This is a genomic window from Nostoc sp., from assembly GCF_036917095.1.
Taxonomy (GTDB): domain Bacteria; phylum Cyanobacteriota; class Cyanobacteriia; order Cyanobacteriales; family Nostocaceae; genus Nostoc.
In genome coordinates, this window is the sequence record NZ_JBALFH010000014.1 from 230,686 (window position 1) to 288,301 (window position 57,616).

The window sequence follows — 57,616 nt, forward strand, 5'->3', positions numbered from 1 at the left end:
CTCAATACAGTTTGTGAGGAAGCGTCCTGTCCGAATATTGGTGAATGCTTCAACGCTGGGACTGCCACATTTTTAATTATGGGCCCGGCTTGTACACGCGCTTGTCCCTATTGCGATATTGATTTTGAGAAAAAACCCAAACCACTAGATCCCACAGAACCTACACGACTCGCGGAAGCTGTTCGCCGCATGAAACTTAATCATGTGGTAATCACTTCTGTAAACCGAGATGACTTGCCAGATGGTGGCGCGTCTCAGTTTATATCGTGTATTAATGCGGTTCGCTCTGTTTCACCCAACACCACAATTGAGGTACTAATTCCTGACTTGTGCGGTAATTGGGATGCTCTAGAGATAATTCTACAAGCTGCGCCAGAGGTATTAAACCACAATACCGAAACTGTCCCCCGCCTGTATCGCCGGGTGCGTCCTCAAGGAAACTACGATCGCACATTAGAATTATTACAGCGCTCTCGCCAAGTTTCTCCTGCCACATACACTAAATCCGGGATCATGGTTGGACTCGGTGAAACTGATGCCGAAATCCGCCAGGTCATGCAAGACTTGCGAACCGTCGATTGCGACATTTTGACAATTGGGCAATACCTCCAACCCAGTCAAAAACACTTGCAAGTAAATGAATTCATCAACCCAGAACAATTTGCTGCTTGGAAGGCATTCGGCGAAGAAATAGGATTTTTACAAGTTGTTTCTTCACCTTTGACAAGAAGCTCATATCATGCCGAACAAGTCAGGGAATTAATGGAACGTTATCCCCGCTCAAAAGTTAGGAGTTAGGAATTAGGAGTTATGAGTGAGCAGATGTACTCCAACTCAAAACTTTCCGTTGCAATTCTTGGTGCAGGTGCTTGGGGTGCATCTCTCGCAAATCTCGCCACAGCAAATGGTCATCAGGTGCGCGTCTGGTCGCGTCAAGGTTCCCAAACTCTAGAAGCAGTTTTAAAAGATGTCCAAATAGTTTTGTCCGCTATCTCAATGATTGGTGTGAGAGATGTTGCTTCCCAAGTCCAGTCTTTCCCCCTTTCTCCAGAGACAATTTTTGTCACAGCGACGAAAGGCTTAGACCCTCAAACCACCTGTACGCCGTCGCAAATTTGGCAAACAATATTCCCTAACCATGCAGTGGTTGTTTTGTCTGGGCCTAATTTATCTAAAGAAATTCAACTAGAGTTACCCGCAGCAACGGTGGTAGCCAGTAATATTCCCACGGCTGCGGAAGTAGTGCAGTTAGTATTTTCTTCTCATCGCTTCCGGGTATATACCAATCCCGATCCCTTGGGCGTGGAATTGGGGGGAACGCTGAAAAATGTGATTGCGATCGCAGCTGGTGTGTGCGATGGTTTACAACTGGGAACCAATGCCAAAGCCGCTTTAGTCACCCGTGGGCTTACAGAAATGGTTCGCATCGGCAACGACTGGGGTGCAAAGACGGAAACATTTTATGGTTTATCTGGTCTAGGAGATTTGTTAGCAACGTGCAATAGTCCCCTAAGTCGCAATTACCAAGTTGGCTACCAGCTAGCTGGTGGTAAGTCACTTACAGAAACTCTCGCAAATTTACAAGGAACTGCTGAGGGAGTAAACACTTGTCGGGTTTTGATGCAACGAGCCAAGCAAGAAAACATTCCTGTTCCAATTACTGAGCAAGTTTATCGTTTACTTCAGGGTGAAGTCACACCCCGCCAAGCACTTGATGAACTGATGCTGCGAGATATCAAGCCTGAGTACAACTACTAGTTAGAAGTCCGTCAAGTTGAAATTGACGGGTTAACACTTACACGGAGAAGGACGCATCTTTGCCTCTTCTACCTCCGTGTATATAGAATTTTTGCGGTTAATACTAATCACTTCCTCGATATTCATTAGTTCTACTTATACGTAAATAATCCTTAGAAAAAATTGGTAAATCGTCAGGATATTACTTTTGTAGCCATGTAAAGGTGACTATGCCAAATATAAAGATGACATTCACTGAAGGATGTTTATACTGTGTTAAAAAAGTTACTAGAAATAACCGTCAAGGTTGAAATGTTAACTAAGTAGTTGAAATATTGAAAACTTAGCTGCGGATTTGAATAGCTATTGGTTCAATCAAAAGTTTTGCAGCCGATTCAGTTCAGTAATGCTGTATCCAATGAAACCCTTACAATTAATTTCAAAAAAAAATTGTAATGGAACCTTCAACTATGTTAGTTCATCGTAAATCACGGGAACAATAGCAACAGTTGAATAGCTGACCGTAATCTAAGCTGACCGTAATCTATTGTTACCTGGAGCCATTGAGACGATCTTTATGCCAGCAACATCTTTTTATGCAGATGCCCCCTACAACACCAAAAAGTCCCGCCAGGCTTTGGACTCGGATCTCACGGTTGACGAAAGTGAGTTATCGGTAGATGACCTACAGGAGCTGGAAATGGCTTCTGCTGACCATGCTAACTTTGCTGCTAACACTAACCGTCGTAGTACAGACCTAGTACGTCTATATCTTCAGGAAATTGGTCGGGTTCGCTTGTTAGGGCGGGATGAAGAGGTTTCAGAAGCTCAAAAAGTCCAGCGCTACTTGCGGATGCGGATAGTACTTGCTAACGCCGCAAAGCAAGGGGATGAAGTGATTTCGCCCTATCAGAGGTTAATTGAAGTTCAAGAACGTCTAACCTCAGAACTAGGACATCGCCCGTCTTTGGAAAGATGGGCTGCCACTGCTGGCATAATGGTAGCGGATCTCAGACCAACTTTGGCAGATGGCAAACGTCGCTGGGCTGAAATTGCCAAGTTGACAGTAGAAGAATTGGAGCAAATTCAGTCCCAAGGACTCCAAGCAAAAGAACACATGATTAAGGCTAATCTTCGCCTAGTTGTGTCTGTTGCTAAGAAGTATCAAAATCGCGGTTTGGAATTGTTGGATTTAGTCCAAGAAGGCACACTCGGTTTGGAGCGGGCTGTAGAAAAATTTGACCCAACTAAGGGTTACCGCTTCAGTACTTATGCTTACTGGTGGATTCGTCAGGGAATTACCCGAGCGATCGCTACTTCTAGTCGCACGATCCGCCTCCCTGTCCATATTACCGAAAAGTTAAACAAAATCAAAAAGGCCCAACGCAAAATTGCTCAAGAAAAAGGTCGCACCCCTACTCTAGAAGATTTAGCAACTGAGTTAGAGATGACACCGACCCAAGTACGAGAAGTTTTGTTGCGGGTTCCTCGCTCCGTTTCTTTGGAAACCAAAGTAGGCAAAGATAAAGACACTGAGTTAGGCGAATTACTCGAAACCGACAGTGTAACCCCAGAAGAGATGTTAATGCGAGAATCTTTACAAAGAGATTTGCATCATCTTCTGTCAGATTTGACTAGCCGGGAACGCGATGTAATTTTGATGCGGTTTGGTTTGGCAGATGGTCATCCTTACTCTTTAGCAGAAATTGGCCGCGCTCTTGACTTATCACGGGAACGAGTCAGACAAATAGAATCCAAGGCTTTGCAAAAGCTACGTCAACCCAAGCGACGCAACCTCATCCGCGACTATTTGGAGTCTTTAAGTTAGTCATTTGTCATTAGTCATTTGTCATTAGAAAACTACACTTGACAAATGACTACGGACAAAGGGCTGATTCTATCCCATATTCAAAGCCTTTTAAAGGCTTGTAGCAAATAATTTGCATTTAATTATACAAGAGTTTCCCCAGACCTTTGCTCAAATATCTTGAAGGTAGGGATCGATTCAGCAATTCAAAATTTACTTATTCAAAATTCAAAGTCAAGGGATGCAATCGTTACAAGTATCCTAACTATTAGCTGTATGCAAATTAAATGCATTACAGCTAATTACTTGAATTTCGATCGAGATTTGATGAATTGTTCTTAAATATTTAACATTGATTCTCAATAGGCAATGATTGTTGCAAATTGCTCCCAAGATTTGTTATATTCTCAATTAACGAGCTTTGTTGAGAAATACTAGTATGACTGTCTACACAACTACTTCACTCAAGGCAGAACTGAACGAACGAGGCTGGCGATTAACTCCCCAGCGCGAAACAATTTTACACATTTTTCAAGAACTTCCGCAAGGCGAACATCTGAGTGCAGAGGATCTTTATCATCGGCTAGAAACTGATGGCAAAGGGATCAGCCTATCAACTATTTATCGGAGTTTAAAGTTGATGGCAAGGATGGGAATTTTACGGGAACTAGAACTGGGCGAAGGACATAAGCATTATGAAATCAACCAGCCCTATCCTCATCACCACCATCACTTAATTTGTGTTAGATGCAACTCAACTATTGAGTTTAAAAATGACTCAATTTTAAAAATTGGGTCGAAAACCGCCCAAAAAGAAGGTTTCCATCTACTGGACTGTCAAATGACCATCCATGCAGTGTGTCCCAAGTGCCAACGGGCGCTGATGCCGCTTTAGCACTTGTGGATAAATAAGACGAAACTACTCAAATTAACCAAATAAATGGAATCTGAGCAGTTCGTAATTTGCTATTACTGGAGGCAAGCAACCAGTTGGGAACTGATACTAACGACACCAAAGCGGATGCTAAAAGCGTCCGCTCTTAAGATCCTTAAGACTAATCCCGTAGAATTCTTGGGCTTGTTTAATCGCTTTTTTGGTGTCATCTGCCATCACACCGTTCAGCTTGCCTTTATAAAAACCCCGCTCCCGTAGTCGGGTTTGGATTTCCAGGGTATTAAATTCGCTTTTGCTAGTAGTATTAACTGAGCTATATAACTTAGCTCGCGTAGTTGGGCCAGCAACACCACTTGCTGCTAAGAAATTAGCTGCCTGAAATCTTTTTACAGCATCGGCAGTATAGGGGCCATAGTAGCCATTTGGCTCTCCCTCTAAATATCCTGCCTGGATTAATTGCTCTTGAACAATTCTAACTGGCTCACCGCGATCGCCTACACGAAGTTTATCTCGATTGACTACCTTTTTGGGAGCCTCTTCTCCATCACCAATGCCAGTTCCCGGCAATTTAGCTAATGTTGCTGGGCCAACAACACCGTCAACGCTTAACTTGTAAGAATCTTGGAACCGCTTGACAGCTTCTTCGGTAATTGGGCCAAATATTCCTGTGGCGTTTCCGTAATAAAAGCCTGCGACTCTTAAGCGTTCTTGTAAAGCCCTGACATCTTCACCTTCATCCCCCTTAGTAAGGTAGTTGGGATTGCTGCGGCGCTGGCTAGTTGCTGAACTAGTAGTGCTGGGCTTTTTAGCTTGTGTACTTACAACAGTGGCTTTTTTAGCTTGTGTAGTTGTAGTACTGGGCTTTTTGGCTTGCCAACTTTCTAATTTTTGCAGGGTGCTTGCTCCAACAATGCCATCCACTGGTAAACCAGCGGCCTTTTGGAAGCGCCGCACAGCTTCTTGTGTGGATACGTCATATACTTGGGTAACAGAAGCTTGGTAAAAACCTGCTGTTTTCAACTTTTGTTGTAGATTTCTGACAGAAGGGCCTCGATCGCCATTTTCCAGTGCCATGACGCTGCTGAGTGCGCCAAGAATAGATAAAGACAGAGCAAGGGGCAACATATACTTCCAAGCCCTACCAGAAAGCCTTTTCCAGTCTGGTGCAGCTGCTTTGTTAAACAAAGAACTGAGGGAGACCAATTCACTGGGTGTGCTGTCTTCGTAGGCGAAAGCTAGGTGCAAATACGCAAGATTCTCCATATTTCTTTCCTACACCATTGATTTTTCTTCGATAACTGCTTCAGCTTGATGTACTAGGTTCCTCAAAGCTTCTAATGTTCCTATATCTACATCCTCCCACAAATTGCGCTTGTGTGCTTCTAATAATCTTTCAGCAATATCACGCAGAGCATAAGGGTTCTTTTCCTGAATAAATTCTGACACAACTGGATCTAACAAGTAAACTTCTACTATGCCTTGATACATATAATTTTCGACACATTTAGCTGTTGCATCATAGGCGAATAAAAAATCTACTGTCGCTGCCATTTCAAAGGCACCTTTGTAACCGTGGCGCATGACTCCTGCAATCCACTTGGGATTAACTACGCGAGAACGATACACCCGTGCAATTTCTTCTTTCAGTTGGCGAACTCGTGGTTGGGCGGGTATGGAATTATCACCAAAATAAGTTTGGGGATTTTTTCCCTGTAGAGAACGCACCGCCGCTGTTAAGCCACCCTGAAATTGGTAATAATCATCAGAATCTAGTAGGTCGTGTTCGCGATTATCTTGATTGTGCAGGACAACTTGCATTTGCGCCAAGCGTTGCTTGAAGGCTTCAGCATTGGGGACTGGCGACTGGGTATTGGAAATTTTATCCTCCCCTGCTCCCCCTGCTCCCTCTGCTCCCCTGCTCCCCTGCTCCCCTGCCAAGTTTCCCGAAGAATAGGCGTAAGAACTCCAGTTAATGTAGGCGCGGGCTAAATCTTCGTCATCTGTCCAGTTTTGCGATTCGATTAAACCTTGGAGTCCAGCGCCGTAAGCACCTGGGCGAGAACCAAAGATGCGATAGCGCGATCGCACCACGGCTTCTTCTACACTTAATCCTTGGCTTGTCCACAAATCAGTTTCTTGGCGAACTGCATCCGCTAGGGGATTTTGTTCTGGCGGTTCATCCAAGTCTGCTACTGCTGATACTGCTTGAGCGAATAAATCAATCAAGTTGGGAAAAGCATCCCGGAAGAATCCCGAAATTCGCAAGGTGACATCTACGCGGGGACGCCCCAAAATCGCCAAGGGCAAAATTTCAAAATCCACTACTCGCCGTGCTGCACCATCCCAGACAGGTTGAACTCCAAGTAAAGCTAAGGCTTCGGCAATGTCATCACCGCCTGTTCTCATGGTGGCTGTTCCCCACAATGATAAGCCTAGTGTTTTGGGATATTCACCATGTTCTTGAGTGTAATATTCGACGAGGGTTTCGGCAGCTTTTCTACCGATATCCCAAGCTGTCTCTGTGGGAATGGCGCGAATATCGACGGAATAAAAGTTTCTCCCTGTTGGTAGAACTTCCGGGCGGCCGCGTGTGGGTGCGCCAGATGGAGCGCTGGGGACATATCCGCCATCGAGTCCGTGTAATAAATGGGTGATTTCTTCGTGGGTTTTTTGTAAAGCTGGGAGGAGGCGATCGCGTATCCAGGTAGACACGCGATTCATCGCGTCTGTGCTGGGGGGGGAGACGCGATGAATCGCGTCTGTACAAGATATTAGTTGTTCGACTAGGAGGGCGGCGTGTTCTTCTAGAACTTCGACAATATCGCCGAGGGTACGGCATTCTGTGCCGTTGACTATTGAGTATTCACCGCTAGGCATTGACAAATCTGCTGTGAGGGGATCGAAATCTAGTCCCCAATCTTGAGCGATCGCACGGGTGATACCTGAAGAATGGCGATTGGGGATGCGAGCGATCGCTACTATTAAATCTCGCAGCTGCCGTCCTTGGGGACATTGCCCAAAAATATGCAAGCCATCGCGGATTTGGGCTTCTTTCAATTCACACAGATAGCCACCGATAGAATTCAAAATTAAAGATTCAGAATTAAAAATTTCTGTTTCATTTTGGATTCCTAAATCTAGATGGAGATTTTCTTTGATTACCAGTTCGTGGATGCGATCGCGAATCACTGGTAAACGCGAAGGATCTAAACTGTCGGCTTCATAATACTCATCAATTAAATTTTCTAACTGTTGCAAAGAACCGTAGAGTTCCGCACGAGTCATCGGTGGCGTGAGGTGATCTATAATCACCGCTTGAGCGCGACGTTTGGCTTGGGAACCTTCACCAGGATCGTTGACAATAAACGGGTACAGGTGGGGAAGTGCGCCAAAAGCTACTTCTGGATAACAATTACTCGATAAAGCCACACTTTTGCCCGGTAGCCATTCTAGATTTCCGTGTTTCCCTACATGAACTACGGCATCAGCACCAAAAGTTTCTCTAACCCAATAGTAGAAAGCTAAATAAGCATGGGTTGGTTCTAAATCTGGCGCATGATAATTCAAACTGGGGTCATTATCATAACCCCTTGCTGGCTGAATTCCGACGAAGATGTTGCCGAGTTGGATTCCGGGAACGGGGAAAGAGGCAGAGGGGCAGGGGGGCAGGGGGGCAGGGGGGAATAATTCTTGATTGCTTCCCTGCTCTAAATTTCCCCACCGTTCGCTAATACCTTGCTGAACTGCTGGTGGCAAAGAAGCAAAATAATTTTGGTATTCTTCCCAAGAAACACTTTGGTGTACCGGAAGCGATTCTCTACCTTCTGGATCGTTGGTTACGCCATCTGTCAGCCGTTGAATTAACTCATCTCCTTGAGCAGGTGGATTTTCGACTTCATAACCAGCCAGATGTAAAGCTTGCAGGATTTCTACACAACTAGCCGGAGTGTCGAGTCCTACACCATTGGCGAGGCGGCCATTGCGGTTGGGGTAGTTTGCCAGAATTAGGGCAATTCGCCGTTCTTGGGGTGGTTTAGAACGTAGACGCGCCCAATTGGCTGCTAGTTTAGCGACGAACTCAATGCGATCGCTCACTGGTTCATAAATTACCACATCTGTCTCTAGATGGGGATTACGAGTTTGTACGGCTTTAAAAGACACAGCACGAGTAATAATCCGCCCATCTACTTCTGGTAGCGCCACATTCATCCCAATATCGCGGGGAGAAAGCCCTTGAAACTGTGACTCCCACTGCTCAATCGATCCGCCACTGAGGATTACCTGCAACACAGGCACATCTAATTTTTCCCAAAGTTCGGTTTGGGGTGTTTCACTTTCCAAGCGTGCTAGAGAAAAACTGGTGGTATTTAGCAGCACAGCGATTGAATCGGCTTCTTTGGGTTGGAAAAATTCACTCAACTCAACTTGAACATCAGGTTCACGCAATGAGGAAACAAATACTGGCACAGGTTGTAAATTTTTCTGCACCAAAGCTTCGCATAAAGCATCAATTACTTTGGTATTCCCCGCTAAATAATGAGCGCGGTAGAAAAGGATGCCGATTTTGGGCATTGGGGATTCGGAGATTTGAGGTTCTGAGGTGCATGAACGGAGTTCCGAGGTGGATGAATCCAGTTCTAACTCTCCTCTGCTCCCCTGCTCCCCTGCTCCCCCTGCCTCCCCTGCTCCCCCTGCCTCCCCTGCTCCCCCTGCCTCCCCTGCTCCCCCTGCCTCCCCTGCTCCCTCATCCCCCACTCCCCATTCATACAATCCCACACGCGGAACTGGCCGGGGTGGCGGTGGATTGTATGCAGTTAACAGGCAACTGTCAGAGATAAATTGCAGAGCATTAACGAAATTTTCTACGCCGCCTTCGCTAAAATACTGCCATAGCTGGTTAACAATAGCCAAAGGCACGGTAGACTGGGAAATTAAATCGGGATCGAAAGCGTCGTCCCCTGGCATTACAATGAGGGTTCTACCATTACGTTGCACAATTTCTTGCACTACTTCTAAGCCATAACTCCAGTAGGAACGTCCTCCTAACAGGCGCAAAATGATTACCTGGGCAAGTTCCAAAACTTGCTCTCCATAAGTGTCTATGCTTAATTGTTGCTGCAACTGCAACAGGTTGGCGACTCTCAATGCAGGAAAGCTTGTAGGTAATTTTGTCACCGCAGCTGCCAAAGTTTGAATGTCGGTATCAGCAGCCGTAATCAACACGAAAGGCGCTGGAGTTTGTTCTAAAAAAATTAAACCCTCTGACTGATTCCATCCACCCGATGTGCTACTTATCCGATGCATAATGCTGTCTTACCGTTTTAAACTGTTGGTTAGTACACAATCAAAACAAACTTTTTCCCTGCATTCAGCCCCCTCTTACCAAAATGATTGAAAATGCTTAGTTCTCATGATTTGAGCTTTTCTCGAACCTTGCCTATTGTTGTATTTAATCAGCTTGGCGAATTGTTGGAACAGATGGCTCAAACGGTGGGAAGTGCCGCTCTGATACTGACAGAAGCTGTGTTGATGCGGATTTGCATACCTGTAGAATGGCAAAGGCAAAGGTTTACATTGGTGGTTTCTGAGCAGTTTAGTGCGCTTCTGCTAGGAAACTTGGAGGAAGGGGAGCAAGGGATTTACTCAGCGCTGAATGCTAGTTTGACATTTAATTTAGAAGCGATCGCTTCTTTTGTCTACGAATTGAGAGACTTGTTTGAGTGCGATTCTTATACTCACCAAAGTCTCGAAGGCTATCGCCAAATTATTCGCCCCAATGATGCTACACTCCAAAGTCAATTCACGCTGTTGTTATTAGAATATCTCCTAACTCAGCCAAACCAAGAAATAATAGCACCTCCAAGCTCAACTGCGCCGGCTGTTTATATCTGTCAGCCAGTGGAAGATGCCTTAAAAAAACAGATTTCTCAAGAGCGGTTGTTAAATCAGGTAACAACGCAGATCCGCAAAAGCCTGGATTTGCCAGTAATTATGGCAACAGCCATTTCACAGGTGCGTGAGTTTCTGGAGTTAGACAGATTAGTAATCTATAAATTTGCAGGTTCCAAAGTCAAGATTCAACAATATGAATCTTCTACACAGGAGAATAGCGGTAATTGCTCAACTTCTATTTCAGTAAATAATCAATTCCTACAGGAAGACTACCAACACTATGGTGGCTATATTGTCTATGAAGGCCGTGCTACAGATGCTATTACATCGGTGTTGAATTACACGGAAAAAAATTGCTTTGTCCGAACCTCTCAGTGTTGGGAGAAGTATCGGCAAGGTTTTACTTTAGCTGTGAATGATGTCGAAAAAACTTATGCTCTGGAAGAGTGTTTGTTGAATTTTTTAAGGGAAAGTCAGGTTCGGGCTAAGTTGGCCGCACCGATTATATTTGAGGATAAACTGTGGGGATTGCTAATTGCTCATCAGTGCGATGAACCTCACCAGTGGAATGATAGCGAAAAAACCTTGCTGATTGCGATCGCAGAACAATTAGCGATCGCAATTCACCAAGCTGAGTTAATGCAAACCCTCACCCAAGAAAAAGAAACTCTCGAACAACGAGTTATTGAACGCACAATGGCTCTGCGCGATGCTCTCCTCGCCGCCGAAGCTGCTAGCCGCCTCAGAAGTGAATTTCTAGCTACTATCAGTCACGAATTGCTCACGCCTTTAACTTATGTCATTGGGATGTCTTCGACGTTGTTACGCTGGCCTTTGGGCGAATTGAGTCAACGACAACGGGGTTATCTGCAAACAATTCACGACAGTGGAGAACATTTATTAGAAATGATTAATGACATCCTCGATTTATCGCAAATCGAGGCTGGTAAGACAGCTTTAAATATTTCAGAATTTTCTTTAGTGAATGTTGCCGAAAGTGCTATTGAGTCATTGCGAAAAAAAGCAACAAGCGAACAAATTAATCTCATACTTGATTTGCAAATCGATCCCAGGCGCGATCGTTTTACCGCCGATTCCAAACGAGTAGAACAAATTATCTGGAATCTGTTAACTAATGCGATTAAATTTACCCCTGAAAGTGGTAGCGTTACTTTACGTCTTTGGGTGGAAGATGATAGTGCTATTTTTCAAGTTGAAGACACCGGAATCGGCATTCCCGAAGATAAACTACCATTACTGTTTGAGAAATTTCAGCAACTCGATACACCCTATCGCCGCCGTTACGAAGGCACCGGACTTGGACTGGCTTTAACTAAACAACTCGTGGAACTTCATCGCGGGCGAATTGAAGTAGAATCAACTGTAAGCATTGGCTCAATTTTTACCGTATGGATACCAACTCAAGCAATGAGAGTGGTAAGTTAGGAGTTAAGCAAGAGACGCGATGAATCGCCGTCTTTACAATAATCAGTCGTTTGTAGAGACGGCGATTTATCGCGTCTTTTTGATAATTTATTTTTTCAATTTGAGGCTAGGCTAACGAGCATTTTTTCAAAAATTTTCAACACATGCTCCTCTCCATTGTCTCTAATAAAAATGCCAAAATTTGGGTGAGAGTTGATTTCAATCAACCAATATTGATTATCTCGATCTAATACGATATCAAAACCACCATAATCAAGGTCTAACTCTTCAAAAACTGGTTGAGCAAAATTAGCAATCTCTGACAGTATTTGTGGATCGTTAATATATTTGGCTTTCGCACCATCCCAGTGTAGAGGACTGAGATTACCGACAAATTTGGCATCAGATATATCTTTTTCATAGAGCAAAACTAACTCTTTATTTAAGAAAACTGCTCTATACTCAGATTTGATCTGAATAAATTCTTGAGCAAGAGCGACGTAATCATACTTATTATTGATCTTAAAAATTTCTTTTAAAGCAGTTCCAATTTCATCTATATTCTCACATAAAAAGACATTATGTCCGCTGGCACCAGAGTTCCTTTTAATAATCACTGGTGTTTCAAAATTTTCTTTTATTTCTAATACGATATCTTGAATAGTTGAAAATTTTAAGTAAATTTTATATTTGGTGTCACAATAAGGGGAAAGAAAACCCACTGTCCGAGGAAGTTTAACTTTTTTATTTAAAACATGATAAGTATATTCTTTATCTTTGAGCAAGTGTGCTACTGCTTGATTAAGTAAGGGAGTGCTATAGTTACAAAAATAATGCTGTTTACTATTCAATTTTATTTTAATTAAGTTTTCCGAAGGATGAAGAATTTCATAGCTGATATTTAAATTTTCACAAGCTTTCAGCAATAGCGAAACATTGTCTAACATAAATACTTAAAGTTAAACTCCAAATTACGAATTACGAATTACGAATTACGAATTATTTTAACTTGCTATTTGCCGTTTAAAAATTACTATCTCAGTCCCAACAACTGGGTTACGCGCTATCAGCCTATTTTGGGAGTCGATAATTTCTAAATGAGTAAAATCAAGTTCTTGAGAGCGTTGTAATATCTCCGCAGCTAGTTTGTCTTGCTGAGATTCATTGAGAGCGTACCAATCATTACTAATTTTGACAGTCAAGTTACTTGTACGGAAGTTGGCTTGAATTGACTTTATCAGACCAGAGGCAACGCGATCGCTAATTTCAGCTACCTGATTTTCAATAGCCGCAATCAAGGCTTGTTCTGGTGTCAATACTATGGCTGGCGTTGGTGTTGGCGTTGGCGTTGGCGTTGGTGTTGGCGTTGGCGTGGGAATTGGTTCCGCTTCCGCTTCCGGTGTTGGCGGGGTAGTTTGTACTTCTGGCGGCGGCGTAATTTCTTCTGGTGGCTGTGGCGGCTGTGGTTCTGGTGCGACTGACTCCGGTGGAGTAGTTATCGTTGGTGTTGGTATGGGAACCTCTTCAACCGGGGGAAGAGTTGCTATTTCCGTAGGTTTCCCAGTAAAAATAGTTGTAGTTGTCCAAACGAGAATTACAGCAATTCCAGTAACAATTCCCGTCAAAGCTGTATCTGATAACTTTGTTGACAAATTTGATGGTAAAAACAAGCGGATTGTCCTTAACAGTCCACCCCATCTCAACTGAAGTTGCTGGAAAAAACCAGGTTTTTCCTCAGAACCAGGTGGAGGTGCTGTCTCCAGTTTCTCCACCGTTACTTCTAAAACCCCAATCGTCCCTTGGAGAAGTTGGATAATTTTAGCCTTCCAAAATGGCTGAACTCTCTGGTAAGGTTTTTGGGGAGGTTGAGTTACCTGCTCATCCGTCGGTTTTGACTGATTGTCTTGTGACATGGAACTTTCACCAAAAGCAGCGAATCAAAGACAAACAACGTACATTATTACTGGTGCTGCCTTCTTTTGCCTTAATGTATCACTACATTGCACATTGCTTCAGCTAATCTGACTATTTATTAAATTTGGTGAGTTATGAACCTCAAACGCCGTCAATTTTTATTTTTAAGTAGCTTCAGCGCCATTGGTACAGGATTTTTAGCCTGGATGTTAGCTCATCAAAATCATCAAAGTGCTGATATTAGCGATTCAACAACAGCTATAGCCGCCAACCCAGCCAAAAAAGGCTTGTTATTACGTTTTGTATCTGTGGCAGATACAGGGACTGGGGCTAAAGGACAGTATGCTGTGGCTGGGGCAATGAATGCGTATCATAAGCAAAATCCTTATGATTTAGTCGTTTTAGCTGGAGACAACATTTATAATAACGGCGAAATTGAGAAAATTAATGCAGTTTTTGAGCGTCCTTATCAAGGTTTACTCAAGCAAGGTGTGAAATTTCAGGCTTGTTTAGGTAATCACGATATTCGGACTGCCAATGGCGAGGCACAAGTCAAGTATGCTGGCTTTAATATGAAGGGGCGTTACTATACATTTCGCCGGGGAACTGTGCAATTTTTCGCTTTAGATTCTAACAGTAATGCTGATTGGAAAAACCAGCTACCTTGGTTAGAAAAAGAATTAAGTCTTAGTAATGCTCCCTGGAAAGTGGTGTTTGGTCATCATCCAATTTATTCATCGGGTCAGTATGGTAATAATCCAGATTTTATTAAAACTTTTACTCCCCTATTTAAAAAATACGACGTTCAACTTTACATCAATGGTCACGAGCATAATTATGAGCGCACTCGTGCTATTGATGGTACAACTTATTTAATTTGTGGTGCAGGTGCTGGTAATCGTCCTGTAGGGCGTTCTGAGTGGACAGGGTATTCTACCAGTGACTTAAGTTTTGCCTCTTATGAAGTGTATAAAGATAGAATAGAAATAAGTGCGATCGCTACTAATAATCGCATTTTTGATAAAGGGATTATTCAATTAAAATCAGCTTAGTTATATGACTCAGCAAGAACTTCCTTCTGGACTCAAAAATATTGTAGAATCATCTCAAACACCAGAGGCTATATTTTCTGCACTATTACCAGCTATAGGCGATTTTTTGCAGTCTGATAGATGTTTTCTATACCTGCACAATCCCCAAAATGACCTTGGTAGAGTTGCCTTTTGTTGGATTCGTACTCCAGATATACCAACTGTTTATAATGAAGAATGGGCAGCACAACCCCCAACTTTAGTAGAAGAAGATCCGATGTTTGCTGCTGCACTACGTGCTAAACCTTCAATCTTTGTAGAAGATGTAGAAACTGCTGATTCTCAGGTTTTAAATCGGGAATTTGAACAGAAGTATTTTGGACATCGCGCCCTTATTCATGCCCATATCCGCCAGGATGGACAACTCTGGGGAATTTTACAACCATGCATTTTTGGTCATCCCAGAATTTGGACTGAATATGAACGAGGGGTGATTAATAATCTTGTCGAAAAAATTACACCTATTGCAGTTGATTATGTCAAGTCTGCTTTTGATTAGTTGTTTTTCTCACCGATTTATTAGCTGTATTAAATTACGTTCAGCGTTGTTAAAACTATGAAAGTCAAGCGCCTGAAAATGCAATCCTTCCGTGGAATCGGCGATTTGACCCTGGAATTTGATCTAACGGAACCTATTGTGCTTATTGGTATCAACGGTGTAGGTAAGTCCAGTATTCTTGATGCTCTTTCGCTTTTACTTTCGCGTTTTATGGAATGGATCGGAGGTATTTCCACAAAAGACGAAGTAAGGGCATTTAGTGAACTAGATATTTCTAATAAAGACACATTAACAAGACTGAGTATTACGATTTTATTAGGTAGAGGAGAAGATGATTGGGAAATATCTCGAAGTCGTAATGGGGTATCTGAAGATTCAATGCATGAACTGATAAGGTCTACTGCTAATGCAATTTGGCGTCATTGGCAAAATGAGCCTGAATACAACCTACCTCTAGCAGTATACTATCCTGTCAATCGTGCAGTTATTGATATTAGACTAGAGATTCCAAAGAAAACTCAGTTTAAGCAAATAGATGCTTATGAAAAAGCTCTTACGGGCAGCAGAAGTGACTTTGCGATTTTTTTCCAATGGTTTAGAAACCGAGAAGATTTAGAGAGTGAGTTACTACGAGACAATCGTACTTACCAAGATTCACAGTTAGAAGCAGTTAGACAAGCTATATCTTCATTGATACCTAGTTTCTCAAAGTTACGGGTTCGTCGTTCTCCTTTAAGAATGACTGTAATCAAAAAAGGTGAAGAACTGATAGTAAATCAGCTATCGGATGGAGAGAAATGCTTGCTGGCTATGGTTGGAGATTTAGCAAGACGATTAGCGATCGCTAACCCTAGTTTACCAGATCCACTCCAAGGTAGTGGCGTTGTTTTAATTGATGAAATTGAACTACATCTACACCCTAAATGGCAACGGGAAATTATTCCAGCTTTGACAAGAACATTCCCCAATTGCCAATTTATTGTCACCACCCATTCGCCTCAAGTAATTAGCCAAGTCAAGCCAGAAGGAATTTATATTTTAGAAAAAACAGACGAAGGTGTTGTTGCTAAAAAACCAGAAAGTTCCTTTGGGAGAGATAGTAATCGTATCTTAGAAGACCTCATGGGTGTTCCTGCACGTCCCAAGGAAATTAAGGAAAGTCTTTTAGAACTTTTTCGACTAATTGATGCTGGAAATATTGAAGGTGCTAGGCAATTACGTCAACAATTGGCTAATGAAATTGGAGCAGATGAGCCAGAGTTTGTCAAAGCGGATGTACTCATTCGGCGAAAGGAAATTCTCAATAGATGAAGTATATAAAAAAGGTTGCAAAACCTATTAGCTTAACTAAATGGAATAATAACCTTGGCAGTAAGATACTTCCTTGGAAAAAATTCAAAAAATCAGTGAAAAATGATGTGTTCGAGGCATTGCTGTGTGAACAAGGTTATATCTGTTGTTACTGTGGTGCTTCGATCACGAGGAATGAATGCCATATTGAACACTTGAAACCCAAAAGTATTTATCCACAATTGACTTATGAATACACAAATCTCATGGTGTCATGTCAAGGTGAAGATCAAAAGCAACCTCGAGTACCAGTACATTGTGGTCATATAAAAGATAACTGGTACGACGAGCATCTGATGGTTTCGCCTCTGGAATTAACCTGCATTGATTTTTTCAAATACCCTGCTTCTGGCGAAATTCAACCAACAGATGAGCCAGCGAAAAAAGCTGCGGCTGAAACAACGATTGAAAACCTTGCACTCAATATCAGCAAGCTGCAAAATATGCGTAGGCTAGCAATTGATGCTGCATTACTTGCTACTGATGGTTTAACTGAAGCAGAAATACAGCTACTTGCTCAAGGTTATGAAAAACTGGATGCTAATGGTCAACATACTCCATTTTGTGCTGCTATTAGCTATTTTTTCAAGAATTATTTTTGATTCAATAAAGTGTCTGTGTAGGCGTAGCCCGTCGTAAAGATCACATCCAATTTATACTAAATAACATCAACTTAGTTATCACCGCAAAACTTTATGATTCTTGAGGCTGTGATGCTTCATGTCAAACTCGGTTTAGAATCCGATTTTGAAGCTGCTTTCAAAAAAGCTTCTAAAATTATTTCCTCAATGGACGGATATTTATCCCATGAATTGCATAAATGTATAGAAGTTCAAGGTAAATACTTATTACTTGTCAGATGGGAAACTTTAGAATCTCATACTGTGGGATTTAGAAGTTCTGCTGAGTATCAAGAGTGGAAAAAACTTCTACATCATTTTTATGAGCCGTTTCCCACTGTTGAACACTTTGAAGAAATTAAAATATGAAATACAAGAACCCCGACTCCTTGGAAAATCGGGGTTATATGGCTTGTGGCTTTTTTTCAAACTTTTTGCAACTGTGCTACTCTTGGGTCAACAATTTTTTGTCCCAAACTGGCAAATTTAATTGCTACAGACATCTTATTACCCGTTCCGAAGACGTGAGTGATTTCACCAAGACCAAAAGTCTTGTGTAATACTCTATCGCCTACTTGCCAATTCTGGGCTGAGTCTTGTTTCCCATTAGGAGTAGAGGCACTTTTGGTATAACTTTGACGACTCGTGCGTTTGGTAGATAATAATTCTTCTGGTAGTTCGTCGAGAAATTGCGATCGCATCGCAGGTTCACGAGAACCATACAAACGACGTTCCCGCGCGTGTGATAAAAATAACCGCTCTTGGGCGCGAGTAATCCCCACATAACACAGGCGGCGTTCCTCTTCCAAAGATGCAGGATCGCTTAGGGAACGGTAGCCGGGAAATAGCCCTTGTTCTAATCCCACCAAAAACACCACGGGAAATTCCAAACCTTTGGAAGCGTGCAAAGTCATTAAAGAAACGGCTGTCTGTCCTTCTTTTAAGTTATCCAAATCGGAACTGAGGGCAGCACTACTTAGAAAGTCTCGCAGAGAAACTTCTTCATTTTCTTCTTGAAATTGCAGCGCGGCGTTATAAAGTTCTTGAACGTTTTGTACCCGATCTGTGGCTTCATCGGTGCCTTGATTCATCAAATCTTGAACGTAACCAGAATCTTCCAATATTCCTTGCAAAACCTCTGTCACCGGAAGCGTAGCGACTTGTCCTTGCCAACGGCTGATCGTAGCGGCAAAGTTATTTACAGCTTTTGTCGCCCGTCCAGCTAATGTATTAACTGATGTTTCATCGCTGAGGATTTCCCACAAAGTTGTCCCTAATTGCTGAGATGCGTTCATCAAAGCGTCAATAGTGGTTTTGCCAATTCCCCGCCGGGGAGTATTAATAACTCGCAATAAACTGACTGTATCGGCTGGATTATTTATCGCTCTTAAATAAGCAACGACATCTTTAATTTCTTTGCGATCGTAAAACCTCATTCCCCCCACAACTGTGTAAGGAATTTGATATTTCACCAACAATTCTTCAAAGGGACGAGATTGAGCATTCGTCCGATAAAGTATGGCAAAACTACCCCAGTTTAACTCTGGATTTTGCTGTTCTAAAGTACTAATTTGATTAATTACAAATGCCGCTTCTGCAAGTTCTTCATCAGCTTTGTGACAAGTAATCTGTTCGCCCGTCCCCCGCGTCGCTTTCAGGACTTTATCAATCCGTTGGGTGTTATTTTCAATCAGTTCATTAGCTGCTTGCAGAATGTTTTCACAAGAACGATAGTTTTCTTCCAACTTAACCATCGTTCGGGTATCATCATCCACCAAACCATCGCCAAAGTCTTCCTGAAATCCTAGCAAGATGGTGAAATCTGCCATGCGAAAGCTATAAATTGATTGGTCTGCATCACCAACAACAAAAACTGAGCGATTTTCCCATTGCCATTCGCTCTTTTTGGTTTCGCCATTAGTCACTAATAAATTAATCAGTTGATACTGAGTGCGGTTAGTATCCTGATATTCATCTACAAGGATATGACGAAACTTGCGATGCCAGTAACCCAATACCTGCTCGTTTTGTTGAAATAATCTAGTAGGTACAAGAATAAGATCGTCAAAGTCAAGAGCGTTATTTTGTGCTAACTTATCTTGATATAAATTATAAACTTGGCCAATTACCCTTCCGCGATAATTTGGTTGGTCTTGCTCAAATTCTTGGGGCGATAAACCTTGGTTTTTAGCATTACTAATAGCGTAGCGAACAGAGCGAGCATCAAACTTCTTATCGTCTAAATTTAGCTCTTTATTAACGATTTCTTTGATTAGACTGATAACATCTGATTCATCAAAGATAGAGAAATTGCGATTCCACTTGCGTCCTTTTTCGTCTACATATTTTTCAATATCAAAACGGAGAATGCGAGAAAATAGACTGTGGAAAGTGCCACACCATAAATCTTTGATCGTGTTTTTGTAAACTTGCGATCGCAATTGTGTTTGTTGATATTCTGTCAACAAATCCAACCGCTTACCGTGTTGTTTCATCGCCAGTTGTTCGGCAAACAACCGTTGAATCCGCTCTTTCATCTCCCGTGCGGCTTTGTTGGTAAAAGTAACCGCCAGGATATTCTCTGGATCGACACGGTGTTTGAGAATTAGATTCGCAATGCGATAAGTCAGCGCTCGTGTTTTACCGGAACCTGCGCCAGCAACAACTAGCAACGGGCCGCAGTAATGTTCGACAGCTTGACGTTGGCTGGGATTAAGGTGACTGAGAAAGTCGATGGTTGTTGTCATGGATGTGAAAAAGCGATGTCTCCGACGGGCTACGCCTACGCCTGGCATCACATCAATAAAGAGTTGCTATTGCCCAGGTTACAACATCTTAACGAAACTTGGTCACACTTGCTTAAAGTCGGGAAAGCCGCGCAACGCAGTGGCTCCCCAACCTACATATTTTTATTTTTTAGGCTTAACCGAGCAGCATTGAAACGCCTGCCATGACAATACGTTAACTTTTTTACGTAGAAAAGTTAGCGACCAGTTATTCCTGCGCGTTCTGTCGTAAAATCAGCGACGGGGAATCAAATCATCATAAAAATGGTGGGCAAGCTCTGACTTGTTCTGTTGTCAACAGAGCTTACAGCTATTTTCAGTTAATTAAACTACAGATTTTCGTAGGGACACCGCAATGTTCCTTAGTCCGTGGTTTATTTGCTTGCAAAACACTGTAATACCTAACCGAGAGTATTGTCACCAATAGGACTATTCACTCCTTGAGCACCCAATTGACATTGGGTAACAATACACAGTACATCATGATTCAACCGTTAAATTTTTAAAGATGAAAAATGTCTTTAATTTCAGGTTTAACCAATACAAGGAGGAGTGGATATGGATATCAGCTTAATTGTATCCAATATTTTGAATCCGCCAATCCTGTTTTTCTTTTTAGGCATGATTGCTGTTTTTGTCAAGTCCGATCTAGAAATTCCGGCACCAATGCCCAAACTCTTTTCGTTGTATCTGCTGTTTGCCATTGGTTTTAAGGGAGGTGTAGAACTAATCAAAAGCGGTGTAACTCAGGAAGTAGTTCTAACACTCGCAGCAGCAATGATGATGGCTTGTGTTGTTCCAATTTACACCTTTTTTATCTTGAAGTGGAAATTGGATACTTACGATGCGGCTGCGATCGCAGCAACCTACGGTTCTATCAGTGCCGTCACCTTCATCACAGCTAGCGCTTTTTTAACTGAGCTTGGCATTGCTTTTGATGGTTACATGGTGGCAGCCCTTGCGCTGATGGAATCTCCAGCAATTATAGTTGGTCTAATTTTGGTGAATATATTCACCGCCGATGGAAAGCGAGAGTTTTCGTGGCCGGAAGTTTTGCAAGAAGCATTTCTTAATAGTTCAGTTTTTCTATTAGTAGGTAGTCTATTAATAGGTGTCTTGACAGGTGAACACGGTTGGCATGTCTTAGAACCCTTTACTCAAGGGTTGTTTTATGGCGTTCTCACCTTCTTTTTACTGGACATGGGATTAGTCGCTGCGAGAAGAATTAAAGACTTGCAAAAAACCGGAGTTTTCCTGATTTTATTTGCCATACTAATTCCTATACTCAATGCAGGCATTGGGTTAGCGATCGCCAAATTTATCGGTATGCCTCGCGGAGATTCGCTTTTGTTCGCTGTATTGTGTGCCAGTGCTTCTTACATCGCTGTCCCGGCGGCTATGCGGATGACTGTTCCAGAAGCAAATCCCAGCCTGTATGTTTCTACCGCTCTAGCTGTAACATTTCCGTTCAATATTATTGTGGGAATTCCGTTATATCTCTACGGAATTAACCTATTCTGGAGGTAATAATATGCACGTAGTTAAAAAGATAGAAATTATCGCCAACTCCTTTGAACTTGCCAAAATTTTAGATAGTTTAGACAAGTCAGGCGTACATAACCATGCCGTAATCCGAAATGTTGCTGGTAAAGGATTACGAGGAACGACAGAAGATTTAGACATGACCATGCTTGATAATGTTTACATCCTCGCGTTTTGTATGCCAGAACAACTCAAGCGTGTTGTCGAAAATATCAAACCACTCCTTAATAAGTTCGGGGGTACTTGTTACGTTTCCGATGTGATGGAAGTTCGCTCTGTCAGATGTGTAGCGTCGATGTAAGAGAGTTATAAATTCAATGAAGCATTTCATGGAACGTCGTGACTTTTTGAAGTTAGGAATGACCGGGGCGTTTGGGATGATGCTATCTGCCAGCGATTTACTCTGGCGGGTGGAACAGGCGAAAGCTGCCGAAATCCCTTCAACCTCCACTGAATCCCTCAGTCCCGATGCAGCCTTACAAAAGCTGTTAGAGGGAAATCAGCGATTTGTTGAGCATCATCCCCAATACCCAGATCAATCTGAACTGCGGTTGAAGGAAGTTGCTCAAGCTCAACATCCATTTGCAACTATTCTTAGTTGTGCGGATTCACGAGTCCCCGCAGAAATTGTTTTCGATCAAGGCATTGGGGACATTTTTGATGTTCGGATTGCCGGAAATATTGCTACACATGAAGCGATCGGCAGTATTGAATATGCGGTTGTCTTGTTAGGTTCTCCGCTGCTAATGGTGATGGGACATGAGCGTTGTGGGGCTGTAACCGCCGCTGTAAAAAACGAATCGTTACTCGGTGATATTAGTACTTTTGTTCAGGCAATTAAGCCAGCCCTGAAAAAGGTCAAGGATCAGCCGGGTGACGCTGTTGAGAATGGCGTGGTGGCAAATGTGCAATATCAAATTGAACGATTGAAGCGATCGCAGCTTTTAACCGAGCAGGTGGAGTCTGGCAAATTGAAAATTGTCGGGGGTCGTTACGACTTGGATACAGGGAGGGTGAGTATCATTACTTAGTTCGGGAGATCGGGGGGGCAGGGAGCAGGGAGCAGGGGAGGCAGGGGGAGAAGAATTAATAACCAATGCCCCATTCCCAATGCCCCATTCAATCCTGCACAGTCATTGGCAGACGAATGCTGAAAGTAGAACCGACTCCCGGCTGACTTTTAACAAGAATCTCACCACCCATCATCTGGCAAAAGTGGCGGCTAATTGCCAACCCCAATCCCGTACCTCCATACTTTTTCGTAGTCGAGGTATCTCCTTGTGTAAAAGGTTGAAATAACTGCTGCTGTTGACGCTGAGACATACCTATACCTGTGTCGCTTACAGTAAAAGTAATGAGGCCCAAAGGAGCTTCTGGTCGAAATTCATCCTTTTCTCTGTTGACTGTCAGCGTCACCTTGCCGTTTGTAGTGAATTTACTGGCGTTACTCAGTAAGTTTAACAATACCTGCCGCATCCTGGTCTGATCGGCGTACATGGTGCCAAGTTGCTCGTCAAAATCCACTTCTAAAACATTGGCATTTTTTTCTATAGCTGGTTTGACTGTGAGGACGACGTTATGAATCAACGTTGCAATCTCGAATGTCTCTGGATAGAGGGTCATTTTCCCCGCTTCAATTTTTGACAAGTCGAGGATTTCGTTAATCAAGTGCAGTAGATGCTTACCAGCAGAGTTAATTGTTTCTAAATCTGTGATAAAGTCTCCCGTTAAACCAAGATCGGTGGCGTCGTCTTTTAGAAGTTGGCTCAAGCCAATCACAGCATTTAATGGTGTGCGTAATTCGTGGCTGACATTTGCCAAAAATTCGCTTTTTGCCTTGCTAGCAGCTTCGGCTAGTTCTTTAGCTTGTTGTAGTTCTTTTGTTCGCTCTGATACTCGCTCAATCAGACGGTTTAGAGATTTGGCGAGTAGGCCAATCTCATCTTCAGTGGTGACGGGTGCTCGCAAATCGAAATTAGATTTTCTTGCAACTTGTTCGGCTACTTGAGTGACAGTGATAACTGGTTCAGCGATCGCTCGACTGGTTCGCCACGCTACAATGGCTGCGATCGCCACCGAAACCAGCATACTAATCATTACAATCAATCGCTCAGTTATTTTTGCCTGCTCAACGGCTCTTTGCCTTTCTTGCTCTTGATTTTCAGCAGTTTGCAGGATGTTAGTCAAGCTTTGAGAAAGCTGGTCTAGTCGCATGGCTGTTTCACCACGCATAATTGTCAATAGCTGCGATCGGGCAGAAGAAATTTGCTCATACTGCACTCGTTGGGAGTCAATTTTCTTTAAAACGACCTCGATTTGGTCAACGTAAGCTTTTAAATTAGTCTTGTAATCTAGCAATAACGTCTGTAAAGTCGAACTTGTTGCTGCTAGTCTTTTAGGTTTACTATCAATAAATCCGGAAATTTTTGACTCTAGTTGCTGGGCTTTTTCAACGTTCTTCAGAAACTCAGCTTTTTTACTTTGTAGCTGTTGTGAATTTTCCAATACAGCAACTAGGTTAGAGCTATGTAATTGTGCCCCGACTACTGCATCTTTATAATTACTCAGTAGTTGTCCTTGTTCATAGGCTTGATTGAATTGCCTGACTTCCCTCCCCCGGTAGTAGTTGGCGATCACTAACCCCGTCAGTGAGCCAAAAAAGCCAATTCCTATAGCTACAAAGTACCCATAGCCAATTTTTTGATGGATGCGCCAAGAACTGGCTTTGAGTTTCCCTCGTGAGGGAAATTCTATGGTTGGGAGTTCGTCTGTCGATCGCTCTTCGGCTGACACTTTTTTGCTTTCTGAATTGTTGTCGATAGGGGTTGGCTTTTGAGGAAAGCATTTCTCAAACCTCCTTGCCTTCCCACAAAAATCACTAAATCAGTCTAGCCTGTGCAAACACTTTAATTGGTGATTAACATTTACATTATCTTCTTTTATAGCAAGAGCAAATCATTGCTTAGTAGATTATTCGTATACCCTTATATAATCTGGGTGGTTTTCATAGCAATTTTACTAAGTATAATTACTGAGAGCGGACAGAATTCACTTTTTTCAGCAGTAAGGAATAATTTCCTGCGCTAAGGATCTGTCTGCGACCGTCTTCCCCTTACCACATCACTTTCCTGAATATACAGTTGATAGCAATGAGTTATTGGCATCAGGGATGCCACTACTCTACCTTACTGCTTTCTTATAAAACTAATACAATCAGGAAAAAAACAAAAGCTTTGACATTTGTTGGACACAGGGCATAGGGCATGGGGTATTGGTTATTTCTCCCCGATCCCCCTCATCCCCAGGCACGAATATCATAAAATACTTCTAAAGTCTAGTCTATATGAATACACAAAAACTTTTATTACGTATTAATATCAATACGAATGCCTTAATTGACGAACGCGGCTTAAGATAGCTTTAATATCAGATAAAATCGGCTTTTAGGCTTATATAAATGAGAGGTGGACTGATTTTTGCATGATTTGTACTTAGATTTAGTACGATTATGAGCAAATGACACGGAATGGGATAATCATAACCTGAGGATTCCAGTTGATTCAAAAATATAACTCAGAAAGCTGATTATAATACATCGTGGTGCCTTCTGAGTTATATATATCCTCCTACTGACTTTCTACCTTGTAGTTGATGCAGTAGATATTAGGAGGCAATTATGGTTATAGGACACCAAAACCCTTTTGTGCCCTTCACCCAATTGTAGTAATGCACTTGTGTATTACCTAATCAACAGCCTTTTGGTTGTAATTATCCAGATTAGAAAAATTCAACCGTCAAATTTATAGGAGTGAAAATGCCAGAACAAGAATTTACCGAAACCGCATCCAAAGAGACTACAGTGGCAGAGATCAACAACCAAACAGGAACCATCACCAAACTTCAGCCTCCCGCACAGTCTCAAGACGAATGGCTCAAATACGGGGAGCAAATTTCTAGCTTTTTAGCAACATTGCCAGAATATCTGGGAAGCTTCTTTAATCAATATAAGCAACCTCTGGTCACTGTTGGTTTAATTTTGGGATCGATTGTTGGGGTTAAAGTACTCTTGGCAATATTAGATGCTTTGAATGATATCCCCTTGGTAGCTCCTACTTTTGAATTGATCGGCATTGGTTACTCTGCCTGGTTTGTTTACCGCTATTTACTCAAAGCCTCAACCAGGAAAGAGTTAACTAGTGAAATCACCACTCTTAAATCACAAGTTGTCGGTAAACAAATTCCAGAAGCTTAATACTGATTATCGCTTCTCTATGAGACGCTATACGTAGTTTGCTCCTATGTAGGAGTACGCTCTAATTGCAAATCAGTGAAGTCTGAGCGCCGGAAGTCGGTGCTCAGACTTCTGTCAAAATTGCCTACAAAGTTCATTGAGACGAACCACCAGCGGACAAATTACCCTTTGGGTTGGGTTTTGGAGTCGGCGAAACTTCTGGAGATATTTTGGGCGATGCCTGCGGCGGCCTACGGACAATGTTTTGAGATGGGATTCCCTGCAACTTGCCCCGTTTTACTAAAGCTTGATGAATCATCGCCGCAACTTCAGCCCGAGTAGCTACTTTGTTGGGAGCAAGTATTTCTGGATTTGGATAGTTAACTACCAGACCATTAGCTGTGGCAGCGGCTATTTTGCTGCTAGCATAAGCTGGAATATCTTTAGCATCTTTATAGACACTTAATATCTGATTTGGGGAAGTGGGTGCTTTCAAATTCAACCCACTGACAAGGGCAACTAAAACTTGCACTCGCGAAATATTTTGTTGTGGTTTGAAGCTTTTTTTCGGGTAACCTTTGAGAAATCCGGCACTGATGGCTTGGTCAATTGCTGGAGTTGCCCAGAATTTTGTTGGTACATCTTGAAATGCGATCGCAGTCTTAGACGGTTCGTGGTCAAAGGCTTTTTGGAGTATAGCAGCAAATTCGGCGCGGTTTACAGGCTGATTTGGTCTAAAAGAATAATCAGGGAACCCTTTGAGAATACTACGCGAAGAAAGGACATCTATAAAACGCCGGGCCCAAAAGTTATCAGGCACATCGTTAAATGCAATTGGCGGCGGAATGATTGATTTTTGTTTTGCTGGAGTTACTAAAGGCAATGCTGATGATGCAATTGATGACTCAAGTCCTGCTGAAGAGGGTATAGGCGTCTGTAGTTGTGGAGATTGAGTTGGGATTACCTCAGCAGATGGTAACACTGTGCGGGAAGAAGTTGCGCTGTTAGTAGGCAATGAAGGTGTCTTAGGTTCAACAACAGCCTCAGGTGGAGATGACGGCAAAACGTTGAATCTAGGGACTGCATTTGGTTCTACCTTGGGAGTAGAGGAGGGCAATACTTGATTTGGTTGAACACTAGGAGACGGAGTAGAAGAAGGCGACAGTAGCCCGTTTAAGTTCCAGCTAGAATCCTTGCGGGACAATGACCAAAAAAGAATCGCTCCGATAGTGGCGAAGGCAACCAGAATGGCTATAAATTCATCAAAGCCAAGGGCAGTTCTTTGGGATGACTCCGGTTCGGAAGGAGGTCTATTTGTCATCGCGATCACCCTAGTAGCGGTAAAATTTGTGTCTAAACAAATTAAGCCACAGATGAATCTTTTACACCACCCCTTTTCAATTCATAATTCGTAATGACGTTCTCTACGAGACGGTAAAAGCGAACGCGAGTGCGTCTTTGTTCGCGCAGCGACGACCACAGGAGAAGCAGAAGAGAAGGCTTTACGCTACGCTAACGTAATTCATAATTCATAGAAAAATATTAAGCTTCTGGTTCAACGCCGAGCGATATCTAACGACAAGCCCCTTTGCGTCTACGCAATTGACCTGCTAGGATCGGCTCTTTGAAGTTCCTGTTCTGCTCTTTCGCGTTCTTGTTCGGTTGCACACTTTGTAAAGGTTATTTTTAGTTTAGCTTGCGATCGCTCTCTAAATATTCTCCACCCAGATTAGAAATTATCTATCAATTGCTTCCAACCGTTTAATGCAATATATTAGAACAATTTTCACCTTGAAAGGGCTAGTTCGACTAGATACCCAAACCGAAATCGAATTTAGAGGGTGACAGAATGTAAAATATTAATTTCTTGTTTACGTGTCTTTGTAAAAATCAGGGTGTCTAGTGCCACAAGAATTCAGTTACCAAATCTCACCACCATCTTTGTCTCTTGGTAGCGATCGGGATCTCGATTTAGATTCAACCCTCGAAGAACTACCAATGTATAACTTCCCAGTGGAAATCAACCGCACTGGTATGGAAGTGGCTAATTTTTTGGAAAAATATCCCCTGCTACCAGGAGTAATTTTGGTAGAACAGGGAAAGTTCGTTGGGATGATTTCGCGGCGGCGACTACTAGAATTTTTGATTCGCCCTTATGGACAAGAGTTATTTGTTCAGCAACCATTAGCCGTTCTCTACAGCTATGCGCGGATACCGATGTTGCTGCTTGCTGAGACAACATCGATTTTAACTGCGATGCAACTTAGCTTAAAGCGATCGCCAGAATTATTAGCAGAACCAATTGTAGTACAAACTGAATCCGGTGCTTATAGATTGTTAGATGTACAAGAATTGAATATTATTTCTTGGCAAATTCGGGGAATCGACAATTTGGTGCGGTACGAACGCAGCCAAGCCCAAATGATTCAAAATGATAAAATGGCAAATTTGGGACGTTTGGTAGACGGCGTAGCGCACGAAATTTTAGACCCAGTGGGTTTTATTTGGGGTAACATAACTTATGTTTCAACCTACAGCCAAGATTTACTCAAGCTGATAGCGGCTTACGATCGAGAGTTACCATCAGCTTCCCAAGCAATTAATCAGATTAAAGAAGAGATTGAATTTGATTTTTTAGAACAAGATTTGTCGCGATCGCTTGCTAGTATCCGTACCGGAGCGGAAAGATTAAAAAAGCTCGTTACCAGCTTACAAAACTTCTGTCATATCGACGAGCTTTATCCCAAACCAGTGGATTTGCACGCCTCAATAGATAGTATTATTTTATTAATTAATAGTCGTCTTCAAGGAGAAATTGAAATAGTCAAGTACTACGGGCCATTACCTCCAGTTTATTGCTTTATAGGGCAGTTAAACCAGGTTTTGATGAATATTTTCAGCGAAGTTGTAGATACTTTACTCAATGAAGCAGTGCGACAGCAGTTGCATCTCGAAGATACAAAGACTGTTCAAAAACCCCGAATTGAGATTACCACAGAAGTAATTTCCCAGGAAGCAAGCAACCCACATGCACCAGATTCTCGCTGGATATTAATTCGCATTGCCGACAATGGGCCTGGAATGCCTCAAGAATTGCAACAGCAAATTTTGGAGTCGTTTTCTCTTGAAACAAAGAATAGTAAGAATACTAGTTTAGCTGTAAGTTATCGAATTATAACCGTCAGACATGGCGGAAAATTAAATTTCCATTCACAGATTGGTATTGGTACAAAATTTGAAATATTGTTACCTCTGGTGTAGCAATATATATTTAGGAAATTGTCCCACATATTAACAACTTTTTCAAATAAACAATTGCCCATATACTGATTTTGAAATCAGCAAATGTCATAAATATTTTTCATTTTACTGCCTATTTATAACGTGAATTCGACGGCTCATATAATGTTCGCTTAATTAGCCCAATCAAAAGACCTCTCCCTGGTTTTACTACGCAAAACTGTCCCTCTCCGGCTCGGAGAGGGACAGACTTGAACTTTAGTTCAAGGCAGGGAGAGGTTCGTCAAATTCACGTATTTATAAACTAATATGCAATGTATTAATGACACAACCCCCTAAAAAAGGGGGTTTAATTCTCTAATTTTTAAGGAAGATCGAGTCTTAAGCATCGATATGTCTTCCAGCCTCTAGTTCAACTTACCTGCAATAAATTTTCACCACGTTGGTAAATTTCCCGTGCATGGTCAGTCCAAGCACCTTGTCCCCAATAACGAAAACAACTGGTTTGCAACAAAAGGTTATGTAAAAGAACGTTACGGTAATGAGATTGTCTGGTAACAGGTTCTGCTGAGTCAACTTGCAATGTATCGAATTTTTGATGGAATAAACTGCTTAATTGATACATGGGAGACAATACATTTTCATATCCTTTTACCCAACTGATATGATTTGTCCACGAGGCTCCATCCAGATGAAAATTAGAATTTGTTTGCTTTAATTCTTGAATGGCATTCTCTACAGCTTGCGGTTGAATATTATCTGGTGAAACTCTCTCCCAAATCTGATGTTGTCCCACTGGCTGACAAGTTGGATAATCTTCAGGTTTGCATCCAGCAGCTTCGATTAATTCTAAATATTCTGTACCGCACACTCCAACAACACCTGATTTTCCTCCACCGTTATTGACCATATCCCACCAAGCTTGTTTAAAAGCACTAGGAAATTCATTCATCATCACGCCGCCATTTTCACCATCGCCAATTTGGCTAACTATTGGTGGTACAAATACACTGCCAATTTGTTGTTTGGATAAGGTCTTCGCTTCATAATAAGGCTGCATCTGAGCAACTAATTTAGTATCAGAACCTTGGGTTTTAATTAAGGCTGTAATGCTAATTGTTTCGCCTTGAGAATTACGGGCAATCAGCCGATGTGGTAAATGTTTGTGAGTAAGAGATTGACCGTTAATTGTTTCTACAGAATGTTCTTGAACGAGTAACCAGCGATATCCACATTCTTTCAGCGCTTTCACAAATTCAAAGAGAGCATCGGGGTGATTTGGTAGGTGCATTTCTGGAGGCGAAAATCCTTTGACTCGCGCTAGTGCTTCCCAGCCAAAAATTGCGGCAAAGTGATGTTGCCATGCGATGATATGCAATTTAATATCTGCTATGGGTGTGGAAGGAATAACTGCATGACCCCACATTGTACCCAGCCACTCTACATAAGGTTGGTAGGTGCGATCGCAAGTAATCCGTTTGAGATTATCGAGAACATCATCACGTCCCATTTGCCGCAGTCCCCACAGAAGATTACCAGAGTAATCCAACATCACACGCGGATTGCAACCTTGATTTACAAGTTCGGGGATCAAGTCTCCCATGCGGCTGTAACAATATGCAAAAGGATTGGCATTGTGGTTATCCCCTTCATTGGGATGTTCAAACATATATTGCAGATTGCTGATGAGCGTACCACCATGTCCAGCAGGTATAGTTGGCTGGTGCATATGTAAGGCGATCGCAAACACTGCATTTACGTCTTCTAAGCGAATATTTGTTGTTGGTAAAAATACTGCTTGCTCGTGGTTAACTACAGAGAGAACCTCTGTCTCCCAACCAGAAATATTCGGTAAGCCATCAATGATTTCGGGCAAAGGAGTAAGAGTCGTGGGGAAGGAAAGCATTTCTGGTTGCTCCGAAACAAGGTATGTCTAATTATGCGATCGCACAGCAATTTTTGATCTGCAACTTTATTTATTGATCCAAACTGCGATCGCCTTGTAGTCCCGCACTATAATTCAACAGTTCGGTTCTCACACTTGTATAAAAAGCGTTAGACAATATCCAGTAATCCTATTTAATTTTGTTGCTATAAGCGTACATCTGTACGCCCCTATAGCCGATTCATTATGTTGCAAAGATTTTTGGAAATGGTATGATACAACTCAAAATTAAGAAATTCAGATTTCATCTGGCTTTCTGGGTTTGAATCTGTTTCCCTCTTTTAAATAAGCTATAAAATCCCCAGAAACTATAAACATTAAATATTATTATTTATCAAGTTAAAATTTTCCATTCTATGCTTTACGCAAATTTGATTTTAGGAGGAGTTTAATGAAACTAAAACAATTTGGAATGACATTTTTGAGTGTTTGTATTGCTGCTTCAGGAATGAAAGCAGCAGAGGCAGCATCATTTTCGGTAATTGCCGATGGTCTTAATAATCCACGGGGTCTAACTTTTGGTAATGACGGAAGTCTCTATGTCACGGAAGCAGGAACAGGCGGAAATGGAGCTTGTGTTCCCTCACCGAGCGTTGCAAACCAATCTTTATGTTATGGCACAACTGGTGCAGTCACCAAAATTGAAAATGGTGTCCAAGAACGTATACTTACAGGACTTCCTTCTTTAGCACTATCAGATGGTACTGATACTTCTGGGCCTCAAGATATCAAATTTGATGCTACTGGCAAGCCTTATATTGCAATTGGGTATGGTTCAAATCCCACATTTCGCGCCACATTAGGTAACACTGACTTAGGAAAAATCATCACTGCTAATTTCAATACAAATTCCTGGACTAGTGTTGCTGATTTAGCTAATTATGAACTTGCAAATAATCCTGACCAAGGCGATCTAATTAGCAATCCTTTCTCTCTTCTTTTAGATGGAAATAATATTGTTGCAGTTGATACTGGTGCTAATGAGTTACTCAGCGTAGGTACTGATGGCAGTAATTTAAAGGCGATCGCCACAATTCCCCGGCAGACATTAACTAATCCAATTTTCCCCTCTGGCGCATCGTCATCGCCATTTGAAATCCAAGCAGTACCCACAAATATCGCTAAAGGCCCAGATGGTGCTTATTATATTAGCCAATTAACTGGTTTTCCTTTTCCAGAAGGTGAAGCAAAAATCTACCGAGTTGGTGCTGATGGTCAACCAACAGTCTATACCGATGGCTTTACCCAACTTACTGACTTAGCTTTTGATCCTGAGGGTAATTTGTATGCTTTGCAGTACGCTAATCAGTCACTCTGGAAAGGTAATCTAGATGGTTCTGTGATTAAAATAGCGCCCGATGGGACTCGCACAACTATTCTTAGTGGCAATGGACTAGAGTCTCCTACTGCTTTGACTATTGGTGCTGATAATGCTATTTACGTGACAAACCGAGGCGATCGCCCAGGAGTTGGACAAGTTATCAAAATTGAGAATTCCAAGTCTGTTCCTGAATCTACTTCTACTTTCAGCTTATTAGCATTTCTTGGCACTGTGAGCGTTACTTTGTTGCACAAGGGTAAAGCCAAAAGACTGAAGATTTCGGACAAGTTTGTTCAGGAATGCTGAGTGTTGAGTCAGCGATCGCCCTCGGCGTCTCCCCTTCTCTACGAGACGCTACGCGAAGGGATAAGTTTTTCAATCAGCCGTTGTCTGCTTGGTGCTGGCGGTGTTGCTATTCGTAAAATTAGCTCTAACAACCAAGGGGCGAGGCGTTGACACAACACGGCTAAATGACTTTGCCATCCGACTAAAATTTCTGATGAATCATTTTGCATTCCGGTGACGAGTGCTTTAGCCACTTGCTGGGGAGTCATGGGGATCACCCAGCGAAATAATTTTAAGTCGCGCACCATGTCTGTGTCTGTCAAGGAAGGCAGTAATGCAATGACGCGGATATTGTGTTCAGCTAATTCTTGGCGCAAGGCTTGGGTAAATCCTAAGATGGCAAACTTGGTTGCTGAGTAAGTCGCCATCGTTGGTGCTGCAACTTTCCCCATCAGACTCGACACATTGACGATTGTCCCTTGCCTTTGGCTGGCCATGCGTCGAGCTATCAAGCTAGTGAGGTTGTACATTCCTAACAAGTTCACAGAGAGTTCTTCTTGAACTTGAGGCAGCTTAGATTGCAAAAATGAGCTTTGGTATGCGACTCCCGCACAATTAACCAGCAGGTGAATCTGTCCGTAATTGCGCCACAGTTGGGCAACAGCAATATTTACTTCAATTGTCTGCGTCAAATCTAATGCCACGATCGCAGTTTCTGTACCCATCGCCTCGATTTCGTTAGCTACCTCAACTAACTTTTGGCGATCGCGTGCTACCAATATCAGTCGCTTGATGCCTTGTTGCGCTAGTTCGAGAGCGATCGCTCGTCCAATCCCACGGGAAGCCCCTGTAATTAGAGCAACTTTACCTTGAATCTTCATTGGTTTTATCCTCCAAAATCTAAGCCTTACCAAACTCTTAGTTATTGCAGACCGACACAATCAAGAGCTACTTGCTTGTCGGCACAAGGTAAGACAAGTAATCAATTGCAATTTAAATCAAACCCAAACAAAGCCTTTAGCAACAAGATATTTCTTGGTTAATCTGCAATCCCTCATAATTGTCTATACGAGGCAGAAATATCTCGTTTTTATCCCGTCAAAGCCTAACATACTTGGCTGAATGCATGTAGCTCATAGATTTTACTTCTCCTAGATCCGAGCGCTCATCAGCATCGTTGTCATACACACGTTAGCAATTAAATCAAGGTATTGCAATATTCTTTAATAAGGATTTCTTAATACTTGTTAACACGAGCATATATATGAAAAAGATTTTATTAAATAAGTTTTTATGAATACCTCAGTACAAATATCTCAATTTCCTGACAATTAACCCCTGTTTTGGGAAATTTTCATATCTCAGTCATAGCTAAGAAATAAAAAATACATATAGGTTTTAGTTGATTCTTGCAACGCTTATGTTTCTCAAGTAGTTCGCAGAATGGCAATGGTATATTTACTGGTTTATTTAAAATCAAGGTTTCTGATTTTTATCTTTTAAATAATAGAAGAGAGTTAAATTATTGCCTTTAATGCAAATTAGAACAGCATGTTTATCTAGCAAAACTTTAAGATAAATGGTAATTTGTTTGGCTTTAGCTTTGAGTTCATCAAAGGAATGCTTGAGACTTGCTTGGTGTAGGGCAAACTTAAATCATTGAACCTCTTGCAAAAATCCCTAACATCCCACCCTCAACCCCTCCTCGCAAGCGGGGAGGGGAGCATTTGCGTGAGCAAATGCGGGGTGGGGTTCTTTATTTTTTTATCCAAGAGGTCTATTCATGAACAGAAAGATCCCCGACTTTTCTAAGAAGCCGGGGATCTAAGGCTTTCAATCTTCACAAATCAAATAAGATTGCTCTAGTTAAAACTGGGAGTAATTAAGGGGTTAAAAAGTCTAAATGGTTTCCTGGTTGGGCACGCAAATCTTCTACTGTCCCCTGAATTTGTAACTTGCCTTGATTTAGTAGCACGATCCAATCAGCACGGGTAATTACTCTAGGACGGTGGCTAATCAGGATCGTGGTTTTACCTTTGCGGTGCAACAACAGTTGATCTAAAACTTGAGCTTCACTAACTGGATCGAGTCCAGCGGTTGATTCGTCTAAAATTAGGACTGGTGGATCGTTAACGATAGCTCTTGCTAAAGCCAGTCTTTGCCGTTGTCCACCAGAAATATTTGACCCGAACTCACCTAATACAGTTTGATATTTTTCAGGTAATTTACTAATAAAATCATCTGCCTCAGCAATTTGGCAAGCATTGACAATTTGATCGAAGGTGAGGTGAGGAGAACCTAAGCGGAAGTTTTCAATAATTGAGCGACTCCAAAAATGAGCATCTTGAGGAACGAGAACAACTTGTTGCCGCAAACAATCAAGAGCTAGGTCTTGCATATTATAAATCCCAAACCGAATATTGCCAGAATTAGGTGTATATAATCCGGCTATCAGTTTAGCAAGAGAACTTTTTCCACAGCCGGATGTACCAATTAGGGCAACAACTTTCCCGCCAGGAACCGTGATGGAAAAATCTTCCAGTAGCTCTAACCTGCCAGCATAGTGAAAGTTTAGGTTTTTGCAAATAATATCAGCATCACTAGAAATTTTAGCAAAGGGTTTGTTACTATCGCTTGGAGTTTCAGGTGTGGAATCGATAACTTCTGTTAAGCGTTCCGTGGCAGTTTTGGCACGCATGAATTCATCTATAAATCCAAGCACAGCACCGATGAATGCCAAAAAATTCCCATTCATCCCGTTAAACGCCAGCAGTTGACCGATGCTGAGTTCCTTACTAATAACTAGGGTGCTGCCGAAACCAATCAAACTAACGCTGCCAATAGCATAAACTAACCCAGAAAATATGTTGTTAATAATTCCAATCTGAATTGTGCGAAATGTTTGATTTGAGAGCCGACCAAATCTGTTCTGAAATTCTTCCCAAAATTGAGGGGCAGCAGTAGTAGTTTTGAGTGTCAGCGCTCCTTTAAAGCTTTCAACAAGAACACCCTGGTTTTCCGCGTCTAAGACCAATATACTTCTGATTTTTTGTTGAAGTGTAGGCAGGAAAACCACCGTAGATAAACTCATCACAATAGCAACAACGGCGGCAACAATGGTGAGTTTCCAGCTATAGAACACCATAAAACCCAAAGAAATCAGTCCGATAAACAAGCTGCTAGGCAGACTGATAACTGCTTGAGCAACTAGCTGATTAATTTGTTGAATATCTTGCAATCTGCTAACAATCTCGCCACTGCGACGTGATTCATAATAAGCCAGAGGCAGCCGCAGGATTGTCCTGGCAAACTCCAGAACTAGCCCTAATTCAAGCCGTTGGGCAAAATTGGCAATCAGGTTAGATTGAACTAGTTGCAAACTACTTGACACCAAATTCATCACCACAACCGCAATAATCACACCAGTCAGAAGCTGCATATCACCTCGAACTAGTACATCATCCGTTAGAATTTGCAGCAGGAAAGGAGATGTTAACGAAAGCAGACCGATAAATATTGCACAGAGAAAAGCCTCGAATATTATGCCTCCATAAGGCAATGCACGCCGCGCAAAGCGCCAAATACCGTTGACTTTATCATCCGGTTGAGCATAAAAACGAACCGAATCTGGCTCTAGTAAAAGCATGACTTGATCTGACCAAGCCTCCATTAGTTCTTTTCTAGAGACATAACGGATGTTAAAGGCTGGGTCAGCAATTATATATTTTTTGCCTTTTTGACCATACAAAACAACCCAGTGGTAGCCTTTCCAGTGAATGATTGCTGGCAGTGGTGCCTGGTTCATTCGGTCTAATATTTCTTTTGATGCCCTGACCGAACGCGCATTGAAACCAAGTGCCTCAGCTCCCCGCCTCAATCCCAACAATGTCGTTCCAAGTTGCCCAGTGCCTACCGCTTCCCGGATACGATTTAATGTAAAGTTACGCCGATAATGTTTGGCAACGGAAGCAAGACAAGCAGCTCCACAATCTTCTTCACTATGTTGTGCAACAACTTGATATTTCATTGTTATACTCCACTACCCAATAACATCTTGACAAAACCCAAAAAAATAGCAGGGTTTCGTCCCTGCGTGGTTAAAAATTTGACCAATACAATAGTTTAATTTTACTAAGTAACTGCACAAGAATAAATCAAACTATGTTAAAGAATGTAAAATTAATTAAATAGTTAGTAGTAAGCGGCTCCCGCGGCTTACTACTAACCTTTAATGATTCATGTCCACTGACTTATCACTACCAATCAAGTAGGGAGGATAGGTCAAATAGGGAGAGTAGAGCTTTTAACTCTGGAATTTTTACGTCTTTGCTAGTTTTCACAACTTTTACAGTTGATTCAACTGAACTTGATTGAACTGTTTGTTTCTTTACTCCTTTTTTGCCAGGTTCTCCCTTGAGTTTAACAACGTTATTAATATACGCTCCCTTAGAAACCACTAGGCTTTCACCACCACAGAGCTTTTCTTCTTCAGTTTCAGTCAGGGAGATAAACATTGGAGAGATTTGAGTGCTTTTCATGATTCTAGTTAACCTCATTTGCTAATTATGAGTTTTGAACTTTATAGAAAGTTGCCTAAACTCGAAATAACAAGAGCTAGCACGTACCAGAATGCTTATATTTTCTATTAGTAAGTAGAAATCTATAAATAATCCCTACTCTGTCCTTGCCAATGATACGAAACAATCGTAAGGGTTTGATTGTACTTGTTGTTTCATAGTTAGGTTTATTTACATCAACCTACTTATCAACAGAAAAACATGGGCAGTTTTTGGTATGTCAACCTTTAGACAGACTTACTTGCTACTTTTGAGTAAGTTCTGTAGAAAGACTTTCGCTATACTTTTGCAAACTCGTAAACTGCGATCGATATCCCTCTTTAATCACTCTGGAATGAAAATAATCAAAACTAAATGCCGAAAGACAGATTTAGCTATTTAGCCAGGGATTTAGCGATCGCATTTTGATAAAACCCCGAATAGAAAAGGGTTCTAGCTTTTACTCTAGCCGAGAGTGATTAAACATGGATATGGTCGATTCTTCTAGTAGCAGCGCTTATTTCACTACTTGATTACTCAAAGATGAGCAGTATTAGAAAAAAGCGCTACAGACAACCATATTGATGATTGCCCAATAGCAACCATCAATATAATCTCGTTAACTTTGTTGAAGTAAAGTAGGTGGGTAGCAATAAACGGATGTTAAGATAACTCCTAAGCAAAGTATCTTAGCTAATGACTTATGAGATAAAGCCGATTAGCAATTTAGTTCCGTACAAAAGCAACTTAACCTGCATCAAGAGAGTAAATTGTTTAACGTGCGGTGTCTCATCTGAGTAAAGACGCGGTTGTCCTGTCTTTACTTTTATTATTACCCTTCTACTTAAACCTCATAAGTTTACCTAAGCGCCTACGGCGTTATTGGAGGAATTGATTGCGTCTCCACCAGCTCCACCGGATGAGTTAATTTTAGAGTTAATGATCACAACCGGTGAGTTTTTGCCGCCGCCTATAGAGATAGCACCACCGTTGCCGCCTGCACCGCCAGTAGCGGCTTGACTAACGCTGTTGGAAGCACTAGAACTGGAAAGATTTAAGAAACTTAAGGCCAATTGCAAACTCTTTGCGCTACTGCTTTTGGTGGTCTTTTTGCTGTTACCACCAGAGAGATTGGCTTCTTCGTTGGGAGTTAATGCTGTAAACAATGTGCTTTCCATTATCTTAGTTCTCGCTTAGTTTGATAGTAGTTGAAAAGAAGTAGCGCCACACAAGAAGCCATTGAAAATAAGCAGCGTCAGACAAGGAGCCTTGCAAAAATAACTTGAACATTTTTGATGAGGAAGTTCAGCTTCAGTGCTTATTCCAGATTCAATTTGTACAACTTATTTTTACATGAGGCCTAAGCGCCGCCTAAGAATTTACCTAAGTGCTTGCACCTACAGCGTTATCAGAGGTGTTGAGTGCGTCTCCACCAGCTCCACCAGATGAGTTAATGGTAGTACCAATGATCACTACTGGTGAGCTTTTGCCGCCGCCTATAGAGACAGCACCACCGTTGCCGCCAGCACCGCCAGTGGCTTTTTGAGTAACTGTGTTCTTAGCAGTGGCAACCTTCTTCAATAGGGCTGTGATCTTGATATCGGTCTTATTGGTACCACCAGAGAGATTAGCTTCTTCGTTGGGGGTTAATGTTGTGAACAATGTGCTTTGCATAATCTTAGTTCTCGCTTAGTTTGATAGTTGAAAAGAGTTTGATAGTTGAAAAGAAGCTGCGTCAAATTAGGAGTCTTGCAAAAATAACTTGAACATTTTTGATGGGGAAGTTCAGCTTCAGTGCTTATTCCAGATTCAATTTGTACAACTTATTTTTACATGATGCCTAATGTGCCATATAAGAGTTTACCTAACCAGCACCAACCGCGTTATCGGAGGAGTTGATTGCATCTCCACCAGCTCCACCGGATGAGTTAATTTTGGCGTCAACGATCACAACCGCTGAGTCTTTTCCTTTGCCGCCTATAGTGATAGCGCCACCGTTGCCACCCTTACCGCCAGTAGCTGTTTGCTTAACTGTGTTTGTAGCAACGGAAGACTTGATATTTATGAGTGTAACCTTGAGAGCACTGACCTTAGTAGGAGTAGTACCACCAGAGAGATTGGCTTCTTCGTTGGGGGTTAATGTTGTGAACAATGTGCTTTGCATAATCTTAGTTCTCACTTAATTTGATAGTTGAAATGAAGCTGCGCCAAATCAGGAGTCTTGCAAAAATAACTTGAACATTTTTGATGGGGAAGTTCAGCTTCAGCGCTTATTCCAGATTCAATTTGTACAACTTATTTTTACATGATGCCTAAGTGCCATATAAGAGTTTACTTAACCTGCACCAACAGCGTTGTCGGAGGAGTTGATTGCGTCTCCACCTTTTCCACCGGATGAGTTAATAGTAGTGCCAATGATCACAACTGGTGAGCTTTTGCCGCCGCCTATAGAGACAGCACCACCATTGCCGCCCTTACCGCCAGTAGCTGTTTGAGTAACTTTGTTTGTAGCAACGGAAGACTTGATATTTGCAATTGTCAACTTGAGAGTAGCGACCTTAGCAGGAGTAGTACCACCAGAGAGATTGGCTTCTTCGTTGGGGGTTAATGTTGTGAACAATGTGCTTTGCATAATCTTAGTTCTCGCTTAGTTTGATAGTTGAAATGAAGCTGCGCTAAATCAGGACTCTTGCAAAAATAACTTGAACATTTTTGATGGGGAAGTTCAGCTCAGTGCTTATTCCAGATTCAATTTGTACAACTTATTTTTACATGATGCCTAAGTGCCATATAAGAGTTTACTTAACCTGCACCAACCGCGTTATCGGAGGAGTTGATTGCGTCTCCACCTTTTCCACCAGATGAGTTAAATTTAGCGTCAACTATCACAACTGCTGAGTCTTTTCCTTTGCCGCCTATAGTGATAGCACCACCATTACCACCAGCACCGCCAGTAGCTGTTTGAGTAACTGTGTTCTTAGCAACGGAAGACTTGATACTTAAGATTAGCGCTGTAATACTCTTAGAAGTACCACCAGAAAGATTGGCTTCTTCGTTGGGGGTTATTGTCGTGAACAATGTGCTTTCCATAATCTTAGTTCTCGTTTGATTGTTGGGATTAAAATCGCGTCACTTCAAAGTAATAAACATAAACATTTAAAGAGTATCTTTAGTTACTTTTTTGTTCCGCTAAAAGTATTATACGACTCTTCTTCTATAGGTCAAGCAACTAATTTTTTAAGATATATGTATTACACACTTTTAGTGAAGATACTACATGGTTGTTCTTTATACAAATTTAATTAGAAATAAGTTCTGATTTATCAAAAATTATAGGCATCAATATATATGTTGATATAAACATGAAAATGTAAAATCCTGATTTCAACGATAACTATATAAGTTAAACTTATTACGTATTAATACTGGGAAAGCAACCCAAATGCCTATAATCAAAGGCATAGCCTATTTGATTGACTATATGTTTATACAAACTGTACTTAAATAGCTTTCTAAAATTCAAAACTTGTATCTTGCCTTTACGGATAAGTGATTTTACGTAAGAGTACTTAACGTTTAACTAATAGATACAAACAGAATTGGAATGTATATAATTTCTTTTAATATAAAACCACTGAAGTTTGCTTAATTATTGATTAATGGGAAAAAGCTTTCATTGATTATACAAAGAGTTTGTCAATAAATAAAGAAGGGATAAAATTTTAGATGAAAATTATAAAGATTTAGTAACCGTACTAGAATGGACTAATTGTTATTTATACTTAGCTGTATATAAACCTTGTATTTACATACTAAAATCCGTATAGTCAAGGCACTTATCAGTAATCGAAGCAAAAGCGACAGCTTTTGCCCTGCAAGGGGAAAACACCAAAAATATGGGAGTTTTGCAAAAAATATGATTGAAACAGAAGAGAGATTTTATTTTTTGGATATCCCTAAAACTTGGTAGTTGCGCTAACGCTAGGTAGATTTTTTTTGCTAGATTATTTACACAACCAAAATGTTATTTAAGATTCATGTTCATTGACCCTCAACCAGACTTTCTCCGCCTAGTCGAAAACGACGAATATATTCCACCAGTCAGCATCTGGACAAAGTTGGGAGGAATTTTTTTAATTGGAAGTGTTGGTACTGCCTTCGGACTTGCTAGTGTCATTCAATACAACATAATAGTCAAAGCTGATGCTACCGTTCGCCCAACCGGAGAAATACGGTTAGTGCAATCCGCAGCTGAGGGAACAGTCATCAGCATCAAGGTAAAAGAAAATCAAGTTGTGAAAAAAGGAGATACGATCGCACTCATCGATAACTCCCAATTGCAAAGTAAAAAAACCCAAATTCTCGGAAATATCCAGCAGAATCTTTTACAAAGAGCGCAGATTGATGCACAACTCCGAGCGCTAAAAAATCAAATGACTGCTGAAACCAATGCAATGCAACAAGCGATCGCATCTGCAAAAGCAGACTTAAATCGAAACAAGAGAGACTATCGAGATAAAAAAATCACTACTCTGTCAGAAGTACAAGAAATAGAAGCGAGTGTTGAATTAGCTAAAGAGGAACTGAAGCGATATCAACAGTTGGGAAATACAGGGGCAATCGCTGTTCTCCAAATTAAAGAAAAAGAACAATCTTTTAAAGCTGCTACTGCTAGACTCGAAAATGCTAAAGCTGGACTTAATCCCAGTGATGCTAATGTGGCGATCGCACAAGAACGAATTTCCCAAGAATTCACAAAGGGTGAGTCTACTCTTGCAGAATTAAACAAAGAGAAAGAGGAAATCATCAGACGTCAAGTTGAAATTCAAAATCAAATTAGTAGCGCTCAACAAGAACTTAAACAAATTTTTACGGAACTCCAAAAAACTATAATTCGTACCTCTGAGGCTGGTACTATTCTCAAACTAGACTTAAGAAATACTGGACAAGTTGTCCGTGCTGGAGATGCGATCGCTCAAATTGCTCCTAACAATGCCCCTCTCCTGATCAAAGCTCGTGTTGCTGCTGCGGATATTACCAAAGTGCAGGTGTGTAAAATTGCACAAGTAACAAAATGTCCAGAGGGGGAAGTACAAATGCGGCTTTCTGCGTATCCGTACCCAGATTATGGTGTCCTCAAAGGTGCTGTCAGAAGTATTAGTGCTGACGCCATTACATCTCAAGGTAACGGTAATGTTCCAGTTGCGCCTTACTATGAGGTGACAATTGAGGCAGAGAAACTTAATTTAAACAGGGGCGGTAAATTATATCCGATTCAATCAGGGATGGAAGTTACAGCTGAGATCATTTCCAAAAAAGAAACCCTGTTGACATTCATTCTGAGAAAAGCAAGGCTGCTAACAGATTTGTAAGTTAAAGCGGGGGTTCCCCCCGTTGTGGCGACTGCGGAGGATTTAAACCCCAACTATAAGTTCCCGCAGAGTAATCGAGCAAAGTTGGAGCCATCGAAACTCCGAGTTAATAATTGTTTAATCTTATATTCTTCAGCAAAATTAATAAGTATATCTACCAAGGCTATAAACAGTTCAAAAGTTTTATTAACTAATTTACAGCTCTGCTTGCGAATATCTTCTGCTAAATGCATAGTTGCAATAAAATTTTTTGTTTCAGAAGAATCAATATTATGGTTATTTTCAGCGAGTAAATGAAGATTTGCAAAAGACGGATACTCTCGATTAGTAATAACTTTTAATTGTTGAGCGACTGGTGCAGTTATTGATAAAAAAATATTCGAGATGGTTTCTATTGAATCAATAGCTAATAGCTTATAAATTGGATTAATTTGAAAAGTTCGCCGATATAGTTTATAAATTGTTTTTCTACAAATTACTGTTTGAGCACTCAGATTAAATTTTAAAGAGTTAGTGAGATTTAAAAATTGGTTAAATAAGTCTTGTAAATCCTTTAAAAACCATATTGAATGATTCCCTTCTTCGCGGATTTGTTTGTTAACAATATATTGAATTGGGTTAACTGTTGGAGCTTGTAAGCAAACAAACTTGTTTAAGTATGCATATCCCACGATCAAAAGTGCAAAACAAGGAGCAAAAGATAATTTTTGTATAGAATCGATGCTTTTATTCACTAAAAACTCAAAGAAGGGTAATTGAGCAAATTTGACTGATTCTTTTTCAATTAATCTAAACACTTTTTTCATCTTGAACTTTCACCCGCAATCATTAAGTTGTTTACTTATTGAAGTTCGTCAAGCTAGTACTGTTTCCTCTACGTTGGGTTCACAAGTTTTATGCAGAGCCAGCCAGTTCTTTACAAAAGTTCATAAAATAATCTTCCTTGATAATTGCACAGTGCAGTCGATGTTGAATTATCAGTTCGGCTTACAAGTTTTATGCAGAGTTGGCAAATTTTTTACAAAAGTTTATAAAATAATCCTGCCTGATAAGTGCATAGCCTAGTCTGTGTTGAGTTATCGGTTCAGATCGCAGCTTTTATGCAGAGCCAGCAATTCTTTACAAAAGTTCATAAAAAAACCTCCCCAATAAGTGGACAGCGTAGTGTCTGTTGAATTATCAGTTCGGCTTACAAGTTTTATGCAGAGTCGGCAAATTCTTTACAAAAATTCACTAACTGCGTTACAGTCAACCTTTTCCCCTTATTGCCAAAAAACACAAGTCCCTTAAACTCTCACGGGTGGGTAGGGATAGGTTGAGGTTTTGATGGTTTGGCTGACTGGACAGTTGACTCATTCCAAATTTGATTGAGCCGATCTGGCGACAACGACTGTAAAATATTGAGATTAAGCGGCTGTTTACTGATGAATGTGGCGTAAGAAGGCTGCAAATAGGAGCGGTATTCAGGGCGATTGAGAAGATGGGTTTCCAAAAAAGCTACACTCAGGGCTTTGAGATAGGAATAAACAGGAGCGCGATCGGGGCCTAGCAAGGCAGGTGGCACAGGTAAGACATCGTTTTCAGGAGTAGGTTCTGCGATCGCCGAAAAGTGGGTAGCGTTTTCAATCAAAGCCAGGTATTTATTGGGGTCAGAAAGCCAGGTAAAGGGGCGGATTTGCTCAAATACGGGTGGAGCGAAAATATCTTGACTACCAGCTACCAGCATTACCGGAATTTTAATTTGGCTGATTCCGCTCTCACCCAAAATTGAGCTGTCAATTGGATTAATCGCTATGATGACCTTGATGCGATCGTCTTTGAATTCGTAATTGCTTGGGGGTAACTCAATTGCTTGGCACTGCAAAACAAGCGACAAATTAAAAGATGAATTATTGGGATTACAGTCTTGCCTGAGTTGGTCAAAGTTAATCTTTGCTCCTGCTAGAGTCAAAACGGTATAACCGCCAAAGGAGTGACCGATCGCGCCAATTTGCTGAAAATTGAGTTTTCCTTGGAGGGTAGGATCGGATTTGTCTAGACGCTGGAGTTGATCGAGGAGATACTTGATATCCAAAGGTCGGTTGACAAATTCTGCTGCGTCTGGCGGCCCGGCTAAACCTGCAAAATATTGTTGAAAGCGTTGGGAATTACTACCAGGGTGTTCTAGTACCGCAACAGCAAAACCATAGGATGCTAGATGTTCAGCCAGGTAGACAAAGGTAGAGCGGTCTGAGGCTACGCCATGAGAAATTACAATCAGGGGAAAGGGAAGCGAAGACTGTTCTTTAGTGCTTTGTGAACCTGCTTTCGGCAAATAGATATCCACGGGTAAACGGCGATTGCGAGAAATGTCATTTAGCTCTAAGCTTTTTTTCTGCCAGCTGAATTCTCCTGGCGATCGCAAATCTGGCTGTTGTGAGAAGTCAATTTTTGAATTGGCTGCTTCAGCGATCGCTTCTTTTTGAAGAGAGGCAACAACTTCATCCCTTTTTTTGAGCAATTGTGACAAGTCATCGACTATCTTTAACCCCTCGGTAAAATTCACCCGCACAGTATTGCTAGGAAATTTCCGCAGCAAATTCACAACCGTTAAACCCTCTCGATCGGCAGCAGCCAAAATCAAAGAGGCACGTATCGCATAGAAGCCGTTCTTTCGAGACTCAGTGAGGAGTAATTCTCCCAACCGTTGCATCACCTGCTCGCCTACGGGTGAGTAGGTAACTTGAGATACTAGTGTAGGAGTGATATTAAACCTTTGCTGGAGCAGATCCCGCAGTTGAGCGAGTTGTTCAGGAGTAGCACGGCTAGCATAAAATGAAAAATCTCGATCGATTTTGCCAACTTTCGCAAAAGTTTCTAGCGAGTCCACGGACAAGGAAAATTCCCCAAAGGGGGGGTAAAAAAAGCTAATGCGTTCAGCTCCCAATCCAGGAGTAGCAGTCAAAAACGTCGATAGCAAACCTAAACCCAGGTATCTGAAAAATTTTTTCATTATAAAAACCCACTGTCTAACCCTGGCAAACAAGTTTGAGCAGAGAGGAAAGCGGAGCGGGATCTATAACCGCTTTCCTGTTTACTTGGTTTAGATATATCAAACAGGTTACAAGCACAAGAAAGCAAGTACTTACATTCATAGTTTCGCATATACGCTTTAAACCGACACTAAATTAAATTTCGGGATCATAGGGGCGCAGAGCTAGCTGTGTGCCCATACCTATTGTGCTGAATATCAAAACATATAAGTAGCAAATTTTTCGCACAAACAGCATCAGTAGCGCGATAATAAATATAGAGATCAAAATATTTTATATGTCCTTAGCCTCCTGCGCCTGTTGTGTTGTCGTCCTCAATCAACAACAGGAGCAAAATATCTCCCACCAAAATCAGTGCCAGGATGTGCCAGTTAAGCCCAGCAAGAGCATGGTTAAAAGTTGCACTGTGGTTGAAAATGGTCGGGTTGTCGTTAAACCCTTACAAACCGCAGTTAATCAGACTGCCGAGTAAATTTCAGGCATTTCAACTGTTTTCATCTAAAGGCAAAACATCGTGGAAGCGGTTGTAATCAATGTAGCGATGTCCATCGGGTGCGTGGTGGAAGATATCGACAAATTGATTGTTCCACAAAATCTCATTAGCACCATAACTATGACGGGCATGGACGACCTGTGCAACCGTTTCATCAATACCACTCAAAGAGACGATCAGTATAGTATTTGTCTGGGTTAAAGATTCTGGTGTCATTCCATATAGAGGGCTAAACTCATCAATAACATGCATCACTGACCAGCTTAAGGTGAAGCTAGGTGTTTGGTTCCTCAGCAGCTTGAGATCGTAGAACCGACGCATAAATTGCCCTTCTAGGGTTATATCGTCACGCATCAAGTAGACTCGCATCTGCGCCTCAAGAATCATATTGCGACGCTGATTAGCGGTGCGAAATATGAGAGTTGGCATCGCATTATGAGATGTAATTACAGCAACACGGCTAAATAGCACGCGGGCAGTGGGTCGGGAGAACCGAGCAAACGCTAGCCCCGTCATCACAGCAATTCCCACCAAACCGATCATTGCTTCAATGGTGACAATAATGTTGGCGTAAGTTGTTTTAGGATACATTGCCCCATAGCCGATGGATGCTAGGGTTTGCACGCTAAAGAAAAAGACATCTAAAAAAGAGCCAGGTCGGGCGTTGGCTATGCAATCTCCTCCTATCAAGTAAGCTAGGGCAAATAGAGCATTAATAGTTATATAGAAAGTACAAATCAGGATCAGAAAGCCAGTCCAGGGAATCGTTAGCAGCAAATGGTAGGGATCGCGCCAGTAGGAATACCATAGACCCATACCCATAATCTCAAATTTTCCATCTCGAACATGAATCTGAATAGGTGGAATCAGATGCTGTCGTTTCTTCGGTGAAAGTCTCTTCAGTCGAAATTTCATTGCAAGTAGCCAAAAGAACGGCAACTGCTTAGTATTGTAAATTAAGTTGCTTTGGAGACATTACACTGAGCCACAAGTGCGCGGAAATTTCACCTTTCTTTTCTTAAATCAACAAAAAAATAGGGTGGACAATGCCCACCCTACTAAATTAATCTGCTAGAAACTTATTTTTCCGACTTTAGTGATTGACCTTGAGAACAGCGGTCAAACCACTCCTGATATTTTTTCTGTTGTGACTCATCTTCAACAGCAATGGTCACTCGCACCTGCTTGCAGCCGTGATTTTGCTCTAGTGCGATCGCATTCAACAATAAACTGGCAGTTTTAGGCGAGCTAAATTCACCGCTTACGGTTAAACCGCTGCCAAAATTTGTAACTTCTAGCCCTTCTACTTGAGTCCAGTCAACGCCAGAAATTTCCTCTTGTCCTAAATCAATTTCTGCGAGTTGTTTGTGTTCTGGGCTAATTTGTTCCACAATCAACTTTTCACGCCGGACAGGAACTTGTATCATCCGGGTTTCAATCTCTTTGCGAACAATCACCTCACCAATTTTACGCTTCCTGCTTTCAACAACTAAGCGTTCTTCTAGCAGGCGAATAATCTGTTCTTCGGTAACTTCTTCTAAATTTACTGGCTCAACTGGGCTATTTGTACTTTGATAATTGTCTACTTGCTCAGTTGAATTTTCCGATCGTGTGCGTAGATGCGGAGCAGCTCCTTGATAGGCATCGCCTGGCGTTTCTGTTTCTAAATATTCAGGCATATACTCGATTTCTGATTTGTTTAAGTCTATGAAAACAGATTTAGTCGGCTTGTCGATTTTTTTTATTCTCTGGCTCTGCAATCGAAATAGAGAAGGAGCTTTATCGGCTAACTGCTGACCATATTCTAGAGTTCCTTGATTCGCCTGATTAGATATAACTAGGTTTAGGCGGCGATTAGCATCCACAATTAAGTCATGAACTACTCCTACTAGCTGACCTTGCCCATCAAACACAGCAAAATTCTTCACCTTCTTTCTTAAATCTGCTAATGATGTGCTAGTGGAATCAGAGTTTGCCTGTCCAATGTTTTTTGTCATCGGTTGGCTTTTCATATGCAAATATGAACTACGTTTTACTTAGCTAAATTAAATGTATCGAGCGTTTTAATCCCATTTAGAAAATGCTTGCGGCAGATGTATTTATCTAACCCATATTCTGAGGAATATTCGCAATCTAAAATCTAACTTGGTATCAACTATTGCAAGCACAGGTAAAGCTAATTTAACAGCTCCACCTGTACTGTATCAAATTAATTATTAGTCATTAGTTACTAGCTAATGACTATATTTAGTTAGCGTTCTTCAATTGGAAGATTACCAGAATTCACATCTAACTCTTCACGACGTACAGTTTCTTGAGTTTCAACTGTCTCTTGATCTACCACTTTTCTAACTCTGACTTCTTCACGCAAAAATGCTTCTTTGCGAATTTCAGGAGTTTCTTCGTGGATTTCTATGCGAGCAACTTCGCCTTCACGGAAGTCTGCTTCGCGCCCAGAAACGGCAGTACCTGCATCTGCTGGAGTTACCCGCTCAATCACAACTCGTTCTCTTTCTACTGGCACTGCAACTCGTGCAGTATCAGTCTCAACATGCTTCCCAATCGTTACTTCTCCAGTTTTTTGGCGTCGCTTGCTAGCAATCAGCCGTTCTTCATACAATCTCAGAGTTTGATGATCTTGCTCATTTAACCCGTATAAAGAAGGCTCATGTTCGTAATTGTAGCTATCACGATCGGAAGTTGGCGTAGTCGCCGCCGCTGCCTGATAGGTTGTATCTACAGGTGCTGATGCTTCCACAGCACTGGTGGAGTCTACGGGTTGGCGATATACCCCACGCACCCGTTCTTCATAGTCGTAATCAAGGCTTTGGCGTTCATTGAACTCAGGTAAATCTTCTGCTTGCTCTCTAGTCAAGCCAATTGTGTAAACGCGATCGGTGTTATAGTCAACACGAGCACGACCAAGTGGTAGTAATACTTTTTTACCAAAAATCCAAAAGCCTAAGTCAACGACTAAATAGCGAAAATGACCTTCTTCATCAACTAAAACATCACTAACAGTACCGATTTTTTCATCAGTTCCTTGTGTATAAACCCCAAGCCCCTTAATATCATGACCTTCAAAGGAATCACGGTAGCTAGGCTCAAAATCTTCTAATTTGTAAAGAACCATTATATTTTTTTTAACCTCACTCAAAAATTTTCTCTTCATTTCCTAATAACTAGACTAAACATTTATTGAGTTCTTTACCTCCTTCTGTCGAAAGAATTATTTCCAGACATAAATAATCAAAAGTTATAGAGGTTTTTGATGCCATATAAAGACAAGACGCGAAATTGGCAGAATCTCACTTTTTGTAAAACATGTCTAGCCTTGGTGCATATAATTTGCTGGATATATTGGCTCACCGCAAAATTTCGTAAGTAAGTCGGCAGAATAAAATCAAACAGTGTGAAGAAAAGTAAATAAAGCTCAATCCCTCTTTTCCTCTGCACCCTGCCTTATCCCAACGATGATTATTGACGCCGACCTACTTATCTCTGCACGGTTTATCAAGATATAATTTTTTTAAACCTTGATATTCCCGACTTCTTATAAAAGTCGGGAATATTGTTGTTAAATAAAAAAACACAGGCAGAGATTAAATTTAACTTTGCCTGCATGATTATTTCAGATAAATCTACCAAACAAATTTATTAACCTGCTACTTAAATAGCTTCATGTGTAGTGCTACCACTTTCTTGCACATGTAAATTACCCGCAGTATCAACATCTAACTCTTCTCGACGAATGGTGTCTTGTGTTTCCACAATGTCCTGTTCTACTACTTTCTTAACCCGGACTTCTTCACGCACAAAGGCTTCTTTACGTATCTCAGGCGTTTCTTCGTATATTTCTATGCGTGCTACTTCCCCTTCTTGGAACTTAAGTTCATTGGGATCTACAACCTTTCCTGCTTCTGTTGGCACAACTCGCTCAATCAGAACCCGTTCTTTTTGAATAGGTACTGTAACGCTTGCAGTATCTGTTTCAATGTGCTTACCAACCGATACTTCTCCGGTTTTGATGCGTTGTTTGCTGGCAATTAATCGTTCTTCATAGAGTTTAAAAGTTTGATGAGATTGCTCATTCAACCCGTATAAAGCTGGTTCTGTCTGGTAATTGTATGTATCGCGATCGTAACTTACACCGCTGGTTGGAGAACGAAATACACTACGGACATTTTCTTCGTAATCACGATCGACCACCATGCTTTCTTTGTACTCGACTAAACCTTCTACTTGATGTTTACTTAATCCATCAACATAAACGCGTCTTGCAGGATAGTCTATCCTGGAAAGACCAATTGGTAGTAAAATTTTCTTACCAAAAAAATCTACGCCTGTATCAATAACTAAATACCGGAAATGACCATCATCATCAACTAAAACATCAGCCACTGAGCCAACTCTGTCTCCTCCCTTAGTATAAAGATCCAGAGCTTTAACGTCGTCTTGTCCAAAAGTTTCTTGATAGTTTGGGTCAAAATTTTCAAGTTTGTGAAGAGGCATACGCTGTTTCCAGGTTGTTTATAAGGCTTATTGACAAGTCTAAGAAAAATTGTGCTGAGTTTCATCCTGCTGGCGACTGAATTTAATTGAGATTTTTTCGGATTTATAGTATAAGGAAAATACTCAAGTTGAATACTTCTGATAATCAATAGGAGTACAACTAAAGGCTTGTAAAGCGCTAACCCTTGATCGTAGTGATTTTGGGGTGTTGTAGTGTTAATAAACATTACATTTGAGAGTGTCAAATAAACGTTACTCTTCTTAATTTTCTATACCCCACACCCTACCCCCGATACCTTTACAAGCGTGCCATTCAGATTTTGCACTTTGTAATCGCAGTAGAACCAGTAGCCTCCTGTGTTTGGTTTGTCGTATGAAGTGACTTCCTTACAACCGACAGAGGAGTGAGGACAACGGGGTGCGATCGCAATCTTTGAGGGTTGATTGGGCGTGACAAAGCCGATACTCCTACTCGATCGAAATCCACTTTGCCACCGCAACCAATATCTTGTATTCTGTTTTGTGAGCCAGATGTTATGAAAAAAATATCATCGCTAAAATTTGCTAACTTTAGCATAGCTTTACAATGAGAAAAAATTTTTTCGGTATATTTATTGGAGCTACACTATTACTTGGTTCCTTACCTTTGCTAGCAGTTGCACAGACTGAGCATGATGCAGTTCCATCTAAAATTAATGGCAGCACTACCCAAACCAAAACAGTAGTTGCACGTATTTGGCATGGTCAAACACCCACGAATAAAGCAGACGAATATTATAAATATTTAACTGAAGCTGGAATCAAGAAAATCCAATCGATTCCTGGTAATGTAGGAGCGCAAGTATTTCGTCGTACTGATGGGACAATTACAGAGTTTATTGTCATCTCTTATTGGAATTCAAGGGATGCTATTCGTGCCTTTGCTGGCAATGACATTGAACAAGTACATCCTCTGCCCAAAGATAACCAGTATCTTATTGAACCAGAAACTAAGGTTAAACATTTTGATGTCTTGCTAAATCAGCACCAATAATCGTAAGTGATTAAGCGGACTTGATATCAAACTAACTTACACTACTTGAAAACTAAAGCTAAGACTTGCCCAATTATTCACATTCAATATATATGAGTCGGCTGCTGTGCCGTTCATCTCCGTTTTGAGGATGCTGGCGTTATGTAAGTCTTGTAGCAAGGCATGTGCAACGTCTAAGGGATTCAACAATGGCCCAATCGGCCCTTCTTCAGCTGCGGAATACTTAGCAGTGCTCAAGGCGGCGAGAGTTTCGCTAAAGGGGGCAGTACTAAAAATCAGTTGTTGTTCGTAAAGGAAAGCTGGCCCTGAAATCACCCATTGGGAAGCACCATTAGTTTGGGGTAGGGTGAGGGTTTCACCTGGGGCGATGACAACTTCTTTAAGGAGGGGCTTGGTGTCGGCAGTGTTTGGTTCTTCGGGGGTTTGCCAAGAGTAGAAGGCAACTGCTGTATGATTATTGTTTAATCCCAGCAAGATTAAATATACTGGGCGATCGCTCTGGTTTTCCACTCGATATTGCATTCGACTACCGATAGGCACAATTGGAGTGGGGAGAGACGCGACGCCAGTCGCTACAACGGGGGGAACCCCCGCAACGCGCTGGCTCATTAATCGCGTCTGTACTGATGAAGTTTCAGTTTTGAAAGTTCGTACTGTTTCGCGCTGCATAACGACGCGAGGCGATATGTCACTAATTATTTCTAAGGTTGCTTTGAGAGCCAAGCGGGAAGAACCTTCATTTTGTGTAAGTCGGTATAACTTCGCTGCAAACAGGGTTGATAATTTTGGCGCTAACCTCTGCACCGTTAATTTCACTGCTTCTCCTACTTCCCCGGTGGTGTTGGGAATTAGCTCGCCACCAAGAGAAAATAAACCATAACGACTGGGAATTTCCTGTAGCTTGGCAAATATATAATCAGCAGGTTTTTCTCCTGCTACTACGGTGGATACATGGGAAAATCCAGCAAAGGCACTTGTGGCATCTACCCGCTCAATTCTTTCCAATCCAGTATCCAAACCTATTATTAAATTAATATTTCGGGGTAAAACCCGGACTGCTTCTTGAACGAGTTGCCCAACTTGTAAGGGATTTGCACCTTCAATTTTGGAAATTTGCGCTTTTGCAGTTAACCCAGTGCGCGATCGCAATACTAATTGTTCTGTTGTTGCTAGGGTGAATCGAGAATTAACTCCGTAGTATAGCAGCACTTGTGGAGGTAATCCTGCCAACCACAGATGGACTGTTTTACCGTCCTCTTCAATAGCACTCACCGCGCCTTCTGCACCAATGATATCGTCTGGAAAAGCTGACGCGAAACCTAACCCCCCAGCCCCCTTCCCTACAAGGGAATGGGGAGAATTCAAAGCCTCTCTCCTCTTAGGAGAGAGGTTTGGAGAGAGGTTTTCCAGATTCCCTGGTTGCTGTTTGCTACCCAATTTTGATAGAGAATTTTCTACATGGGAGAGGGCGACTTGAATTGTGGTGGCTGGGGTGAATTCCCATAAATACTGTGTCAAGGCGTAGGTAAATAACCCAGCACTAAAACCAGAGAAGAGTCCTTCCTTTGCTGGCTGGTTTGGTTCTGAGGTAGCTGCTAAAACAATCGGAGTGTTGGCTAAATTCTGAGTTTTAAGTTGTTGAAGAAAGTCGAGTTCTTCTGTTGCTAGCTTTGCTACTGACTCCTGAAGGGCGCGAATTTTTGAGCCTAAGACTGCGCTAGGAGCATAATAGCTAGTATCCAATACTGCTGTTACATGGTCTGTGGGGAGCGATCGCAATAATAGCAGTAGAGTTTCTTCTAATATATAGTTGACTATTTTATCATCTTGTGAGTATCGAGTCAAATTAGCGGTCACCAGAGCATTTTGCATTGGATCTGGCGACGTTTCCAATTTGACACGGCTGCCATAGCCGCTAAAGTGGAAAACGGCCACATCACCAGGTTTAGCTTGCTTGCTCAGGTGTTCTAAAAAAGCTGCCTCAATGAATTCTCTGCTAGCTTGTTCCTCAGTTAACGTTAAAATATCTGACCCTTGGAAACCAAAGCGGTGAATCAACAGTTCTCTTTGTAGTTCCACATCCGTCAGACAACCGCTGAGGGCTGGAATCTGTGGGTATTGGTTAATACCTATTAACAATGCCAACTTGCGCGGACTGGGTTGTGCCAAAGCCTGATAATAGCGATTTCCCAAAGTCAACCACTCAGCTTCAGTTACCCCCAATACCGCGAGTATTGAGCCAATTCTATGTAAAAACGTGCGCCGTTTCATAATTAGCTATCAGCCCTCAGCTATCAGTTAGCAGCTTACAGGGCTGAACTCTGTATTGTAAAGTTACAGTCGATAGTGTTTAGCTATTGACAATTTGCCCTAAGCCGGTACTTCTATTCGCATTGCCCGCGCTAACTCTGCCGCCACCTCTGGACGGGAAAATTCTGGTGGAGGTAACTCACCGCGCCGCAGCATTTCTCGGACTTTTGTCCCCGATAGGTGAATGCGTTCTTCTGGCCTGCTGGGACTGGTTTTAGATGTTGCCATCTGCTTAGTGCGCGTGCAATAGAAAGCGTGTTCAAATTTCATCGGCACAATGCCCAATTCACTTGGGTCAAATTCATCAAAGATGTATTGAGCATCATAAGTGCCATAATAGTCACCAACGCCAGCATGATCTCGTCCGACGATAAAGTGAGTACAGCCGTAGTTCTTGCGGACTAAAGCATGGAATATGGCTTCACGAGGCCCAGCATAGCGCATTGCGGCGGGATTAATTGCCAAAGTTACCCGGTCTAAGGGGTAGTAGTGTTCCAGCAAAATTTCATAGCAACGCATCCGCACATCAGCAGCGATATCATCTTCTTTTGTTGCTCCGACTAAAGGGTGCAAAAATAGACCATCAACGATTTCTAAAGCGCACTTTTGAATATATTCATGGGCGCGGTGGATGGGGTTGCGAGTTTGAAAGCCGACGATAGTTTTCCAACCCTTGTCTTTAAATAGTTGCCGTGAGGCAGCTGGATCGATTTGGTAAGTGGGAAACTGGGGATGAGGTTCGCGTTGCAATAGCCAAATATCACCCGCCAGATGTACATTACCTTGGTTATAGAGTACCTGCACGCCGGGATGTTTGACATCATCAGTGCGGTAGACATTTCTTGCTTCGCGGGTTTTGTCGTAGTGATATTTTTGCGTAAGTTGCAAAACTCCAATAAATTCGCCTCTGGAGTTATCCAGACGGATTAAGCCGCCTTCTTGCAACGGGGAAGCTACTTCTTCGCTTACCGATAGTGTAATTGGGATTGACCACACAAGACCGTTAGCTAGTCGCATTTCTGCAACAGTGCGATCGTAGTCTTCCTGGTTCATAAAACCCGTGAGTGGACTAAAAGCACCGATCGCAATCATTTCTACATCAGAAACGGCGCGATCGTCTAGTTGCACTCGTGGCAAAAAGTCAGCTTTTGAGAGAAACTCTGCTCTTTGTTCTGGTGTGGCGATACGGTTAACCAATTGTCCACCGTGCGGGGCTATAGCATCTGGATTGTGACTCAACGTAATCCCCTCTCTGCTTTTAATGTTATTGTTTCAGATTATGTACTAACTTACCAAATGCTGGTACGTAGAAATAAAGAGTTTGGGTATTGGGTATTGGTTTGTAGTTACTGCCCTTGTTTTTATCGTTTGTGTTAAAAGGTTTGTGGAATTTAGATACTTAAGACTGTAATCAAACGTAGAACGATCTATAAAATATAGCTATTGCTTGAGGAATCTATCAGATATGGTTGGTCTTATTACTTTAGCAGCCGCGCAAGCGATCGCAAATGTTGCCTTTAACAAGTTCTTTGAGTCGAGTGTGGGTAAGTTAGGCGAGAAGTTTACTGAGACGGGGCTGAAAAAGATTGACGAATTATATCAGACGATTCGGAGAAAACTCAGTGGTAATCCTGACGCTAATCATGCTTTAGCTGAGGTCGAAAAAGGTAATCAAGAAGCGTTACAGGAAGTAGCGGTTTATCTCCGGGCTGTAATGAACGCTGACGATAAATTTGCCACAGATGTCCAAAAAATTGCTGATGAAATCAATATTCATCGTGTGGAAGATAACAGCAGCCAGAATCAGTACAACTATGGCGGACAGAATTATCAAACTAAAACGGGTGAGAACAATACTAATCAATTTGGCAATAGTACAACAAATAACTACTATGACAAGCCGCCACAATCTTGACTGGAGTCGTCCGTAGGGCAACGGATAAATTCAAGTCCCATTATTAACTCACTGCGTCCAGAAACTAGCTATTGGCAAGGACGGAATGATGAACTTGACAAAATGCAGCAATGGTTAAATTTAGATCGCGTGCGTCTAATTGGTGTGACGGCTACGGGTGGTTATGGGAAGTCGGCATTAGTTGCTAAATTATGTGAAACACTAGCAGCGAGTTTTCCCCAACAGATTTGGGCAACTTTTAGTGATGCCTATCCTTTTGCTGTGTGGGGACGTTGGCTGTTGGATAAGTTGGAGAAACCAGCGCCGGAAAAACCAGAAGATTTATTAATTGCGGTTTGTGATTGTTTGCAAACAGAACGATATTTGCTGGTGTTGGATAACCTGGAAACTTTGCTGCACAATGATGGACAATGGCAGGATCGGGCTTATTCTCAATTTTTATTGCGTTGGTTAGGTTCTGAGAGTCAAAGTAAGATTTTGGTGACTAGCCGCGAACAACCAACGCTACCAAGCAATACTCTAAACCAAAGTAAATGGTTACAACTGGATGGACTTTCCCCCGATGCAGGGGTGGCGTTATTACAAGCTTTGGAAATTCAAGGTTCTGACACAGATTTAGCAGAATTTGTCAAAAATGCTGATGGACATCCTTTATTGCTGAAGCTGGTGGCGGGGTTGCTGAAAGCTGAGGAAGGAGAAGAGGCGAATATTAGTGTTTTGAAACAGGATATTTTCAAGATATTAGGTTTGCACCGAGATGACCCAGAGGCGAGTATTGCTAAAATTTTAGATGCGAGTCTTCAGCGTCTAGAACCCAGGTTACAAACTCTGTTGCAGTCTTTAAGCGTGTATCGCTTACCCTTTGACTGTTCAGCAGCAATGGCGATGTCTGGCTTTATTGATGAAGAACAAGTAGAATCACAGGACTTGGAAAACCTCTCTCCAAACCTCTCTCCTCTGAGGAGAGAAGCTTTGAATTCTCCCCCAAACCTTGTAGGGTTGGGGGGTGGAGGGTTAGGTTTCGCCTCTTCTTCTCCAGATGAGGTGAAGTGTCAGGTAGAAGTACAACTGCGACAACTAGCAAAACGTTCTCTGTTACAAGAGAAGAAACAGCAAGGGGTGTGGAAGTTTTATTTTCAACCGTTAATTCAAAGCTATTTACAAAAGTCCTCTTCAGCAGAAGCGCATCAGTGCGCCATCGCCTATTACGAACAACGCCGGAAACCAGAACTTTTATCCACAGATAAACTCGATGATGTGGCGGAATATCTAGAGATTTTTCATCATCACTGCGAACTTGGGGAATATGTTCAGGCTTTTTCTAGCGTTTATTATCGTGAAAACAATCATGATGACTGCGACGAATTTTTAAGAAAAAATTACTACTATCCAGCCCGTCTGACATTATATGAGCGTTTAGATCGAGAATGGAAACAGCCAGAAAATCCAGATGAATTAAAACGCTATAGTGATTTATTCAAGGTGTACGGCGATGTATTGCAGTTCCTTGACCGACGTGATGAAGCATTAGAACGCTACCAAACCGCTTTGTCATTTTACCGCGACATCGGCGCACGCTTGGGGGAAGCTAATACATTAAGAAGTATCGGCGATGTATTGCAGTTCCTCAAACGCAGTGATGAAGCATTAGAACGCTACCAAACCGCTTTGTCATTTTACCGCGACATCGGCGAACGCTTGGGGGAAGCTAATACATTAAGAAGTATCGGCGATGTATTGCAGTTCCTTGACCGACGTGATGAAGCATTAGAACGCTACCAAACCGCTTTGTCATTTTACCGCGACATCGGCG

The 57,616-nt window shown here is 41.7% G+C and carries 47 protein-coding genes (1 of these 47 cut by a window edge); 22 read left to right on the plus strand and 25 right to left on the minus strand.

Going from position 1 to position 57,616, the window contains the following annotated elements:
- The 4 genes from lipA to V7L01_RS03900 form a co-directional block, all read left to right on the plus strand.
- Positions 1–798: the 3' portion of a lipoyl synthase gene (gene lipA / locus V7L01_RS03885; RefSeq protein ID WP_335032080.1), read on the plus strand. The gene continues 87 nt to the left of window position 1, outside the view; 798 of the gene's 885 nt are visible here — the last part of the coding sequence; its start codon lies beyond the left edge, outside the window; the stop codon is at positions 796–798.
- Between the two features lie 24 nt (positions 799–822).
- Positions 823–1,758: an NAD(P)H-dependent glycerol-3-phosphate dehydrogenase gene (locus tag V7L01_RS03890; protein ID WP_335032188.1), complete on the plus strand. Its 936-nt coding sequence runs from the start codon at positions 823–825 to the stop codon at positions 1,756–1,758.
- A 556-nt stretch (positions 1,759–2,314) separates the two neighbouring features.
- Entirely contained in the window at positions 2,315–3,565 is a 1,251-nt protein-coding gene (sigC, locus tag V7L01_RS03895; RefSeq protein WP_335032082.1) for an RNA polymerase sigma factor SigC, read from the plus strand.
- A gap of 418 nt (positions 3,566–3,983) precedes the next feature.
- A complete protein-coding gene (locus V7L01_RS03900; protein ID WP_334710252.1) occupies positions 3,984–4,439 on the plus strand; it encodes a Fur family transcriptional regulator in 456 nt (151 codons plus the stop codon).
- Positions 4,440–4,568: 129 nt separating this feature from the next.
- Here the strand turns inward: V7L01_RS03900 and V7L01_RS03905 are convergent, their stop codons facing one another.
- Entirely contained in the window at positions 4,569–5,702 is a 1,134-nt protein-coding gene (locus tag V7L01_RS03905; RefSeq protein ID WP_335032084.1) for a peptidoglycan-binding domain-containing protein, read from the minus strand.
- 9 nt (positions 5,703–5,711) lie between these two features.
- The gene (gene cobN, locus V7L01_RS03910; protein ID WP_335032086.1) at positions 5,712–9,743 is read right to left on the minus strand and encodes a cobaltochelatase subunit CobN; all 4,032 of its coding nucleotides are present in this window, start codon (positions 9,741–9,743) and stop codon (positions 5,712–5,714) included.
- A 93-nt stretch (positions 9,744–9,836) separates the two neighbouring features.
- On the opposite strand from cobN, the gene V7L01_RS03915 reads away from it, so the two are divergent.
- A complete protein-coding gene (locus tag V7L01_RS03915) occupies positions 9,837–11,777 on the plus strand; it encodes a GAF domain-containing sensor histidine kinase (protein ID WP_335032088.1) in 1,941 nt (646 codons plus the stop codon).
- A 95-nt stretch (positions 11,778–11,872) separates the two neighbouring features.
- Here V7L01_RS03915 and V7L01_RS03920 read toward each other — a convergent pair whose 3' ends face one another.
- Together V7L01_RS03920 and V7L01_RS03925 are read right to left on the minus strand one after the other, a co-directional pair.
- Entirely contained in the window at positions 11,873–12,703 is an 831-nt protein-coding gene (locus V7L01_RS03920) for an ATP-grasp domain-containing protein (RefSeq protein ID WP_335032089.1), read from the minus strand.
- A 57-nt stretch (positions 12,704–12,760) separates the two neighbouring features.
- Positions 12,761–13,669 carry a hypothetical protein gene (locus tag V7L01_RS03925; RefSeq protein ID WP_335032091.1) on the minus strand — a complete coding sequence of 303 codons (909 nt, stop codon included), beginning with the start codon at positions 13,667–13,669 and terminating at the stop codon, positions 12,761–12,763.
- A gap of 135 nt (positions 13,670–13,804) precedes the next feature.
- On the opposite strand from V7L01_RS03925, the gene V7L01_RS03930 reads away from it, so the two are divergent.
- The 5 genes from V7L01_RS03930 to V7L01_RS03950 all read left to right on the plus strand — a co-directional run bounded on the left by V7L01_RS03930 (position 13,805) and on the right by V7L01_RS03950 (position 17,599).
- Positions 13,805–14,722, plus strand: a complete 918-nt coding sequence (locus V7L01_RS03930; protein ID WP_335032093.1) for a metallophosphoesterase family protein — start codon at positions 13,805–13,807, stop codon at positions 14,720–14,722.
- Between the two features lie 4 nt (positions 14,723–14,726).
- Positions 14,727–15,260 carry a GAF domain-containing protein gene (locus V7L01_RS03935; protein WP_335032095.1) on the plus strand — a complete coding sequence of 178 codons (534 nt, stop codon included), beginning with the start codon at positions 14,727–14,729 and terminating at the stop codon, positions 15,258–15,260.
- A 57-nt stretch (positions 15,261–15,317) separates the two neighbouring features.
- Positions 15,318–16,571 (plus strand): AAA family ATPase, encoded by a 1,254-nt coding sequence (locus V7L01_RS03940; protein ID WP_335032097.1) that lies wholly within the window; start codon positions 15,318–15,320, stop codon positions 16,569–16,571.
- Complete coding sequence (locus tag V7L01_RS03945; RefSeq protein WP_335032098.1) at positions 16,568–17,212, plus strand: retron system putative HNH endonuclease; 645 nt, start codon at positions 16,568–16,570, stop codon at positions 17,210–17,212. The genes V7L01_RS03940 and V7L01_RS03945 overlap by 4 nt, the downstream gene beginning before the upstream one ends.
- Before the next feature lie 93 nt (positions 17,213–17,305).
- Positions 17,306–17,599: an antibiotic biosynthesis monooxygenase family protein gene (locus V7L01_RS03950; RefSeq protein WP_335032100.1), complete on the plus strand. Its 294-nt coding sequence runs from the start codon at positions 17,306–17,308 to the stop codon at positions 17,597–17,599.
- 56 nt (positions 17,600–17,655) lie between these two features.
- Here the strand turns inward: V7L01_RS03950 and pcrA are convergent, their stop codons facing one another.
- Positions 17,656–19,977 (minus strand): DNA helicase PcrA, encoded by a 2,322-nt coding sequence (gene pcrA, locus V7L01_RS03955; protein ID WP_335032102.1) that lies wholly within the window; start codon positions 19,975–19,977, stop codon positions 17,656–17,658.
- Here pcrA and V7L01_RS03960 point away from each other — a divergent pair.
- From V7L01_RS03960 to V7L01_RS03975, 4 genes are all read left to right on the plus strand, one after another.
- Complete coding sequence (locus tag V7L01_RS03960) at positions 19,948–20,184, plus strand: hypothetical protein (RefSeq protein ID WP_335032104.1); 237 nt, start codon at positions 19,948–19,950, stop codon at positions 20,182–20,184. The genes pcrA and V7L01_RS03960 overlap by 30 nt on opposite strands.
- Positions 20,185–20,574: 390 nt before the next feature.
- Complete coding sequence (locus V7L01_RS03965; protein ID WP_335032105.1) at positions 20,575–21,543, plus strand: sodium-dependent bicarbonate transport family permease; 969 nt, start codon at positions 20,575–20,577, stop codon at positions 21,541–21,543.
- 4 nt (positions 21,544–21,547) lie between these two features.
- Positions 21,548–21,859, plus strand: a complete 312-nt coding sequence (locus V7L01_RS03970) for a P-II family nitrogen regulator (RefSeq protein WP_322652933.1) — start codon at positions 21,548–21,550, stop codon at positions 21,857–21,859.
- Between the two features lie 28 nt (positions 21,860–21,887).
- A complete protein-coding gene (locus V7L01_RS03975) occupies positions 21,888–22,589 on the plus strand; it encodes a carbonic anhydrase (protein WP_335032190.1) in 702 nt (233 codons plus the stop codon).
- 88 nt (positions 22,590–22,677) lie between these two features.
- Here V7L01_RS03975 and V7L01_RS03980 read toward each other — a convergent pair whose 3' ends face one another.
- Positions 22,678–24,351 carry a sensor histidine kinase gene (locus V7L01_RS03980; RefSeq protein ID WP_335032109.1) on the minus strand — a complete coding sequence of 558 codons (1,674 nt, stop codon included), beginning with the start codon at positions 24,349–24,351 and terminating at the stop codon, positions 22,678–22,680.
- Between the two features lie 1,021 nt (positions 24,352–25,372).
- On the opposite strand from V7L01_RS03980, the gene V7L01_RS03985 reads away from it, so the two are divergent.
- Positions 25,373–25,810, plus strand: coding sequence for a CAAD domain-containing protein (locus V7L01_RS03985; RefSeq protein WP_335032111.1), 438 nt, complete (start codon positions 25,373–25,375; stop codon positions 25,808–25,810).
- A gap of 133 nt (positions 25,811–25,943) precedes the next feature.
- On the opposite strand, the gene V7L01_RS03990 is transcribed toward V7L01_RS03985, so the two are convergent.
- Positions 25,944–27,110, minus strand: coding sequence for an S-layer homology domain-containing protein (locus tag V7L01_RS03990; RefSeq protein ID WP_335032113.1), 1,167 nt, complete (start codon positions 27,108–27,110; stop codon positions 25,944–25,946).
- Between the two features lie 581 nt (positions 27,111–27,691).
- Between V7L01_RS03990 and V7L01_RS03995 the strand changes: the two genes are divergently transcribed.
- A complete protein-coding gene (locus V7L01_RS03995) occupies positions 27,692–29,050 on the plus strand; it encodes a sensor histidine kinase (RefSeq protein WP_335032115.1) in 1,359 nt (452 codons plus the stop codon).
- Between the two features lie 391 nt (positions 29,051–29,441).
- On the opposite strand, the gene V7L01_RS04000 is transcribed toward V7L01_RS03995, so the two are convergent.
- Positions 29,442–30,935: a glycosyl hydrolase family 57 gene (locus V7L01_RS04000; RefSeq protein ID WP_335032117.1), complete on the minus strand. Its 1,494-nt coding sequence runs from the start codon at positions 30,933–30,935 to the stop codon at positions 29,442–29,444.
- A 430-nt stretch (positions 30,936–31,365) separates the two neighbouring features.
- On the opposite strand from V7L01_RS04000, the gene V7L01_RS04005 reads away from it, so the two are divergent.
- Positions 31,366–32,601 (plus strand): ScyD/ScyE family protein, encoded by a 1,236-nt coding sequence (locus V7L01_RS04005; RefSeq protein ID WP_335032119.1) that lies wholly within the window; start codon positions 31,366–31,368, stop codon positions 32,599–32,601.
- A 38-nt stretch (positions 32,602–32,639) separates the two neighbouring features.
- Here V7L01_RS04005 and V7L01_RS04010 read toward each other — a convergent pair whose 3' ends face one another.
- The 8 genes from V7L01_RS04010 to V7L01_RS04045 all read right to left on the minus strand — a co-directional run bounded on the left by V7L01_RS04010 (position 32,640) and on the right by V7L01_RS04045 (position 40,226).
- Complete coding sequence (locus tag V7L01_RS04010; RefSeq protein WP_335032120.1) at positions 32,640–33,461, minus strand: SDR family NAD(P)-dependent oxidoreductase; 822 nt, start codon at positions 33,459–33,461, stop codon at positions 32,640–32,642.
- A gap of 1,001 nt (positions 33,462–34,462) precedes the next feature.
- Entirely contained in the window at positions 34,463–36,607 is a 2,145-nt protein-coding gene (locus V7L01_RS04015; protein WP_335032122.1) for a peptidase domain-containing ABC transporter, read from the minus strand.
- Between the two features lie 229 nt (positions 36,608–36,836).
- Positions 36,837–37,118, minus strand: a complete 282-nt coding sequence (locus V7L01_RS04020) for a hypothetical protein (protein WP_335032124.1) — start codon at positions 37,116–37,118, stop codon at positions 36,837–36,839.
- 881 nt (positions 37,119–37,999) lie between these two features.
- A complete protein-coding gene (locus V7L01_RS04025) occupies positions 38,000–38,314 on the minus strand; it encodes a hypothetical protein (RefSeq protein ID WP_335032126.1) in 315 nt (104 codons plus the stop codon).
- A gap of 205 nt (positions 38,315–38,519) precedes the next feature.
- Entirely contained in the window at positions 38,520–38,810 is a 291-nt protein-coding gene (locus V7L01_RS04030; protein ID WP_335032128.1) for a hypothetical protein, read from the minus strand.
- 190 nt (positions 38,811–39,000) lie between these two features.
- The gene (locus V7L01_RS04035) at positions 39,001–39,300 is read right to left on the minus strand and encodes a hypothetical protein (RefSeq protein ID WP_335032129.1); all 300 of its coding nucleotides are present in this window, start codon (positions 39,298–39,300) and stop codon (positions 39,001–39,003) included.
- Between the two features lie 171 nt (positions 39,301–39,471).
- Positions 39,472–39,768, minus strand: coding sequence for a hypothetical protein (locus V7L01_RS04040; protein ID WP_335032131.1), 297 nt, complete (start codon positions 39,766–39,768; stop codon positions 39,472–39,474).
- Between the two features lie 170 nt (positions 39,769–39,938).
- Entirely contained in the window at positions 39,939–40,226 is a 288-nt protein-coding gene (locus tag V7L01_RS04045) for a hypothetical protein (protein WP_335032133.1), read from the minus strand.
- A gap of 947 nt (positions 40,227–41,173) precedes the next feature.
- On the opposite strand from V7L01_RS04045, the gene V7L01_RS04050 reads away from it, so the two are divergent.
- On the plus strand, positions 41,174–42,508 hold the full coding sequence (locus V7L01_RS04050) for an HlyD family efflux transporter periplasmic adaptor subunit (protein ID WP_335032135.1): 1,335 nt from the start codon (positions 41,174–41,176) through the stop codon (positions 42,506–42,508).
- A 53-nt stretch (positions 42,509–42,561) separates the two neighbouring features.
- Here the strand turns inward: V7L01_RS04050 and V7L01_RS04055 are convergent, their stop codons facing one another.
- Together V7L01_RS04055 and V7L01_RS04060 are read right to left on the minus strand one after the other, a co-directional pair.
- Positions 42,562–43,314 carry a hypothetical protein gene (locus tag V7L01_RS04055; RefSeq protein WP_335032137.1) on the minus strand — a complete coding sequence of 251 codons (753 nt, stop codon included), beginning with the start codon at positions 43,312–43,314 and terminating at the stop codon, positions 42,562–42,564.
- A gap of 488 nt (positions 43,315–43,802) precedes the next feature.
- Positions 43,803–45,500, minus strand: coding sequence for an alpha/beta hydrolase (locus V7L01_RS04060; RefSeq protein WP_335032139.1), 1,698 nt, complete (start codon positions 45,498–45,500; stop codon positions 43,803–43,805).
- A 317-nt stretch (positions 45,501–45,817) separates the two neighbouring features.
- Here V7L01_RS04060 and V7L01_RS04065 point away from each other — a divergent pair, with 317 nt between their 5' ends.
- Positions 45,818–46,012 (plus strand): hypothetical protein, encoded by a 195-nt coding sequence (locus tag V7L01_RS04065; RefSeq protein ID WP_335032141.1) that lies wholly within the window; start codon positions 45,818–45,820, stop codon positions 46,010–46,012.
- A 12-nt stretch (positions 46,013–46,024) separates the two neighbouring features.
- On the opposite strand, the gene V7L01_RS04070 is transcribed toward V7L01_RS04065, so the two are convergent.
- The 5 genes from V7L01_RS04070 to V7L01_RS04090 all read right to left on the minus strand — a co-directional run bounded on the left by V7L01_RS04070 (position 46,025) and on the right by V7L01_RS04090 (position 51,122).
- On the minus strand, positions 46,025–46,948 hold the full coding sequence (locus V7L01_RS04070) for an ion channel (protein ID WP_335032143.1): 924 nt from the start codon (positions 46,946–46,948) through the stop codon (positions 46,025–46,027).
- A gap of 164 nt (positions 46,949–47,112) precedes the next feature.
- Positions 47,113–48,030, minus strand: a complete 918-nt coding sequence (locus V7L01_RS04075) for a YsnF/AvaK domain-containing protein (protein ID WP_335032145.1) — start codon at positions 48,028–48,030, stop codon at positions 47,113–47,115.
- Between the two features lie 254 nt (positions 48,031–48,284).
- A complete protein-coding gene (locus V7L01_RS04080) occupies positions 48,285–49,166 on the minus strand; it encodes a DUF2382 domain-containing protein (protein WP_335032147.1) in 882 nt (293 codons plus the stop codon).
- A gap of 536 nt (positions 49,167–49,702) precedes the next feature.
- Positions 49,703–50,545 carry a DUF2382 domain-containing protein gene (locus tag V7L01_RS04085; RefSeq protein WP_335032148.1) on the minus strand — a complete coding sequence of 281 codons (843 nt, stop codon included), beginning with the start codon at positions 50,543–50,545 and terminating at the stop codon, positions 49,703–49,705.
- A gap of 313 nt (positions 50,546–50,858) precedes the next feature.
- Entirely contained in the window at positions 50,859–51,122 is a 264-nt protein-coding gene (locus V7L01_RS04090) for a hypothetical protein (protein WP_335032150.1), read from the minus strand.
- A gap of 9 nt (positions 51,123–51,131) precedes the next feature.
- Here V7L01_RS04090 and V7L01_RS04095 point away from each other — a divergent pair, with 9 nt between their 5' ends.
- Entirely contained in the window at positions 51,132–51,578 is a 447-nt protein-coding gene (locus tag V7L01_RS04095; protein ID WP_335032152.1) for an antibiotic biosynthesis monooxygenase family protein, read from the plus strand.
- 36 nt (positions 51,579–51,614) lie between these two features.
- On the opposite strand, the gene V7L01_RS04100 is transcribed toward V7L01_RS04095, so the two are convergent.
- Together V7L01_RS04100 and sat are read right to left on the minus strand one after the other, a co-directional pair.
- Entirely contained in the window at positions 51,615–53,849 is a 2,235-nt protein-coding gene (locus V7L01_RS04100) for a caspase family protein (RefSeq protein ID WP_335032154.1), read from the minus strand.
- A 99-nt stretch (positions 53,850–53,948) separates the two neighbouring features.
- Positions 53,949–55,127 (minus strand): sulfate adenylyltransferase, encoded by a 1,179-nt coding sequence (gene sat, locus V7L01_RS04105; protein WP_335032156.1) that lies wholly within the window; start codon positions 55,125–55,127, stop codon positions 53,949–53,951.
- A gap of 226 nt (positions 55,128–55,353) precedes the next feature.
- Between sat and V7L01_RS04110 the strand changes: the two genes are divergently transcribed.
- Positions 55,354–55,803: a hypothetical protein gene (locus V7L01_RS04110; protein WP_335032158.1), complete on the plus strand. Its 450-nt coding sequence runs from the start codon at positions 55,354–55,356 to the stop codon at positions 55,801–55,803.
- A gap of 102 nt (positions 55,804–55,905) precedes the next feature.
- Positions 55,906–57,616, plus strand: a 1,711-nt coding sequence (locus tag V7L01_RS04115; RefSeq protein WP_335032160.1) for a tetratricopeptide repeat protein, incomplete at its 3' end; no start/stop codon positions are given.

Bases quoted from the DNA above. Each gene is read 5' to 3' on its own strand.
- V7L01_RS03890 (WP_335032188.1), top strand. From the start codon at position 823: ATGTACTCCAACTCAAAACTTTCCGTTGCAATTCTTGGTGCAGGTGCT.
- sigC (WP_335032082.1), top strand. From the start codon at position 2,315: ATGCCAGCAACATCTTTTTATGCAGATGCCCCCTACAACACCAAAAAG.
- V7L01_RS03900 (WP_334710252.1), top strand. From the start codon at position 3,984: ATGACTGTCTACACAACTACTTCACTCAAGGCAGAACTGAACGAACGA.
- V7L01_RS03905 (WP_335032084.1), bottom strand. From the start codon at position 5,702: ATGGAGAATCTTGCGTATTTGCACCTAGCTTTCGCCTACGAAGACAGC.
- cobN (WP_335032086.1), bottom strand. From the start codon at position 9,743: ATGCATCGGATAAGTAGCACATCGGGTGGATGGAATCAGTCAGAGGGT.
- V7L01_RS03915 (WP_335032088.1), top strand. From the start codon at position 9,837: ATGCTTAGTTCTCATGATTTGAGCTTTTCTCGAACCTTGCCTATTGTT.
- V7L01_RS03920 (WP_335032089.1), bottom strand. From the start codon at position 12,703: ATGTTAGACAATGTTTCGCTATTGCTGAAAGCTTGTGAAAATTTAAAT.
- V7L01_RS03925 (WP_335032091.1), bottom strand. From the start codon at position 13,669: ATGTCACAAGACAATCAGTCAAAACCGACGGATGAGCAGGTAACTCAA.
- V7L01_RS03930 (WP_335032093.1), top strand. From the start codon at position 13,805: ATGAACCTCAAACGCCGTCAATTTTTATTTTTAAGTAGCTTCAGCGCC.
- V7L01_RS03935 (WP_335032095.1), top strand. From the start codon at position 14,727: ATGACTCAGCAAGAACTTCCTTCTGGACTCAAAAATATTGTAGAATCA.
- V7L01_RS03940 (WP_335032097.1), top strand. From the start codon at position 15,318: ATGAAAGTCAAGCGCCTGAAAATGCAATCCTTCCGTGGAATCGGCGAT.
- V7L01_RS03945 (WP_335032098.1), top strand. From the start codon at position 16,568: ATGAAGTATATAAAAAAGGTTGCAAAACCTATTAGCTTAACTAAATGG.
- V7L01_RS03950 (WP_335032100.1), top strand. From the start codon at position 17,306: ATGATTCTTGAGGCTGTGATGCTTCATGTCAAACTCGGTTTAGAATCC.
- pcrA (WP_335032102.1), bottom strand. From the start codon at position 19,977: ATGACAACAACCATCGACTTTCTCAGTCACCTTAATCCCAGCCAACGT.
- V7L01_RS03965 (WP_335032105.1), top strand. From the start codon at position 20,575: ATGGATATCAGCTTAATTGTATCCAATATTTTGAATCCGCCAATCCTG.
- V7L01_RS03970 (WP_322652933.1), top strand. From the start codon at position 21,548: ATGCACGTAGTTAAAAAGATAGAAATTATCGCCAACTCCTTTGAACTT.
- V7L01_RS03975 (WP_335032190.1), top strand. From the start codon at position 21,888: ATGGAACGTCGTGACTTTTTGAAGTTAGGAATGACCGGGGCGTTTGGG.
- V7L01_RS03985 (WP_335032111.1), top strand. From the start codon at position 25,373: ATGCCAGAACAAGAATTTACCGAAACCGCATCCAAAGAGACTACAGTG.
- V7L01_RS03990 (WP_335032113.1), bottom strand. From the start codon at position 27,110: ATGACAAATAGACCTCCTTCCGAACCGGAGTCATCCCAAAGAACTGCC.
- V7L01_RS04000 (WP_335032117.1), bottom strand. From the start codon at position 30,935: ATGCTTTCCTTCCCCACGACTCTTACTCCTTTGCCCGAAATCATTGAT.
- V7L01_RS04005 (WP_335032119.1), top strand. From the start codon at position 31,366: ATGAAACTAAAACAATTTGGAATGACATTTTTGAGTGTTTGTATTGCT.
- V7L01_RS04010 (WP_335032120.1), bottom strand. From the start codon at position 33,461: ATGAAGATTCAAGGTAAAGTTGCTCTAATTACAGGGGCTTCCCGTGGG.
- V7L01_RS04015 (WP_335032122.1), bottom strand. From the start codon at position 36,607: ATGAAATATCAAGTTGTTGCACAACATAGTGAAGAAGATTGTGGAGCT.
- V7L01_RS04020 (WP_335032124.1), bottom strand. From the start codon at position 37,118: ATGAAAAGCACTCAAATCTCTCCAATGTTTATCTCCCTGACTGAAACT.
- V7L01_RS04025 (WP_335032126.1), bottom strand. From the start codon at position 38,314: ATGGAAAGCACATTGTTTACAGCATTAACTCCCAACGAAGAAGCCAAT.
- V7L01_RS04030 (WP_335032128.1), bottom strand. From the start codon at position 38,810: ATGCAAAGCACATTGTTCACAACATTAACCCCCAACGAAGAAGCTAAT.
- V7L01_RS04035 (WP_335032129.1), bottom strand. From the start codon at position 39,300: ATGCAAAGCACATTGTTCACAACATTAACCCCCAACGAAGAAGCCAAT.
- V7L01_RS04040 (WP_335032131.1), bottom strand. From the start codon at position 39,768: ATGCAAAGCACATTGTTCACAACATTAACCCCCAACGAAGAAGCCAAT.
- V7L01_RS04045 (WP_335032133.1), bottom strand. From the start codon at position 40,226: ATGGAAAGCACATTGTTCACGACAATAACCCCCAACGAAGAAGCCAAT.
- V7L01_RS04050 (WP_335032135.1), top strand. From the start codon at position 41,174: ATGTTCATTGACCCTCAACCAGACTTTCTCCGCCTAGTCGAAAACGAC.
- V7L01_RS04055 (WP_335032137.1), bottom strand. From the start codon at position 43,314: ATGAAAAAAGTGTTTAGATTAATTGAAAAAGAATCAGTCAAATTTGCT.
- V7L01_RS04060 (WP_335032139.1), bottom strand. From the start codon at position 45,500: ATGAAAAAATTTTTCAGATACCTGGGTTTAGGTTTGCTATCGACGTTT.
- V7L01_RS04065 (WP_335032141.1), top strand. From the start codon at position 45,818: ATGTCCTTAGCCTCCTGCGCCTGTTGTGTTGTCGTCCTCAATCAACAA.
- V7L01_RS04070 (WP_335032143.1), bottom strand. From the start codon at position 46,948: ATGAAATTTCGACTGAAGAGACTTTCACCGAAGAAACGACAGCATCTG.
- V7L01_RS04075 (WP_335032145.1), bottom strand. From the start codon at position 48,030: ATGACAAAAAACATTGGACAGGCAAACTCTGATTCCACTAGCACATCA.
- V7L01_RS04080 (WP_335032147.1), bottom strand. From the start codon at position 49,166: ATGGTTCTTTACAAATTAGAAGATTTTGAGCCTAGCTACCGTGATTCC.
- V7L01_RS04085 (WP_335032148.1), bottom strand. From the start codon at position 50,545: ATGCCTCTTCACAAACTTGAAAATTTTGACCCAAACTATCAAGAAACT.
- V7L01_RS04090 (WP_335032150.1), bottom strand. From the start codon at position 51,122: ATGCTAAAGTTAGCAAATTTTAGCGATGATATTTTTTTCATAACATCT.
- V7L01_RS04095 (WP_335032152.1), top strand. From the start codon at position 51,132: ATGAGAAAAAATTTTTTCGGTATATTTATTGGAGCTACACTATTACTT.
- V7L01_RS04100 (WP_335032154.1), bottom strand. From the start codon at position 53,849: ATGAAACGGCGCACGTTTTTACATAGAATTGGCTCAATACTCGCGGTA.
- V7L01_RS04110 (WP_335032158.1), top strand. From the start codon at position 55,354: ATGGTTGGTCTTATTACTTTAGCAGCCGCGCAAGCGATCGCAAATGTT.